Source organism: Streptomyces telluris (assembly GCF_024519335.1).
GTDB lineage: Bacteria > Actinomycetota > Actinomycetes > Streptomycetales > Streptomycetaceae > Streptomyces > Streptomyces telluris.
In genome coordinates this window covers 1-56,174 of the sequence record NZ_JANIID010000016.1, presented here as the reverse complement: position 1 = coordinate 56,174, position 56,174 = coordinate 1, and the positions used below count along the sequence as shown (strand labels likewise).

Genomic DNA, 56,174 nt, shown 5'->3' with positions numbered 1-56,174 from the left:
GCGGCAGGAGCGTCTCCTCCTCGTGGTCGAGGTGCGCCGTCAGCTCCGCCGACATCCGCTCCAGCTCCGTGCGGAACCGCTCGGGGTCGGCGCCGGCGACGTCGGCCAGGAGGGCGCTCAGCTCCTCCTGGATGCGGGCGACCGTGCGGTGCTCGGCGCGCAGCCGGGCGAAGGCGTCCGCGAGATGGGGATGGTGGGCCTCCATGGCCGGGAACATGTGCCGGTCCTCGCTGACGTGGTGGAACTCCAGCGACTGGCAGAACGCCAGGCAGTGCTGGCGGATCTGCAGCCCGAGGCCCGGCGCGGGCGGCTCGCCCGGCCCCTGGTGCGCCGCCAGCGCGGCGAAGTGGGCGTCGGTCTCCTCGCGCACGTGCCGCAGCTGCGCGCGGAGCCAGACGTGCACTTCCAGGAGCTTGTCGGCGAGGGTCCTCACCGGGGCGGGGGCGTCCGCCCCGGCGTCGGCCGCGGCACGCTCCAGGACCACGACCGGCAGGACGCGGGTGGTCTTCTTCTGGTACGCGTCGTATCCGGGCTCGGCGTTCACCACGTGCGCGAACAGCCGGTCGCGGCGCTCCCCTTCGGCGGGCACCGCGACCGCCTCGTACTGCTCGGTGCCGATCTCCACCCGGACCACGGGGTGGGCCAGGAGGTTGTGGTACCAGTCCGGGTGGCGGGGCGCGCCGAGGTTGGACCCGACGACCATGAGCAGGCCGTCGTGGCGCACGTAGCCGAGCGGCGTGGTGCGCTCCACGCCGGACCGCGCACCGGTCGTGGTCAGCAACAGCAGGTCGCCGCCCTCGAAGGGGCCGCCGACCTTTCCGCCGTTGGCCCGGAACTCGTCGATGACGGACTGGTTGAAAGAAAACGCGCTGGACATGCGAGTGGGCTCTCCGAAAAGACATGCAGGACCGGCCGCGCGATCGGCGCGGGGGTGCCTGAAGGACGGGAATCCGCAGGAGGCGGAGGGAAGCGGAAGAAAAAGGGGCGCACGGAGCGCCGCGGCGCGCGAACGGGCGCGCCTGCGTCAGGCTCAGCCTGCGAAGCGTGAGGACATGGGAAGACCCCTGTACTACGGGTGGTCGCCCGGCTGCCGGCCGGCCCACATCTCTTTGGCCGGCGCCACGCGCCACGCGCCCATTAGACCGAGCGAGCCCGGCCCGCGTCAACGTCGAAGATCACCGGCTGGGCGGACCGCCCCGACGATGGCCGGATTCCTCCGTACGCGCGACCGGCCCCCCTCCTACGATGCAGGCGACCGGTGGGGCCGGGCCCCACGGGAGGGAGCCCAGGATGCGCACGATGATCAGACGCTTCGCCGCGGTCACCGTGGCCGCCGCGGCGGCGACCGTGATGGCCGCCGGCACGGCCGGCGCCGACGGCACCGGGACGACCGAGAACTACAACTGCCCGCGCGGGTACGCCTGCATCTACCCCGAGAACCAGTCGCCGCCCGTCAGCCCGTCGCACAAGTACCAGAGGTACGGGGCGCACAACCTCGTCAACCAGTACGGGATGCACGCCGTCATCAACAACCAGTACGGCGGCATGGGCGCGACCGTGCGCCTGTGCACCGGCTACGGCGGCACCGGCGACTGCAGCATCGTCATCACCCCGCAGGTGGGCATCTACGTGAATCTCACGCCCATCAACTCGATTGTCCTCGACCGTCCTTGACGGCCGCCGCCGCCCTGCGCGCCGCCACCAGCACCGGATCCCACACCGGCGAGAACGGCGGGGCGTAGCCCAGGTCCAAGGACGTCATCTGATCCACCGTCATGCGGGCCGTGAGGGCCACCGCCGCGACGTCCACCCTCTTGGCCGCGCCCTCGCGGCCCACGATCTGCACGCCCAGCAGCCGCCCCGTGCCGTGTTCGGCGAGCATCTTGACCGTCATGGGGCGGGCGCCGGGGTAGTAGCCGGCGCGGCTCGTCGACTCGACCGTGGCGGTCACGTAGCGCAGGCCCTCCGCCCGCGCCTGGGCCTCCAGCAGGCCGGTCCGGGCGATCTCCAGGTCGCACACCTTGCTGACGGCCGTGCCGACCACGCCGGGGAACGTCGCGTAGCCGCCGCCCACGTTGGTGCCGATGACCTGCCCGTGCTTGTTGGCGTGCGTGCCGAGGGCGATGTGGCGGGTGCGGCCGGAGACGAGGTCCAGGACCTCCACGCAGTCGCCGCCCGCCCAGACGTTCTCGTGGCCGCGCACCCGCATGGCCAGGTCGGTGAGCAGCCCGCCCGACGTGCCCAGCGGCAGGCCCGCTTCCCGGGCCAGCGTGGTCTCCGGGCGTACCCCGAGGCCGAGGACGACCACGTCGGCGGGGAACTCGCCGGCGTCGGTGGCGACCGCCCGGGCCGAGCCGTCCGGGCCCGTCCGTACGGCGGTGACCTCGGTGTCCGTCACCACCTCGATGCCCATGGCGGTCATGGCGTCGCGCACGAGCTCGCCCATGTCCGGGTCGAGGGTGGCCATCGGCTGGGAGGAGCGCTCGACGACGGTCACCGCGTAGCCCCGCAGGACGAGCGCCTCCGCCATCTCCACGCCGATGTACCCGGCGCCCACCACGACGGCCCGGCGGCCGGCCTCGCCGCCGTCGAGGGCCGCGACGAGCGCCCGGCCGTCGTCCAGGGTCTGCACCCCGTGCACGCCCGGCGCGTCGATGCCCTCCAGGGGCGGGCGCACCGGGCGGGCGCCGGTGGCGAGGACGAGGTGGTCGAAGCCGTGCCAGCGCTCCTCGCCCGACTCCAGGTCACGGGCGAGGACGCGCTGTTTCTCCAGATCGAGCCCGGTCACCTCGGTGCGCATCCGGACGTCGATGCCGCGCTCGCGGTGCTCCTGCGGCGTGCGGGCGATCAGCGCGTCCGGGCCGTCGACGACGCCGCCGGCCCAGTACGGGATGCCGCACGCGGAGTACGACGTGAACCGGCCGCGCTCGAACGCGGTGATCTCCAGCTCGCCGGGCCCGCGGCGCCTGCGCGCCCGGGACGCGGCGGACATGCCCGCCGCGTCGCCTCCGACGACCACGAGTCGCTGCACGGCCATGCGCCGCTCCCTTCCGTCTTCGTCCCGGTCTTCAGTCCCCGGTTTTCAGTCCCCGGTTTTCAGCTCCCGGTCTTCAGTCTCAGCCCTGGTTCCGGCCTGAGCCGTTCCCGTACCGGCCCGCCCCGTAGTCCAGGAACACCGTCTCGTCCTCTCCCTGCAGCTTCACGTCGAAGCGGTAGGTGTTCCGCTGCCCGGGCTCCGGGCGCGCCAGCAGCGTCGCCCGCCGTTCCGGCGGCAGCGCGGACAGCAGCGGGTCCCCGGGCGGCTCGGTGACGTACACGCGGGTGAACAGGTGGTGGTCGAGCCCGCGCGCGAGGACGCACAGGGCGAGGTACGGCACGCCGCCCGGCAGCAGGGTGTGCAGCGCGTAGTGCCCGTCGCGGCAGGTGGGGACGCGGGCGAAGCCGGTGAACGCCCTGCCGTCGCGGCGCAGGCTGCCCGGCGCCCCGGCGAGCGAGCCGTCCGGGGCCGCCTGCCAGAACTCCAGCAGGGCGTCGGGCACGGGCGTGCCCTCGCCGTCGTAGACGTGGCCGTGGAGGGTCACGGCCCCCGGGTGCCCCGGGGGCGCGAGGTCGCCGCCGCCGGGGAAGGGCAGCGCGGTGCCGTAGTAGGGGCCGACGGTCTGGGAGGGCGTCGGGGGCAGCATCAGCGGCCCTCCTCGGCCCAGGTGGCGGACGGGCCGTCCAGGACGATGTCCCAGCGGTAGCCGAGCGACCGGCCGGGCTCGCCCGCCGCCGGGTCGAAGGCGCAGACCAGCCGGGACCGCGCGGCCGCGTCCCTGACGCCGCACCGGATGATGTCGGCCGGCAGGAGCGGGTCGCCGGGGAAGTACATCTGGGTCACCAGGCGCTGGGTGAAGGCCGTGCCGAAGAGGGAGAAGTGCAGGTGTGCGGCGCGCCAGTGGTCCTGCGGGCCGCCCAGCGGATAGGCGCCGGGCCGGACGGTGACGAAGCGGTAGCGGCCGTCGTCGTCGGTGAGGCAGCGGCCCGCGCCGGTGAAGTTGGGGTCGAGCGGGGCGGGGTGGCGGTCGAGCGGGTGGGCGTAGCGGCCGGCGGCGTTGGCCTGCCACACCTCCACGAGCTGGCCGCGCACCGGCCGCCCGCGGCGGTCCGTGACCCGCCCGCCGACGGTGATGCGCTCGCCGATCGGCTCGCCGCGGTGCTGCCGGGTGAGGTCGTGGTCGAGGGGGCCGACGTCGGCCGCTCCGAAGACCGGGCCGGTCAGCTCGACGGTGTCCGGCGGGGGCGGCAGCGGCACGGGCACGCGGACGGCCGGCCTGAGGGGCGCGCGGAGGGCGGCGGCGCGCGCGGCGGGGGAGAGGGCGTCGTCGGGGTCCGTACGGCGTATCCGTTCCTGTGCGGGTTCAGAGAGGGCCATGGGACGGATCTACCCCGTGCCGCCCGCGGTGATCCCGGACGGGCCGCCGCCGGGTCAGATCAGCGGGGCGCCCGCATAGTTCTCGGCCAGTTCCGCGGCGGCCGCCGTGGGTCCGGTGAGCCGGCGCAGCCGGGTGAGCTGCATGGCGCGGTCGTAGGCGTCGGCGCCCGGCGGGGTGTGCAGCAGGGTCGTCATCTCGTGCGAGAAGGCCTGGGCCTGCCACACCCGGCGCAGACAGTTGTCCGAATACCGGTCGATGAGGGAGGTCGAGCCGCTGCGGTGCCAGTGGGTGAACGCCCGGGCCATCGTGACGACGTCCCCGAAGGCCAGGTTGAGGCCCTTGGCGGCGCTCGGCGGCACGATGTGCGCCGCGTCCCCGGCGAGCAGCAGCCGCCCGTGGCGCATGGGCTCGATGACCTGGCTGCGCAGGCCGCTCACGGACTTGGTGAGGACGGGGCCGCGCTGCAGCCGCCAGCCGCCCGCGGCCAGCCGGACGTCGAGCTCGTCCCAGATCCGGTCGTCCGGCCAGTCGCCCGGCGAGGTGCCGTTGGGCACCTGGATGTAGAGGCGGGAGAGGGCGGGAGTGCGCATGCTGTGCAGCGCGAAGCCCCGCTCGTGGCCGGCGAGCAGCAGCTCGTCGCTGGAGGGCGCGACGTCCGCGAGGATGCCGAGCCAGGAGTACGGGTACGTGCGCGCGTGCATCCGGACCGCGCCCGGGGGCAGGGCGCGGCGGGAGGCGCCGTACGAGCCGTCGCAGCCCGCCACGTACTCGCATTCCAGCGTCCGCTCCGGGCCGGCCGGGCCGGCCGGGCCGCTCGGGCCTTCTGCCCCGTCCGTCCCGTCAGTCCCGTCCGTTCTGTCAGTCCCGTCCGGCTCCTCCGTGACGAAGCGGATCAGCGGCTGCTCCCCGTCGGTCTTCTCCACGGCCACCACCCGCGCGCCGAACAGCAGCGGCGGGCCGTCCGCCAGCTGAAGGGCGATCAGGTCCTTGACCACCTCGGTCTGCGGGTAGAGCGTCACGGTCCGGCCGCCGGTCAGGGAGGGCAGGTCCACCCGGTGCGCCTCGCCTTCGAAGCGCAGCTCGAAGCCGCGGTGCACCAGGCCCTCGCGGTCCAGCCGGTCGCCCGCGCCGCACTCCCGCAGGACGTCCGCCGCGCCCTGCTCCAGCATCCCGGCGCGCTGGCGCCGCTCCACGTACGCCCGGTCGCGGGCCTCCAGGACGACGCAGTCCACTCCGGCCCGGTGCAGCAGCCGGGCGAGCAGCAGGCCGGCGGGACCGGCTCCGATGATGGCGACGGTGGTACGCATGGGCGGGCAACCTCCCCGGAGAGCGAGCGCCGTACGGACCCCGGCGTGCGCGCTCCTCCGGGCCGGCGGCCTCAGCGTTCGAGGACCAGCGCCTGCCCCTGCCCGACGCCGATGCACAGCGCGGCCAGCCCCGTGCCCGAGCCCGCCGCGGCGAGCTGATGGGCCACGGCCCCCGCGAGGCGCGCGCCGGAGCATCCGAGCGGGTGGCCGATGGCGATCGCGCCGCCGCGGGGGTTGACGATCCCGGGGTCGAGGTCCGGCCACTCCGCGAAGCATCCCAGGACCTGGGCCGCGTAGGCCTCGTTGAGCTCGAAATGTGTCACGTCCGCCAGCGAGCGCCCGGCCTTGGCGAGGGCCCGCCGCACGGCCTCCACCGGCCCGAGCCCGTAGAGGTCCGGCTCCAGCGCGGTGACGGCCGAGGCCCGTACGCGCGCGAGCGGCTCGCGGCCCGTGCGCCGCAGCCCCTCCTCGTCGCACAGCAGCACCGCCGCCGCGCCGTCGTTGAGCGGCGAGGCGTTGCCCGCCGTGACCGTGCCGCCGTCCTTGCGGAAGGCCGGCTTCAGGCGGGCGAGGGCCTCCAGGGAGGTGTTGTCGCGGATGGTCTCGTCGCGGGGGAGCTCCACGCCCGGCACCGGGACGGCCTCGGCGGCGTACGCGCCCTCGGCCCACGCCCGCGCGGCCTTGCGGTGGCTGGCGAGCGCGTACGCGTCCTGCTGCTCGCGGGTGATGCCGTACTTGTCGGCGATCAGCTCGGCGCCCTCGCCCAGCGACGTCGTCCACCGCTCGGGCATGGCCGGGTTGGTCATCCGCCAGCCCAGCGTGGTCGAGTACAGCTGCTGGTGGGCCGCGGGGAAGGCCCGCTCGGGCTTCGGCATGACGTAGGGCGCGCGGGTCATGGACTCCACGCCGCCCGCCACCACGACCGAGGCGTCGCCGAGCGCGATGGCGCGGTAGGCGTGGACGACGGCCTCCAGGCCCGAGGCGCACAGCCGGTTGACCGTCAGGCCCGGCACCGTCACCGGCAGGCCGGACAGCAGGACGGCCATCCGGGCCACGTTGCGGTTCTCCTCGCCGGCGCCGTTGGCGTTGCCGAAGACGACGTCGTCGATCAGGGCGGGGTCGAGGCCGGGGCTGCGGCCGACGACGGAGCGCACCACGTGCGCCGCGAGGTCGTCGGGCCGGACGGAGGCGAGGGCGCCGCCGTACTTGCCGACCGGGGTGCGCACGGCGTCGACGACGTACACGTCCCGGATGCGGTCGTTCATGGCTGCTCCTCCCGCGGCGCCCCACCACCGGGGTCCGCCCTGTGAACTGGTGTTCATGGTCGGCCGCAACCGAGTCTTCGGGCTGCGGCCGTGCGCTGTCAATGGGTAACCGCCCGACCGTTCGGACGGGAGCCTCTTGCGTGGCCCGGCCACCGGTCCGCGCAGGGGCGTTTGAGAGAGTGGTGCCATGAGCGCAGCGGACATTTCGGCGGACATTTCGGCGGGCGTTTCGGCGGACCGTTCACGGCGGCACGCGGCCGTCATCGGCGGGGGGATCTCGGGGCTCGCGGCGGCCCTGCGGCTGGCACGGGCGGGCGTCCGCGTCACGCTGCTGGAGAGCGAGGGCCGCGTCGGCGGCAAGCTGCACGCGGGAGAGATCGCGGGCATGCCCGTGGACCTCGGCGCCGAATCGGTGCTGGCCCGCCGCCCCGAAGCCGTGGAGCTCGCCCGCGCCGCCGGCCTGGGCGACCGGCTGCAGCCGCCCGCCGCCACCGCGATGCTGTGGACCCGCGGCGAGCTGCGCCCCCTGCCCACCGGGCACACCATGGGCGTCCCCGGCGACCTGGCCCCGCTGGCCGCCGCAGGCATCCTCTCCGCCGACGGGCTCGCCCGCGTCGCCCGCGACGCCGAGCTGCCGCACACCGACCCCGGCGAGGACGTCGCCATCGGCGCCTACATCGCCGAACGCATGGGCCGCGAGGTCGTCGACCGGCTCGTCGAGCCGCTCCTCGGCGGCGTCTACGCGGGCGACGCCTACCGCATCTCGATGCGGGCGGCCGTACCGCCGCTCTTCGAGGCCGCCCGCACCCACCGCTCGCTCGGCGAGGGCGTGCGGGAGCTGCAGGAGCGCGCCGCCGCCCGGCAGCAGACCGGACCGGTCTTCATGGGCATCGAGGGCGGCATCGGCAGGCTGCCGCTCGCCGTCGCGGACGCGGTGCGCGCCGCAGGCGGCGAGATCCGCACCCACGCGCCGGTGACCGAAGTCGCGCGCACCGCCGACGGCGGCTGGCTGGTCGAGCTGGCGGACGAGACGCTGGCGGTGGACGCCGTCGTCGTCGCCACGCCCGCGCACGACGCGGCACGCATCATCGCCCGCGCCTGCCGCGCCGCCGGGGCCGGAGCCGCCGTCGACGCCCTCGCCGGCGTCGAGTACGCCTCCATGGCGCTGGTCACCATGGCCTTCCGCCGCTCCGACGTCGAGGGGCTGCTGAACGGCAGCGGCTTCCTCGTCCCGCCCGTCGACGGGCGGAAGATCAAGGCGTCCACGTTCTCCAGCAACAAGTGGCGCTGGAACGCCGAAGCCGACCCCGGCCTGTTCGTCCTGCGCACCTCGATCGGGCGGTACGGCGACGAGGGCGACCTGACCCGCCCGGACGGCGAGCTGGTGGACCTGTCGCTCAAGGACCTCGGCGCCGCCGTGGGCCTCGCGGCCGCCCCGGTCGCGAGCCGGGTCACCCGCTGGGACGGCGGCCTGCCGCAGTACCCGGTCGGCCACCTCGCGCGCGTGGCGCGCATCCGCAAGCACGTCGCCCGCCTGCCCGGCCTGGAGGTCTGCGGCGCCGTCTACGACGGCGTGGGCATCCCGGCCTGCATCGCGAGCGCCCACCGCGCGGCCGACGGGCTCATCGCGACCCTGGCCGAGGGCGCGGGGGACGACAGGGGAGAATAGGGACCATGACTGACGCGCAGAAGATCCCGAACGCCGGTAAGAAGGCCAAGGACCTCAACGAGGTCATCCGCTACACCCTCTGGTCGGTGTTCAAGCTCCGCGACGTCCTGCCGCAGGACCGCGCCGGCTGGGCCGACGAGGTGGAGGAGCTGTTCGCCCAGCTCGCCGAGAAGGACGTCACCGTGCGCGGCACGTACGACCTCTCGGGCCTGCGCGCCGACGCCGACGTCATGATCTGGTGGCACTCCGAGACCTCGGACGCCCTCCAGGACGCCTACAACCTCTTCCGCCGCACCCGCCTCGGCCGTGCGCTGGAGCCGGTGTGGTCGAACATGGCGCTGCACCGCCCCGCCGAGTTCAACAAGTCGCACATCCCGGCGTTCCTCGCCGACGAGACGCCGCGCGACTACGTCAGCGTCTACCCCTTCGTGCGCTCGTACGACTGGTACCTGCTGCCCGACGAGGACCGCCGCCGCATGCTCGCCGACCACGGCAAGATGGCCCGCGGCTACCCGGACGTGCGCGCCAACACGGTCGCGTCCTTCTCGCTCGGCGACTACGAGTGGATCCTCGCCTTCGAGGCGAACGACCTCTACCGCATCGTCGACCTGATGCGGCACCTCCGCGCGTCCGAGGCACGGATGCACGTGCGCGAGGAGGTGCCGTTCTACACGGGTCGCCGGAAGGCGGTCGCCGAGCTGGTGGCCGGCCTGGCCTGACGGCTCTCTCTTATGCCGGCTTGAGGCCCTTGCCCGTCGTGGCCGCGGGTTCCCGGCGCGGAGCGCACTCCGCGCCCCGCGCCGGGACCGCACCCGTCAGCAGGTACGTGTCCAGGTGGCCGTTGACGCAGCGGTTGGGGCCGCCCCCGATGCCGTGCGTGCCCGCGTCCCGCTCGGTCACCAGCGCCGAGCCCGGCAGCCTGCGGCGCAGCTCCAGCGCGCCCGTGTACGGGGTGGCCGCGTCCCGCTCCGACGCCAGCAGCAGCGTCGGCGGCAGGGCGCCGCGTGCCGCGCGGACGTCGAGCGGCCGCTGCTGGTGCGTCTTCCAGAACGCGCACGGCAGGTTCATCCAGGCGTTCTGCCAGGTCTCGAACGGGGCCCGCTCCGCCAGCCGCGTGTTGTCGCGGTCCCACACCCGCCAGGAGCGCGGCCAGCGCGCGTCGTTGCACTCGACGGCGGTGTAGACGGCGTTGGCGTTCTCGGCGGCGACGGCGCCCGAGGCGTCCGGCTCCGCGAGGACGCGCAGCGGCTTGGCGTCCCCGCGCAGGTACGCCGCGAGGGCGTTCGCGGCGCGCGCCCAGTAGGTGTCGGTGTAGCCGACCTGGAGGAGCGCGGCCTGCAGCTCCCCGGGGCCGACCTTGCCGGCGGGGCGGTTCCCGAGCCGCTTGCTCGCGCGGTCGTAGGACGCCAGCACCTGCCCCGCGGTGCGCCCGAGGTGGTAGACCTTGTCGTGCCGGGCCACCCAGCGCCGCCAGTCGCCCCAGCGCTTCTCGAAGGCCGCGGACTGGTCCAGGTTGCTGCCGTACCAGATCTTCCGGGGACTGGGGTCGACCACGCTGTCGAAGACCATGCGGCGCACGTGCCCGGGGAAGAGCGTGGCGTAGAGCGCGCCGAAGTAGGTGCCGTAGGAGGCGCCCATGTACGTCAGCCGCCGTTCGCCGAGCGCGGCGCGGAGCACGTCCAGGTCGCGGGCGTTGTTGAGGCTGGTGTAGTACGGCAGGTCCGCGCCGGCCTTGCGGGCGCAGCCCCGGGCGTAGGCCTTGGCCTCGGCGATCTTCTTGCGCTTGTAGGCGGCCGTGGGGTGCTGCGGGGCGTCGGTGGGGGCCTTGGTGAAGCTCGCGGGGTTCACGCACGACAGCGGGGCGGAGCGGCCGACGCCGCGGGGCGCGTAGCCGACGAAGTCGTAGGCCTTCGCCAGCTTCTTCCACTGCGGGACGGCGGCGAGCAGCGGGAAGAACATGCCGGAGCCACCCGGGCCGCCGGGGTTGTAGACGAGCGAGCCCTGCCGTTCGTGCGCCGGGCCGGTGGCGCGGCCGCGGCTGACGGTGAGGTTGATGCGCTTGCCGTGGGGGTGGGCGTAGTCCAGCGGTACGGACACGGTTCCGCACTCGAAGGGGGCGGGCAGGCCCTCGGCCGCGGGGCACGCCCCGAAGCGGATGCCGGCCGCGGCGGCCTGCTGGGCGGCCTTCTCGGCGCCGAGGGCTTCGGCGTAGCCGCCCGGCGTGTGGCCCGGGGCGAGGGCATCGGCCGGGGCGCTGACGAGTGTGGTGAGGACCAGGGATCCGAGGGCTCCGTACAACGCGACTGCTCTCACTGACCATCCCTTCCCGGCTTTAATGTGACAAAAGGGATATTTGGTCCGTGGTTCGGCGAAGTAAAGCACCGGCGGCCGGTGTCGCCGGAATGCGGCCGAAGGGGGAGGGGCGGGGCGTGGACGAGGCCCCGCGATCGGGGGGATGTCGCGGGGCCTCTGTCCGATTCAACGGCCGGACGGCCGGGTTGGTTCCCCCGCTTCTGCGGCAGTATGAGCGGTGGGGGTGGTGTGCGTGCGGGAGCGGCCGGACGGCAAGAGGAGTGCGAACGGGAAGACTTACGATCCCGAGCGGCTGTTCCTGCCGCCCGACGACGACCTCGCCCCCAACCGCCCCGGCGAGACGCTCCGCGCCCGGCTCGACGGCTCCGCGGCGGCCGGAGCCTCCGGGCGGGCCCGCCTCCTGATCGCCCGCCTGCTCGGCCGGCGGCCCGTGGAGGACGTTTGGCGCCGGGCGCTGGCCGCCGAGCAGTGCGTCGGCGCGGCGCTCGAAGGGATCGCCGGAAGCGGCTGGGACGTGGTGCACTCCATCGTCCTGCCGGGGGACGCGATCATCTCGCACCTGCTGATCGGCCCCGGCGGGGTCTTCGGCATCTCCACCAGGCCCGGGCGGCGGGCACGCGTCCGCGCCGGCGAGTCGCAGGTGCGCACGGACCGGGAGCGGCGGCCCTGCCCGTACGTCCGCGAGACGCGGCACGACGCCGCGCGCGCCTCCCTCGTCCTCTCCCGCGGCTGCGGCTTCCTCGTGCAGGTGCAGCCGGTGCTGGTGTTCGCCGGGGCGCGGAGCGTGGAGACGGCGCCGGAGCTCGACGACGTCCGGGTGATGGGGGAGGGGGAGGTGCCGGGGCTCGGCGCGCTGGGCGGGGTGCTGCACCCGGACCGGGCGCGGCGCATCCACACGGTGGCGCGCAACCGGCGGGTGTGGCTGTGGGCGTGACGGGTCGTCGGATCCGGGGCGCGGGAGCGTGTGACGTACCGTCAGACGGGTGAAGCGCGGGCGTATTTCCCGACCGGGCGGCCGGTCGCTGCGTAGCCTTGATCGTGCGGTCGAGGACCACGGGAAGGCTGCGGTGCGGTGCGCCGCGCCCGGCGGACGCTCGGGGATGCAGGGTTTCCCTCAGGGACCCCTGTGCCGGACGCCGGCACGCACCGCCGCCGCCCTGTAACTCGACCGCGTTCGTCTTCGCCGCGGACCGGCGCTTCCGCGCCGCCCGGGCGACCGGGCCCCGCCGCGACGGTGGCGGTTCCCGGCGACGCCGGGCCGGCCCGGTGGCCGGGGGCCGGTCCGGCACCGTCGGGCCGGTCGTGGTGGGTTGCGCGCCGCTGCGGCGGTGGGAAGGAGGCGGGCCTTGCCCCCGGTGGCTCGGCAGGCTTCGGCCACTGCGGTGGCCGCCCTCGTGGTGGCCGGCGGGACCGTGCTCGTCCTCGCCGGGTGCGCGGCGCCCCCTCGTGCTCCCGGCGGCGGCGACCGCGTCGACGCGAACCCCGGGCGCTGCGGGGACGGCTGGCGGCATCCACGGCCCGGCACGCAGACCTTCGCGCTGCACAACACCTCCGGCACCGTCACCGAGGTCCAGCTCACCGACTCCCGTACCGGTGCCGTCCTCGGTGAGGCCGAGGGGCTGGCGCCCGGGGCGGCGCGCGGGCTGCCGGTGCGGCTCGGGGCCGGTACGTACGCCTTCGTGTGCCTGGGGGACGACGCCGACCCCGTCACCGGCCCGGCCGTCCGCGTCCCCGGCGACCCGCGCCGCGCCCGCGGCGGCCCCGCCGCCGTCCCGGTGTCCGTGCACGACCTCATCCCGCCCGCTCTGGACTACCAGCGGTGGGTGGGCCGCGCCATGAACCGCCTCGTGGCCGCCACCGACGCCCTGCGCACGGCCGTCCGCACCGGCGACCGCGCCGCCGCCCGCTCCCGCTGGCTCACCGCCCACCTGGCCTACGCGCGCCTGGGCGCCGCCTACGGGGCCTTCGGCGACGTGGGCGACGCCCTCGACCGCACCACCGCGGGCCTGCCCCGCGGCGTGCGCGACCCCGGCTTCACGGGCTTCCACCGCGTCGAGCACGGCCTGTGGCACCGCGAGCGCGGCCCGGGGCTGCGCCGCGCCGCCGACCGGCTCGCCCGCGACGTCCGTGCCCTGCGCGCCGGCTGGGCGCACGCCCGGATGGACCCCGCCGACCTCGGCCGGCGCGCGCACGAGATCCTCGAGGACACCCTGCGGGCCGAGCTGACCGGCCGCACCGACCACGGCAGCGGGAGCGGCCTCGCCACCGCCCGCGCGCACCTCGACGCCACCCGTGCCGTCCTCGCCCCCCTCCGCCCCCTCCTGCGCACCCGCTACCCGGGCCTGCCTGCCCTCGACCGCCGCCTGGACCGCACGGCCCGGATCCTCGACTCCCACGCTCGCCCCCACGGGAAGTGGACGCCGCCCGGCCGCCTGGACCGCGCGCAGCGGGCGCGCGTCCACGCCGCCGTCGGCGACCTCACGGAGCGCCTCGCGTCCGTGGCCGCGCTCTGCGACGTACGGAGGACGCCATGAGGCGCGTCCCCTGGCACGTCCCCCGGCGCGGCCTCCTGCGCGGCGCACTGGCGGCGGGCGCCGCGGCCACGCTCACCGCCCCCGCCCCTCCGCCCGCACCCGTCACCGCCTCCGCCTCCGGCCCCCGCTTCCACGGCCCCCACCAGGCCGCGATCCTCACCCCGCCCGCCCGCGCCACGGCCTTCACCTCCTTCGACGTCACCGCCGCCGACCGCCGCGAGCTGGCCGACCTCCTGCGCACCCTCACCGACCGCGCCCGCTTCCTGACCACCGGCGGCACCCCCGCCCCCACCGGCATCACCGCGCCGCCCCCCGACTCCGGCATCCTCGGCCCGTACGTCCCGGCCGACGGCGGACTCGGCGTCACCCTCTCGGCGGGCGCCTCGCTCTTCGACGGCCGCTACGGCCTCGCCGACCGCGCCCCGCGCCTGCTGCGCACCATGCCCGTCTTCCCCGACGACGACCTCGACCCCGCCTGGTGCCACGGCGACCTCGGCCTCCAGCTGTGCGCCGACAGCCCCGACACCGTCCTGCACGCCCTGCGCGACCTCACCCGCCACACCCGCGGCGGCCTGCAGATCCGCTGGCGGCTCGACGGCCACACGGCCCCGCCCCGCCCCTCCGGCACGCCCCGCAACCTCTTCGGCTTCAAGGACGGCACCTCCGGCCCCGACCCCCGCGACGCGCGCCTGATGGACCGACTGGTGTGGACGACCGCGGACTCCGGCGAACCGCCCTGGGCCGCGGGCGGCAGCTACCAGGTCGTCCGGCTGATCCGCATGCTCACCGAGTTCTGGGACCGCATCCCGCTCTCCGAGCAGGAGCGCGTCATCGGCCGCAACCGCGACACCGGCGCGCCCCTGGACGGCGCCCGCGAGAGCGACCCGCCGCGCTACGCCCACGACCCCCAGGGCGAGGCGACCCCCCTGGACAGCCACATCCGCCTGGCCCACCCGCGCACCCCCGGCAGCGAGGCGCACCGGCTGCTGCGCCGCTCGTACAACTACGACCGCGGCGTCGCCGGCAACGGCACCCTCGACCAGGGCCTGCTCTTCTGCTGCTACCAGCGCGACCCGGTGCGCCAGTTCACGACCGTGCAGAAACGACTCGCCGGAGAGCCGCTGACCGACTACGTCACCCCCTTCGGCGGCGGCTGGTTCTTCGCCTTCCCCGGAGTGCGGGACCGCGCGGACTGGTACGGCCGCGCGCTGCTGGCCGGCGGGACGGGCCGAACGGGAGGAAGCGCATGACCTGTACCCGGATCCGCTTCGGCACGCGTACGCGCGCCCGCGCGCGCAGCCGTCCGAGGAGGGGCGCCCGCCTCGGCGCCGCCTTCGCCGTCCTCGCCACGGCCACTGCCGCGGCCGCCTCCCCGCCCGCGGCCGCGGTGACCTTCCCCGGCGACTGGACCGAGACAGAGTCGCCGATCGAGCACCTCGTCGTCGTCTTCGACGAGAACGTCTCCTTCGACCACTACTTCGCCACCTACCCGCGGGCCGCCAACACCGACGGCACCCGCTTCGAGGCCTCCCGCGCGACGCCCGCCCGGATCGACAACCTGCGCACGGCCGGGCTGCTGCAGCGCAACCCCAACCAGTACCCGCCCCGCCGCCTGTCCTCCCGGCAGGCCCTGACCTGCGACCAGAACCACTCCTACGGACCCGAGCAGTACGCGGCCAACGGCGGCAAGGCCGACAAGTTCGTCCAGAACACCGACTCCGGGAAGTGCTCCGGCCGGCTGTTCGGCGAGCCCGGGCTCGTCATGGACTACTACGACGGGAACACCGTCACCGCCCTGTGGAACTACGCCCAGCACTACGCCCTGAACGACCGCTCCTTCAGCACCACCTACGGGCCGTCCACCCCCGGCGCGATCAACCTCGTCTCCGGCCAGACCCACGGCGTCGTCTCCACCGACCCCGCCTCCGGCACGGAGCGGCCGCGGCGCACCGCGAAGCCGGACCCGCGCGTCGTGGCCGCGCCGGACGCCGACGGCACCGGCACGATCCTCAACGACCCCGACCCGGCGTACGACGACTGCTCCAACCGGGACCGCACCGGGCGTGGCGCCCTCGCCGCCATGACCGGCCGGAACATCGGGGACGTGCTCGGCAAGGAGGACGTCACGTGGGGCTGGTTCCAGGGCGGGTTCCGCCCGAGCACCCCCTGGGACGGGGAGCCCGGGCACCACGCGCGCTGCTCCGGGCGCACGCACGCCAACGCCGGGGGCACGCGGGTGATCGACTACAGCCCGCACCACGAGCCGTTCCAGTACTACCGGTCGACCGCCAACCCCCACCACCTCCCGCCGCGGTCCGTCGCCGAGATCGGCCACGACGGGCAGGCGAACCACCAGTACGACCTCACCGACTTCGACGCGGCGCTGCGCGCCGGTCGGCTGCCCGCCGTGAGTTTCCTCAAGGCCCCCGCCGCGCGGGACGGGCACGCGGGCTACTCCGGGCCCGTCGACGAGCAGCGCTTCCTCGTCGAGTGGATCAACAGGATCCAGAGCGCGCCGCAGTGGGGGAGCACGGCGGTCGTCATCGCCTACGACGACTCCGACGGCTGGTACGACCACGCCTACGCCGCACCGCGCAACGGCTCCCGCCTCGGGGGCACGGGGCCGCACGGCAAGCCGCTGGACAGTCCCGCCTGCCGGGCCGGGCCCGCCGCGGCCGGGGGGCACGCGGGGCGGTGCGGGCCGGGGCCGCGGCAGCCGCTGCTGGTGATCTCGCCGTACAGCAAGGTCAACGCGGTCGACCACACGCCGACCGAGCAGACGTCGATCCTGCGGTTCATCGAGTGGAACTGGGACACCGGCCCGATCGGCGGCTCGTCCTTCGACGCCCGCGCCGGATCGCTGCTGAACATGTTCGACTTCGCGCGCCCGAACGGGAAGCGGGTGCTGCTGAACGCGGACGGCTCCGTGCGCTCGGTGGGGCGCATCAGTGCCGTGGCCCCCGTGCGCACGAAGATCACCGACGGCGCGTCCCCGGGACCGCCCGCGACGGCCCTCCGGACCCGGGTCGCCCTGGCGGCGGGCGGCACGGCGATGTGCGGGGGCGTGGCGGCCCTGCTGTGGCGCCGCCGCACCCGCCGCCGGGGCTGACGCCCGGGCCCCCGGTTCGGGGCTCGCCGGACACAACCTTCCGCCGCGACGGCGAGCCACCACCGGGGTGGTGTCCGTCGGTGCCGGACGAGCCTTCAGCCGGGTTCGGCACCGCCGGGATGCAGCGTCGTTGTTTCTCGCCGTTGCGGCGGGATCTTCTTGCCTGCGGCAAGGGGGGGGCAGGCAGTGCCGGGCGATGCCTGGTCGGCGCGAGGGGGTTCGGCGCCGGGGGACGCGCCCTCGCGGGGATCGCCTTGCCGCAGGCAAGAAGGCCCCTGGCCGCAGGCCTACCTCGGGGCCGGGAGGGTGCCGTCCGTCAGGAGGGCCCGCAGGAGGAGGGCGTCCGGCAGGGGGAGTTCCGCCACGAAGCGGGCCAGGACCACCTCGCGGTCCGGGAGGGCGTCGAGGATGCGGCACATGCGCCGGGCCGCGAGGCCCGCCTCGTCCGTGACGGGGGCGTACGCGTAGGCGCGCCCGCGCGGGGTCCGGGTGAGGACCTCCTTGCCGTGGAGCCGCGACAGGATCGTCACCACCGTGCTGTAGGTGAGCTCACCGGACAGCTGGGCCTGCACCTCGCGCGGCGTCAGCGGCCCCTCCGCCCGCTGCAGGGCGGCGAGCACCTCGCCCTCCAGCGCCCCGTTCGCCCGGCGTCGGGGGTGGCGCACCGCGACGGTGGGTGTAGCTGTTTCCATGGCGTTGCGGCGTTCCTTCTGCTTCTTTCAAGGGGTATGACCCGAGATCTTGTGCTTTTACATTGAAGTAAAACATTACGCTATGGGAGCGGACATCATATGGTCGAGCGGTGTTCGAACGACGAAAAGGGACGCATGCCGCGCATGCCCGGAAACCCTCCGCTCCGGTCGGCCGTTCCTCCGGCCGGGCCGGCCGTCCTTCCGGCTCCTCCGGCCCGGGTCGCCGCAGACGCGCGGCTCCGCCGAAGCGCGGCCTGCGCGGGCTGCGCTGGCCGCGCAAGCTGCGCCCCGTCTACCCGCGCCCGGGCCGGCAGGGCTTCCGGCGCTGGATCCCGTCGTGGCGCCAGGTCCTCGGACTCTTCTCGACCGTCGTGGGCACCGTCGCCGCTCTCGTGGCGATCATGTACGTGCGCACGGACATACCCGCCGACCTGAACGCCTTCGCCACGCAGCAGGACAACGTCTACTACTGGGCCGACGGCTCCGAGATGGCCCGCACCGGCGAGATCAACCGCCAGGACACCGACCTGGACAAGGTCCCGGAGCAGGTGCGCTGGGCCGTGCTAGCGGCCGAGAACCAGACCTTCTACTCCGACAGCGGCATCTCGCCGAGCGGCATGGTCCGCGCCGTCACCCGGATGGTGACCGGCGGCAGCACCCAGGGCGGCTCGACGATCACCCAGCAGTACGTGAAGAACGCCTACCTCAACCAGGAGCAGACCTTCACGCGCAAGCTCACCGAGATGTTCATCGCGATCAAGCTCGACAACCGGATGAGCAAGGACGACATCCTGGAGGGCTACCTCAACACGAGCTGGTTCGGCCGCGGCACCTACGGCATCCAGCGCGCCTCCCACGCCTACTACGGCAAGGACGTCTCCCAGCTCAACGTGAGCGAGGGCGCCTTCCTGGCCTCGCTGCTCAAGGGCGCGGGCCTCTACGACCCGGCGCTCGGCAGGAAGAACCACGAGCGGGCGGTGGAGCGCTGGGGCTGGATCCTGGACCGGATGGTCGACGGCGGCAAGCTCTCCAAGGAGGAGCGGGCCCGCTACACGTCCTTCCCCGAGCCGAAGGCCCCGCCCAAGCCGGCCGGCCTGACCGGGCAGACCGGCTACCTCGTGGAGACGGCGCGGGCCTACGTGAGCGCCCACACCCCCGTCACCGAGAAGGACTTCGACCTCGGCGGCTACCAGATCCGCACGACCTTCCAGAAGAACGCCATGGCGTCCCTGACGAAGGCCGCGGAGGACGTGAAGGGCGGCCTCGACCCCGACAAGCGCGCCTCCGACAAGGACGTGCGCATCGGGGCCGCGTCGGTCACCACCGACGGCCGCATCGTCGCCCTCTACGGCGGCCCCGGCTACCTCCAGCAGGGCTTCAACGACGCGAACTCCTCCGTCGTCCCGGCGGGCACGGCCTTCGCCCCGTTCGTCTACGCCGCGGCCCTGCGCGACGGCGTCCAGCTGGAGCGCGGCAAGCCCCGTACCCCGGTCTCCCCGGCCACGGTCTACAACGGCGACAACAAGGTGAGCCTGCGCACCCCCGAGGGCCCGTACTGGGACCGCTCCGGAAAGATCGTCAAGGCGGTCAACGACGGCGGGAAGTCCTGGGGGAAGGTGACGCTGAAGGAGGCGGTGGCGCAGTCCGTGAACACCCCGGTGATGCAGCTCGGCATGGACGTGGGCCTGGACCGGGTGGGCAAGGCGGCCGTCGACGCGGGCCTGCTGGAGAGCAGCCTCGGCACGAAGCTGCCGGCCTTCTCCCTGGGCACCGCGACCCCCAGCGCCATCCGCATGGCCGGCGCGTACGGCACCTTCGCGGCCAGGGGGCTGCACAGCGAGCCGTTCTCCGTCGACCGGCTGAGCCGCAACGGCAACGAGGTGCCCGTCGAGAAGCCCAAGGCCGAGCGCGTCCTGCCGCAGTCGGTCGCCGTCGCCGTGGACGACGCCCTGCGCGAGGCGGTCCGGCGCGGCAGCGCGGCGACGGCCAGGGCGGCCGGCGCCGACGCGGCCGGCAAGCCCGGCACCGGACAGGGCAACAAGTCCGCGTGGTTCGCCGGCTACCGCGGCAAGGTGTCGACCGCCGTGTCGCTCTCGCGCATCGACCCCAAGACGCAGGAGCTGCTGCCGCTGGACGGTCTCGGCGGTGCCCCGAAGGACGCCACCGGCAGCACCTACCCCCTGGACATCTGGACGAAGTACATGGCGAAGGCGCAGGCGCAGCACTGACGCGGCGGGGGCGCCGGGCTCCTGCCCGGCGCCCCCGCGCCCCGCTCCACCGGCCTGCCGGTGGAGCGCCGTCCTACTTGACCAGCGTGGACCAGTCCGGCGACTGCGCCGGGTCCAGGCCGCGGAACTTCGCCAGCACCTTGGGGTCCTGGACGTCCAGCCAGTCGGCGAGCTGCTTGAAGGACACGCAGCGCACCCCCTCGCGCTTGCAGACCGACTTCACGACGTCCTCGACGGCCTTCATGTAGATGCCGCCGTTCCAGTCCTCGAAGTGGTTGCCGACGAACATCGGCGCCCGGCTCCCGTTGTAGACGCGTTCGAAGCCGTTGAGGTAGCCGTCGCGGGTGAGCTTGCGCCACTCCGCGTACTTGGCCGGGTCGCCCTTGGTGTTGTCGCCGGACTGGTTGTAGAGGAAGTTGAAGTCCATCGACAGGACCTGCTTCTCGCTCTTGGGGTACGGCATCAGCTGCAGCGGGAAGTTCCAGATGTCGTTGATCTTGGACGGCCAGATCTGGAAGTCGCCCGGCGAGCTCGCGTCGTAGCGCCAGCCGAACTGCTGCGCCGCGGCCAGCATGTTCTTCTGCCCCTCCAGGCACGGGGCGCGGCCGCCGACCAGCTCCTTCTTGAAGTCGAAGGGCAGCGGCGGCATGCTCTTCAGGCCCGTGTTCGTCTTCCACTTCTCGACGAACGCGTACGACTGCTCGATCTCGCTCTTCCACTCGGCGACGCTCCAGTCGCCGCCGCCCTTGCCGCCGCAGAAGTGGCCGTTGAAGTGCGTGCCGATCTCGTTGCCGTCCAGCCACGCGCCGCGCAGCTGGACCAGGGTGTCCTTGATGTGCGGGTCGGTCGCGAAGGATATCGCCGCGTCGCCCGGCTTGTGCTGCGGCGGCTTGTACAGGGACGCCTTCGACTTCGGCAGCAGGTACATGCTGGTGAGGAAGAACGTCATCTTGGCGTTGTTCTCTTTGGCCACCTGGCGGAAGTGCGAGAAGAGGTGGTCGTCGCCCTCCAGCGCGCCGTCCCAGGAGAACACCACGAACTGCGGCGGCTTCTCGCCCGGCTTGAGCTTCTGCGGCTTGGGCTGCTCCGGCTGCGGGCCGGTGTAGGACATCGACCCGTCCCCGAGCACCCGGACCTTGCCGTCCCACTTCTCCTCGGGCTTCTTGTCCTCCTCCGCCTCGCCGCCGGCCGGGCCGCTCTCGCCGGAGCCCCGGGACGAGGCCGGGGCCGAGCTCTTGCCGCCGTCCTTCTTCTCGTCGGAGTCGCAGGCGGTCAGGCCCATCGCGAGCGCGGCGACGGCGCCCGCGGTGACGAGAGCCGTCGCGCCGCGCGCGGTCCTCTTCGACAACTTCTTACCCCCTGCACCAAAACAGATGTTCTGACCGTCAGTATCACAGGTCTCCCTGTGAGCCCCGTCAGCCCCTCTGGACACTCCCGTAGCGCAGCGCGGGGTGCTCCGCGACCACCGTGCACGAGCCCGGCGCGATCTCCGTGAAGCCCGCGTCCCGCACCACCGGCAACCCGCTCGCCGCCAGCTCCGCCCAGCGGGCCGGATCCGCCGTGCGCACCGACAGCGCGAACCCGCTCTCGCGCCAGGCCGCGCGGGCCGCGTCGTCCAGCCCCCACCACGCCAGCTGGGCGCCGTGGCCCGCCTGCGCCATCGCCTTGCCCGCCGACATCTCCAGCTCCGGGCTCATCCACAGCACCGGCCGCGCCGGGTCCGCGGCCGCCGGCGGCTCCGGGTCGTCCAGGTCCGTGCCCGAAACCTGGAGCTTCACCAGCTCCTTGGGCCAGCCGTCGAGGGGCACCGGCGGGAAGACCCGCACCTCCGCCCGCTCACCGGTCACCGTGATGCCCGGCAGCGCCGACGCCTTGCGCCACTCCGCGCCGCGCGCCCTGCGCACCACCTTGCGGATCCGGGAGTCCTGCCAGTCCCGTACCGCCGCTGCCCACTCGCCCTCCTCGCCGTCGGCCCCGGTGCCGGACCGCTCGTCCGCCAGGAGCGTCAGCACGGCGCGCGCCGCGGTCTCCAGGGCGTCGGTCCGGGCGGGCGGGGCGTCCTTCTCGATCCGTACGACGAGGGGCAGGACGAACTGGGGTGCGTCAGGGCTGGTCACGGCCCCCAGTCTGCCAGCCGCCCGGCAGCGCCCCTTAATGTGAGCGGATGAGACTCACGGGGGTGGGCCGCCGCTACGGACTGGGCGGGCCCTGGATACTGCGCGACGTCGATCTCTCCCTTCCCGAGGGCAGCCTGCTGCGGGTCGAAGGCGCCAACGGCAGCGGTAAGTCCACGCTGCTGCGCCTGCTCGCGGGCATCGACGCCCCCAGCACCGGCCGGATCACCGGGCGCCCCCGCACCGCCTACGTCCCCGAACGCTTCCCCGCCGCGCTGCCGATGACCGCGGGCGCCTACCTCACGCGGCTGGGCCGCATCCACGGCCTCGGCCGCGCGGCCGCCTCGCGCGCCGCGCTGGAGTGGCTGGAGCGGTTCGGCGCCGGTGCGTACGCCGGTACGCCGCTGGCGGAGCTGTCCAAGGGCACCAGCCAGAAGGTCGCCGTCGCCCAGGGCCTCATGGGCACGCCCGGCCTGCTCGTCCTGGACGAGGCGTGGACCGGGCTGGACCGGGCGTCGCGGGGCCTCCTGGACGAGGAGGTACGCAAGCGGGTCGCGGGCGGAGCGCGGGTGGTCTTCGTCGACCACGATCCGGGGCGGCTGGCGGGGGCGGCGGACGCGGTGCTGAGGGTGGAGGGGGGAGCGGTCCTCCCTCACCGGGGCTCCGCCCCGGACCCCGGTCCTCACACGCCGGTCGGGCCGAGTGGCTGCCGCATCGTCGCCGAGGCCCCGCCCGGAGCCGTCCTCCCCCCGGGCCTCCCCGGCACCCCCACGGTGGAGCCCGCCCGCGGCGACGGCGCCGTCACGCTCACCGTCGCCGCCCCGCACTCCGACGCCCTGCTCCGCGCGCTTCTCACCGCCCGCCCGCCGTGGCACATCCGCTCCGTGACGGAGGTTCCGCACCCGTGATCGCTCTGCTCGGCTACCAGGCCGCCCTCCTCCTGCGCTCCCACCGCTGGCTGCCGCCGCTGCTCCTGTATGGCGCCTCCATGGGGGTGGGGGTGCAGGGCGGGCAGCCGGTCCTCGACTGCGCCGGGTGGGCGGCGGCCACGCTGCTGCCCGTCACCGCGTGGCTGGTCCGGGTGTGCGTGACCAACGAGCCGGCCGCCGCCAGGGACTGCAGCGCCGCCGCGGCCGGGCCCGGGCGGGTGCACCTCGCCGCGATCGGCGTCGCCCTGGGCGCGGCACTGCTGCTGGCCGCCGCCGGAAGCGCCGTCGTCGCGGCGGTCGGCGACCCGCACACCGCGGGCCGGCGGGCGGCCGTCGCCCTGGGGCCGGCCACCGCCGCCGGGCTGGCGGCCGCGGTGGTCTGCGCGCTGCTGGGGACGGCGGTCGGGGCGCTGTGCAACCGCCCGCTGCTGCGCAGCACCGCGTGGGCGGTGCCGTCCACGGTGCTCGCCGCGTTCCTGGTGCTGTTCGCCGGGGCGTCGCCCGCGCGGGCCGTCGTGACCGGCCTGGTCACCGGTTCCCGTACGGGGGTCGTGAGCGTCCCGTGGCCGTCGCTCGCCGCGGCGGGCGCCCTGGCGGCCGGAGCGGTGTCGGTGGCCTGCGCGTTCGCCTCCCGGCGCACGTGAGCTCCCGGCGCACGCCGTGCTCCGGCCGGCGGTCGGCCCCGGCGGTTCAGCCCCCGGCGATGAGGTCCGAGACCCGGACGAGCTCGTAGCCGCGGGCCCGCAGCTCCGGCACGATGCGCCGGATCGCCTCCTCGGTGGCGGGCGCCGCGCTGCGCGTGCAGTGCATCACCACGACGGAGCCGGGCTTCACCTGCGCCAGCACCTGGTCCGCGACGGGGCCGGCCTTCTTGGCGAAGGCGTCCCCGCTGACCACGTCCCACTGCACGGCGGTCACCTTCGCCGGCGCGATCTCGCGCAGGACCGCCTCGTCGTAACAGCCCCCGGGGAAGCGGAAGTACGGCACGATGCGCTCCACTCCGGCCTTCCGGAAGGCGGCGAAGGCGCGCTCCACGTCCTGGCGGGCGGTGCCGCGCGCGACGGTGGGCAGGCCGTAGCAGGGGGTGGAGAAGGCGTGGTGGCTGTAGGAGTGGTCGGCCACCTCGAAGAGCGGGTCGCTGCCGATGGACCTGGCCTGGTCGGGGTACTGCTCGGCCCACTTGCCGGTCATGAAGACGGTGGCGGGGGCCTTCAGCCGCCGCAGCGTGGTGATCAGCTGCGGGTTGTCGAACGGCTCCCCGCGCGCGGCGCGCTTGTCCTGATCGGCCGTCATGTCGGCGTCGAAGGTGAGCGCGACGCGCTTGGCGCCGTCGCGCCTGCCGTGGGAGAAGACGGGGGTGGTGCCGCCGGGGCCCGGAGGGAGCGTGGGTGCGGCCGACGGCCGTGCGGAGGGCGACTCCGCGGAGGGCGACTGCGGAGCCGGGGCCGAAGTCCGCGGGGACTGCGGGTTCTTGGTGCGCTCGGCCGCGCCGGAGCTGCCGCCGCCGCACGCGGCGAGGGGCAGGCAGAGCAGTGCGGCGAGTGCGGGCGCGAAGGCGTGACGGGCCGGCCGGCGACGGGGGATGGGGATCACACCGGCACTGTATGCCGCACCGCAAGCCGGGTGCGCGGGGCCCTCGCGCCCGCCGTCCTTCAGGCGATGACGACGTTGTGCGCCGGGGTGATGGAGGGCTGCAGGTCGGCGTGGCCGAGGTCGGCGAGGACGGGGCCGAGGGTCTTGGCCCAGGCCTCCAGGGCCTCGGTGGACTCCCAGACGTCGGTCACCCGCCAGCCTCCGCCCTCCAGGGGGCCGGCGAGGTGGGCGATGAGCCCGGCGGCGGGGATGTCGGCGAGGCGGGTGAAGCCCTGCCCGTTGGTGACGCGGCCGATGACGGCTTCGTAGAGGTCCTGTCCCCCGTCGGGGACGTCGAAGGTGACGATGACGGCCATGGGTGCTCCTGGCGGTGGCGGTGGCGGAGGGCCCGGTGCCGGGCCCGCACACACCCTCCCCCGCCGGGCCGCCGCACGGCAGCCCCGCCGCGGCGGCTCGCGGGCGCATCGGGCGGGGGGCCGTAGGCGCTGGCGCGAGGGCGCGCGAGGGGCGGGCTCACCGCTTGTGGAGCGTGCCGGGCGGGCGCCGTCTCCGCTTCCGGGCCGCCCGCACCGCCGCGGCCGCGGTTACGGCTGCCGCGGCTCGACGAGCTGCTTCGCGTCGCGGGCGAGCGCGGTGAGACGCGATATCGCCCGGAAGTACTTCTTGCGGTAGCCGCCGTTCAGCATCTCCTCGCTGAACAGCTCGTCGAACGGCCGCCCGGAGGCGAGGACCGGTATCTCGCGGTCGTAGAGCCGGTCGGCCAGGACGACCAGGCGCAGGGCCGTGGACTGGTCCGGCACCGGCTCGACGCCGGTCAGGCACACGGCCCGCAGGGAGTCGCACATCGCGCCGTAGCGGCTGGGGTGGACCTTGGAGAGGTGGTCCAGCAGGGCGGGGAAGGCGTCGAGCGACGCGCCCTCGGTCGTTTCAGCCGTACGGGTGACGGCGTCGTCGTCGTAGGGCGCCGGGGCCTGCGGAAGGCCGCGGTGGCGGTAGTCCTCGCCGTCGATGCGCAGGGGGCGGAAGTGGGCCGACAGCCCCTGTATCTCGCGCAGGAAGTCGGCGGCGGCGAAGCGGCCCTCGCCGAGCTTGCCCGGCAGCGTGTTGGAGGTCGCGGCGAGCGCGACGCCCGCCTCCACCAGCTTGCCCAGCAGGGTGGAGACGAGGACGGTGTCACCGGGGTCGTCGAGCTCGAACTCGTCGATGCACAGGAGGCGGTGGTCGCTCAGGGTGCGGACGGTCTGCTGGAAGCCCAGGGCGCCGACGAGGTTGGTCAGCTCCACGAAGGTGCCGAAGGCCTTCTGCTCCGGGGCCGCCGGGGTGGCGTGCCACAGGGAGGCCAGCAGGTGGGTCTTGCCGACGCCGTACCCGCCGTCGAGGTAGACGCCGCGGGGGCCGGACGGGGCGGCCGGCTTCGCCTCGCGGCGGAACCAGCGCTTGCGGCCGCCGCCGGGGGCGGCGCCGAGGCCGGCCGCGAAGCCGCCGAGGACCTGGACGGCCTCGGCCTGGCTGGGCTGGTCGGGCGCCGGTATGTAGTTGTCGAAGCGCACCGTGCCGAAGCGCGGGGGCGGCACCATCTCGGCGACCAGGCGGTCGGCCGGCACGTGCGGGGCGCGCGAGGTGAGCGCGACGGGGGAGCCGGTACCGGCGCCGGATATCGGGCCCGGTGCGTCGGACGGGACCGACGGGGCCGGCGAGGCGGCCGCGCCGGAAGCGGAGGCGGTGGTGGCTGACACAGCTCTCCAGCCTAGCCGCTGTCCGGCGGCTGCCGGCCGCCGGAAGAGCGAGGCATGTCACACTGCGGCCTATGCGACGCCTGTTCCCGCTCGAATCCCCCGCCTCCTCCGCCGCCCCCGGCTCAACCGCCTCTCCGTCCCCTGCGGCCCCGGCCCGTCCCTCCGCGCAGGAGGACCGCACCTGGGAGCTGGACGAGCTGGCCGAGGTCTACGCCTACCCGGAGGAGCCGGGGCCGGCCCGCCACGCCTGGCTGCGCGCGAACATGGTCTCCTCGCTGGACGGCGCGGCCCACCACGACGGGCGCTCGCAGCCGCTGTCCTCCGACGCCGACATGCGCATCTTCGGGACGCTGCGCGGGCTCGCCGACGCCGTCGTCGTGGGCGCGGAGACCGTACGGCAGGAGGGCTACCGGCCCGCGCGGGCCCGGGAGGCCTTCGCGGCGCGCCGGGCGGCGCTCGGCCAGGGGCCCGCGCCGGCGATCGCGATCGTGAGTGCGGGGCTCGACCTGGACTTCTCCCTTCCGCTCTTCACCGAGCCCCTGGTGCCCACCCTCGTCCTGACGGGCGAGGACGCGCCCGCGGACCGGGTCGCCGCGGCGCGCGAGGCCGGGGCCGAGGTGCTCGCGGCGGGCGAGGGGCGCCGGGTGGACCCCGCGCGGGTGCCGCAGGTGCTGGCGGAGCGCGGGCTGACCAGGCTGCTCACCGAGGGCGGCCCGCGGCTGCTGGGGCAGTTCGCGGCGGCCGGGGTGCTGGACGAGCTGTGCCTGACGCTCGCCCCGATGCTCGCCGGGGGCACCGCGGCCCGGATCGTGAACGGCCCCGACATGCCCCTGCCGGAACGATTCGTCCTCGCTTCGCTCCTCGAAGAGGCAGGATTTCTCTTCAGCAGGTACCACAGGATCTGACAATCGGCGGAATATCCCGTTCCGGTTAGCCGTCGGTGGGCAGAATTGAATCGGACGCTCCCCAGGGGGCACATGATCGGAACAGGCGGGCCCAGGGGGCACGCAGGATGGTTTCTTTTGGCCGTTGGGCCGGTGGCCCACGAAGGAGAAGGGCTTCCACCGTGTTCACGAGCGTATTGATGATCGAGCAGCCGCTGTCCGCCACCGACGTCGACTTCGTCACCACCCTCCACGACGACGACATGTCCTTCGTGGTCCTCATGCAGCCCAGAGGCGCCGAGGACCGGCTGCTCCGGGCCATCGACGACGTCGCGCTCGGCGAGCTGGAGCGGGCCGTGCACGAGGCCGACGAGCCCGAGGGCGAGCAGGCCGTCCGCCCGGCCGCCCTCGCCCTGGAGCACTCGCTCCGCAGCCTCCGGGACGCGGGCTGCGAGGCCGTCGGACAGCTCATCGAGGGCCACCCGCTGGACCTCCTGCGGTCCGTGGTCGAGCAGACCCACGCCGACGAGGTGATCGTGCTGACCGCGCCGCACCTGGTGGAGGAGTTCTTCCACCGCGACTGGGCCTCCCGGGCCCGGCACAAGGTCGGCGTCCCCGTGCTCAAGCTCTACGCGCACAACGACGAAGAGGACTACGCCCTGGGCGACGTGCAGGAGCAGTGACCCGGGGGCCGGGTCCCGGATCAGCGGACCGGGCCGAGCGGGCCCCGGGCCGGTGGGTCCCGGGCCGGTGGGTCCCGGGCCGTGGGGTCAGCACAGCCGCCCGTCGGCCATGGTGAGCACCCGGTCCGCCCGGCCGAGCAGCTCCCGGTCGTGCGTGACCAGCACCGTCGCCGTCCGGTGCGTCCGCGTCACCTCGGCGAGCAGCTCCACGACCTGCTCGCCGCGCTCCCGGTCCAGCGCCGACGTCGGCTCGTCCACCAGCAGGACGGACGGGCTCCCGGACAGCGCCCGGGCGATGTTCACCCGCTGGCGCTCGCCGCCCGACAGCTGGTGCGGGCGGCGGCGCCGCTTCGCCGCGTCCAGGCTCACCGACTCCAGCAGCCGCCCCACGCGCGCCCGGGCGGCCCGCACGCTCCCGCCCCGCACGTGCTCCACGGCCAGCAGCTGCTCCTCGGCGGTCAGCGACGGCAGCAGGTTCGCCTGCTGGAAGACGATGCCGATGTGCTCCCGGCGCAGCGCCGTACGGGCCCGGGCGCTCATCCGTGCGGTGTCCTGCCCCGCCACGGTCACCCGGCCCGCGTCCGGGCGCAGGAGCGTCGCCGCCACCGCGAGCAGGCTCGACTTCCCGGAGCCCGAGGGCCCCGCGACGGCCACGAGCTCCCCGGGCGCCACCTCCAGGGACACCGCGTCGAGGGCGGTCAGCCTGCGGTCGCCGTCCGGATAGGTGAGGCCGACGGCCTCCAGCGACAGGACGGGTGCCGCAACGGGCGACGGAACGGGGGACGGAACGGGCGCGGTGCTCAACGGGAGGCTCCCAGGGCGGTCAGCGGATCGACGGACGTGATGCGGCGCACGGCGAGCGCGGAGCCGGCCAGCCCCAGCAGCACCATCGCCGCCACCGGCACGGCGACGGTCGCCGCACCCAGCTCGAACGGCACCGAGGACGACGCCAGCGCTCCGCCGGCCGCGCCCGCCGCGGCGCCGAGCGCGGCCCCGGCGGCCAGCACGACCGCCGCCTGCCCGAGGGCGTCCCGCACCAGGTAGGCGCTGCTCGCGCCCACGGCCTTGAGCACCGCGACGTCGGGCCTGCGCTGCACCGTCCACACCGTGAAGAAGGCGCCCACGACCAGGGCGCTCACCACGAACAGGAACCCCTGGATCATCCGCAGGGTGCCGTGCTCGGCCGCGTACCCGTCGATGCCGTCCAGCGCCGCGCCGACGCCGACCGCCGTCGTGGTCCGCGCGGCGGGCCCCTCCGGCCGCCCGCCGCCGTCCACGGCCAGCGCGGTCGGCTGCGCCTGGTGGCTCACGCGGTGCCAGGCGGGCAGTGTGGTCCACACGCTCGGGGCGTGGCCGTGGCTGCGGTCGGCGGTGATGCCCGAGACGGTCAGCTCCTCGGTGCCGAGGGTGACGCGGTCGCCCGTGCGCACCCCCGTCTCGCGCGCCAGCCGCTCGCTCACCGCCACGCCGCGGCCGTCCGGGGCGGAGCCGGAGACGAGCGGCGGCCGCAGCCGGTCCGGCGTGCCGAACACGCTCACCGACGACGCATTGCCGCCCGCCGTCAGCCGGGTCATCGCCACGCCGAACGGTTCGGCGGAGGTGACGCCCGGCGCCTCCCGCCAGGCCCGCAGCTGCCCGGCGTCCACCGAGCTGTTCGAGAACGAGACCTCCGGCGCGGCCCCGGCGGGCGCGGCGAAGACGATCCGGCCGGCGGGCAGCCCTGCCACGGCGGACGACGCCTCCCGCGCCAGGCCGTCGGTCAGGCCGTAGAGGAAGACCACGAGCGTGGTGATGAGGGTGACGACCGCACCCATCAGGGCGAACCGCCCCCGGGCGAAACGGATGTCACGGAGCGCGACGAACAAGGACCCCTCCCGGGCTCTGTCAGGACCCCTCCACACTCCCGCGCGGACGTCCCGCCGCCATCAGGGCAAGGACGGGTCCGCACCCCGTACGTCCGGTGCACCCGGAAATCAATCGAACGGTTGAGGGCCGCGGGGCCGGGTGCCCCGGGCGCGGGCCCGTACGCTCGATCGGGTGAGTCGAACGAGCCTCCCCGCCCCCGAGACCGCGCCCGGGCACGCGCGCGTGCCCGGCCGACCCTCCCTCGTCGCCGGAGCCGGTGCGGAGATGCCCTCCCTGCGGCTGGTCCGGCTCGCGGTGCACGGGGCGTTCTACGTGCTGCTCGCCATCGCCGCCGGGCCCGCCCTGGCCGGGACGGCCCCCGTGGCCGTGCTGCCGCCCGCCGCCGTCCTCGCCGCCGTCTACGGGCTCGGCATCGTCCGCAGCGCCCGGCGCCCCGGCCCCTGGCTCGCCGCCGTCACCGCGCTGTGGCTGCTCCTCCTGGCCATGGACCACGGCTTCAGCTACGTCGCCTTCCCGCTCTTCTTCCTCTTCCTGCACGCCATGCCGGTCCGCTGGGCGCACCCCGCCGTCGCCGCGGCCACCGCCGCCGTCGTGGCCGCCCAGGCCGGCGCCCCCGGCGGGCTGACCGCCGCCAAGGTCATCGGCCCCGTCGCCGGCGCCGTCGTCGCCATCCTGACCGGCTACGGCTACGCCGCGCTCTACCGGGAGAGCCGCAGGCGCCAGCAGCTCATCGACGACCTCCTGCACACCCGCGACGAGCTCGCCGCCGCCCAGCGCGAGGCCGGGCGGCTCGCCGAGCGCCAGCGCCTCGCCCGCGAGATCCACGACACGCTCGCCCAGGGCCTGTCCAGCATCGTCCTCCTCGCCCGCGCCGCGGAGACCGCGAGCCCGGAGGCGGCCCGCGCCCGGATGCGGGAGGCCGGGCGGACCGCGGCCGACAACCTCGCCGAGGCCCGCCGCTTCGTCCAGGCCCTCACCCCGCCCGCCCTGGAGGAGGCGCCGCTGCCCGAGGCGCTGCGCCGCGTGACCGAGCGGACGGTCCCCGGCGCCGTCTTCCGCCTCGACGGCGACCCCTGCGCCCTCCCCATGGAGACCGAGGTCGCCCTGCTGCGCCTCACCCAGGAGGCGCTCGCCAACGTCGCCCGCCACGCTCGCGCCGACCACACCGCCGTCACCATCGCCTTCCTCGACGGCCAGGTCACCCTCGACGTCTACGACGACGGCATCGGCTTCACCCCCGGGGACGGCCCCGCCGACGGTCGCCGGACCTTCGGCCTGCACGGCATGCGCGAACGCATCGCCGCCCTCGGCGGCACCCTCACCGTCGAGTCCGCCCCCGGCGAGGGAACGGCGATCGCCGCGGCGGTGCCGGTGGGGTCCGGGGCCCGGCCCCGGGAGGCGGCCGGGGAAGCGGCGCCGGCGGGCCCGGCGGCCCGCCCCCGGCACACGGGAGCCGCGGCATGAACGGGCCGGCACACCCCGAAGGCGCCGTCCGCGAGGCCGTCCGCGTCCTGATCGTCGACGACCACCCCGTCGTCCGGCGCGGGCTGCGCGCCATGGTCGACGAGCTCCCCGACGTGGAGGCCGTCGGCGAGGCCGGCGACGGCGCCGAGGCCCTGCGGCTGCTCGACGCCGGCCCCCGCCCCGACGTCGTCCTCATGGACCTCCAGATGGGCGCCGGCATGCACGGCGTCGAGGCCACCCGCCGCATCACCGCCCTGCCGGACCCGCCCGCCGTGCTGATCCTCACCACGTACAGCACCGACGCCGACATCCTGGCCGCCGTCGAGGCGGGGGCGACCGGCTACCTCCTCAAGGACGCCCCGCCCGAGGACGTCGCCGCGGCCGTCCAGGCCTCCGCCCGCGGCGAGACGGTCCTCGCCCCGCCCGTCGCCGCGCGCCTGCTCGGCCGCGTGCGGTCGGGCCGCCCGACGCTGTCGCCGCGCGAGACCGAAATCCTCGGCCTGCTCGCCGAGGGCCTGGCCAACAAGCAGATCTCGCGCCGCCTGTTCATCAGCGAGGCCACGGTCAAGACCCACCTCGTGCACATCTACGGCAAGCTCGGCGTGGACAGCCGCACGGCCGCCATCGCGGCGGGGCTGGCGGGAGGGCTCATCCGGTCCGTGTGACGGGGGCGGACGGGGTTGTCACCGCAAGGTGCAAGAATCGGGCCCGCAGCCTTGTCAATCGATACCCCAGGGAGCACCGCACATGGCACCGGCCGTCCCCACGACGATGGACCGACCGCACTTCATCGGCATCGGCGGCGCCGGCATGTCGGGCATCGCGAAGATCCTCGCGCAGCGCGGCGCGGCCGTCGCCGGCAGCGACGCCAAGGACTCCGCGACCGCCGAGGCCCTGCGCGCCCTGGGTGCCACGGTGCACATCGGGCACGCCGCCGGGCACCTGGCCGACGACGCCTCCTGCGTCGTCGTCTCCAGCGCCATCCGCGCCGACAACCCCGAGCTGGCCGCCGCCGCCGAGCGCGGCATCCCCGTCGTGCACCGCTCGGACGCCCTCGCGCGCCTGATGGACGGCCTGCGCCCGATCGCGGTCGCCGGCACCCACGGCAAGACGACCACGACGTCGATGCTCGCCGTCTCCCTCGACGCCCTGGGCCTCGACCCGTCGTACGCCATCGGCGGCGACCTGGACGCCCCCGGCTCCAACGCGCGCCACGGCGCCGGCGAGATCTTCGTGGCGGAGGCGGACGAGAGCGACCGCAGCTTCCACAAGTACGCGCCCGAGGTCGCGATCATCCTCAACGTGGAGCTGGACCACCACGCGAACTACGCGTCGATGGACGAGATCTACGAGTCGTTCGAGACCTTCGTCGGCCGGATCCGCCCGGGCGGCACGCTCGTGGTCGCCGCCGACCAGGCGGGCGCGCGCGAGCTCACCGAGCGGATCGCCGAAAACGCAGCCCGCCACGGCATCGAGGTCGTCACCTACGGCGAGGCCGAGGACGCCGACGTGCGCGTCCTGAAGATCACCCCGCGCGGCCTGACCAGCGAGGTCACCGTCCTGCTCAACGGCAAGATGCTGACCTTCACGGTCTCCGTCCCCGGCCGTCACTACGCCCTCAACGCCGTCGCCGCCCTCGCGGCGGGCATCGCGCTCGGCATCCCCGCGCACAACCTGGCCTCGGCGCTCGGCAAGTACACCGGCGTCAAGCGCCGCCTGCAGCTCAAGGGCGAGGCCCGCGGCGTGCAGGTCATCGACTCCTACGCGCACCACCCGACCGAGATGAGCGCCGACCTGGAGGCCATCCGCGGCGCCGCCGCCGACGCCCGCCTCCTGGTCGTCTTCCAGCCGCACCTGTTCTCCCGCACCCAGGAGCTCGGCACGGAGATGGGCCAGGCCCTCGCCCTCGCCGACGCCTCGGTCGTCCTGGACATCTACCCGGCCCGCGAGGACCCGGTCCCGGGCGTCACCAGCGCCCTGATCATCGACGCCGCGGCGGCCGCAGGCGCCGACGTGCGCGCCGAGCACGACATGGCGGCGATCCCGGACGTGGTCGCGGGAATGGCCCGCCCCGGAGACCTCGTTCTGACCATGGGTGCCGGTGACGTGACGGACCTCGGTCCGCGCATCCTGGCCCGCCTGGAGAGCTGACCGCACCGGCGGACAGCCGCGACCCCCCGGAAGGCGTGCGAGATGGCGTACGAGGTCGAGAAGACGGACGAGCAGTGGCGGGCGGAGCTCTCCCCCGCGGAGTACCAGGTGCTCCGCAGGGCCGGCACCGAGCCCGCCTTCCGGGGCGAGTACACCGACACCAGGACGGCCGGTGTCTACTCCTGCCGCGCCTGCGGCGCGGAGCTGTTCCGCTCCACCGAGAAGTTCGAGAGCCACTGCGGCTGGCCCAGCTTCTACGACCCGAAGGACTCGTCCGCGGTCGAGCTGATCGACGACCGCTCGCACGGCATGGTGCGCACCGAGGTCCGCTGCGCCCGCTGCGGCTCCCACCTCGGCCACGTCTTCGAGGGCGAGGGCTACGCCACCCCCACCGACCAGCGCTACTGCATCAACTCCATCGCCCTGCGGCTGGAGCCCGCGGGGGACTGACCCGGGGAGGACCTGGACCCGGGGGAGGGCCGGTGACCGGGAGAAGGGTGAGCCCGGCTCACTTGCGGGCGGCGAGGCCCTTCTTCAGGTCGTCGTAGTTCATGACCGGGACCAGCTCGACGTCGGCTTCCATTTCGACCAGGAGCGTCTCCAGCGTGGCGGGTATCTGCGACGAGTCCTCCAGGTCGAAGACGAGCGTGCAGGTGCGGCCGCCGTCCATGGGGCCGAAGTAGGCCGCTTCGGGCTTGGTGCGGTCCATCAGGTCCTGTACGAACTTCCCGAGATGGCCGCTCTTGTAGGCCTCGTTCGACGTGTGGGTGTCCAGCCGGGCCCTGAGCATCATGCGCATGGCTCATCGTCCCCTCGGGGCGACCCACCGCACCCGGCGCTCCGGCTCCGCGCTCACTGAGGCGCGGATGCGCCCACCCTCAGGGTCTCTCCGGCCCCGCCCCGCCGCAACGCAGGCGCGGCGGGGTCAGCCGCACCGCAGCACGGCGGCCGAGGCGGGCGGCAGGTGCAGCAGGCCGTCGGGGCCGGGCAGGTCGACCGGCCGCCAGGCGGCCAGGACCTCGCGCACGGGGGCGTCGCCCAGGGGCAGCGCGGCGGGTCCGTCCGTCGGGTTCACTGCGGTGCACAGGCCGCCGCGGCGCAGGACGGCCGTGCCGCCGGGGCCCACGGTGACCGCCGTGGCGGAGAGCGGGCCGGAGCCGGGTGCGGCGCGGCGCAGGGCGATCAGGCGGCGGTGCCACTCCAGCAGAGCGCGGTGCGGCTCGTGCTGCGGTTCGTCCCAGTCCAGGCAGGAGCGGGCGCGGGTGGCCGGGTCCTGCGGGTCGGGGATCTCCTGCGCGGCCCAGCCGTGCGCGGCGAACTCGCGCCGGCGGCCGGTGCGGACCGCCTCGGCCAGCTGCGGGTCGGTGTGGTCGGTGAAGAACTGCCAGGGGGTGCGCGCCCCCCACTCCTCGCCCATGAACAGCATCGGGGTGAACGGCCCGCCGAGGACGAGCGCGGCGGCGCAGGCCAGCAGCCCGGGGGAGAGGCGGGCGGAGAGCCGGTCGCCCAGGGCGCGGTTGCCGATCTGGTCGTGGTTCTGGGCGTAGCCCAGGAGACGGCCGGCCGGGGTGCCAGGGTCGAGGGGCCGGCCGTGCGGGCGCCCGCGGAAGGTGGAGTGCGTGCCGTCGTGGAAGAAGCCGCCCTGCAGTGTCTTGCCGAGCGCCGCGGCCGGGTCGGCGGCGAAGTCGGCGTAGTAGCCCTGGGACTCGCCGGTCAGGACGGTGTGCAGGGCGTGGTGGAAGTCGTCGTTCCACTGGGCGTGCAGGCCCAGGCCGCCCGCTTCGCGCGGCGTGGTGGTGGCCGGGTCGTTCAGGTCGGACTCGGCGATGAGGAACAGCGGCCGGCCCAGCCGGGCGGCCAGGGCGTCCACGGCGCCGGAGAGTTCGGCGAGGAAGTGCTTGGGCCGGGTGTCCGCCAGGGCGTGCACGGCGTCCAGCCGCAGCCCGTCCAGCCGGTAGTCGCGCAGCCAGGCCAGCGCACTGCCCGTCAGGTACGCGCGCACCTCGTCGGAACCGGGGGCGTCGAGGTTGACGGCGGCGCCCCAGGGGGTGTGGTGGGTGTCGGTGAAGTAGGGCCCGAAGGCGGGCAGGTGGTTGCCGGAGGGGCCCAGGTGGTTGTGCACCACGTCCAGGACGACGCCGAGGCCCAGCGCGTGCGCCGCGTCCACGAACCGGCACAGCCCCGCGGGCCCTCCGTAGGGCTCGTGGACGGCCCACAGCGACACGCCCTCGTACCCCCAGCCGTGCGTGCCGGGGAAGGGGCAGACGGGCATCAGCTCCACGTGGGTGACGCCCAGTGCGGCGAGGTGCGGCAGGCGCGCGGCCGCGGCGTCGAAGGTGCCCTCGCGGGTGAACGTGCCCACGTGCAGCTCGTAGAGGACGGCGCCGGGCAGCGGGCGGCCCGCCCACTCCTGCCGCCAGGGGAAGCGCCCGGGGTCGGCGACGGCGCTCGGCCCGTCGGGCCCGTCGGGCTGCCGGCGCGAGCGCGGGTCGGGCCGCACGGGGCCGCCGTCCAGGGCGAATCCGTAGCGGGTGCCCTCCTCGCCGGGGGCCTCGCGGCGCCACCACCCGTCCCGGGCCGGGTCCCGCTCCATCGCGTGCGCCCGGCCGCCGGCGTGCAGCTGCACCCGGCCGGCCCGCGGCGCCCACACCTCGAACAGCACGGGCGGCTCCTTCCCGACGGCAGTGCTGTCCATGGTGCCCCGTGGTCAGGCCTCGCGGGCCGGAAGCAGGTCGATCCGCTCCTGCGAGACGGGGTAGCCCGCCTTCGCGAAGCCCGCGGCCATGGGCAGGTTGCCCTGGTCGGTGGCGGCCGCGATGCGCGTCGCGCCCCGGGACACCAGGTCGTGCGTGCACTCCACGAGCAGGTCGTAGCCGTAGCCGCGGCCGCGCTGCCCGGCGACGACGCCGAGATAGCCCACGCACGGCCCGGCGGGGTTGTGCGCGGGGATGTGCAGGCCGACCAGCTCGCCGCTGGGAGTGAAGGCGAGCCGCCACCAGTCGCGGGGCGAGGGCAGCCAGGTGAGGAAGGCCATGGCGTCGTCCACGGCGGCTTCGAGGCCGAGTTCGGCGACGTTCTTGCTGTCGTGCGCGTCGAGCGTGCCCTCCATGGTGCGGCCCAGCACGTCGCGTATGACGGCGTCGTCGGGCTCGGGCCGGAAGACCAGCCGGCCGGGGCGCTCGGGCAGCGGGCAGCCGGTCGTCCACTCGTAGCGGAAGCGCTCGACCAGTACCTGCATCCCGGCGGCCTCGGCCACCGCGACGCGCGCTTCCACGGCGGCCCGCACCTCGGGCATCTCCCGCCAGCCGGGCGGGGCCATCAGGGCGTACTCGCAGCGCAGGGGCGAGGTGCGCAGCAGGCGGGCGGCCGCCTCCTCCTCGCCCTCGGCGAAGTCGAACCAGTCCAGGGCCTTGGGGGTCTCGTCGCCGGGCCCGCCCCACCAGGCGGCGCGGGCGACGACCTCGCCGTCGCGCAGCGCGACCCAGGTCCAGTCGGGGCGGTACTCCCCGCCCCGGTGCACGGGCACGTAGGTGTGGCCGAAGGCGCCCTTGCCGACGAGGGCGGGCACGTCGAGGGCCGAGAACAGGCCGGTGTCGCGCTCGGTGAGCGCACGGATGACCAGCTGGGTCATGGGGTCCTTCCGGAGAGGCCGTTGCGCTGGATGCGCACCGCCTAGGAAGGCCCATGCGACCCCCGTCCGTCCACCGATTTCTCCCGGACACCGTTGTCGCCCGGACACCGTTTTCTCTCAGACCTGGTGCAGCCCGCGCCCGGCCAGCGACAGCATCACCTCGCCCACCGCCTCCGACAGCGTCGGATGCGGGTGGACGTGCTGGGCGACGTCGGCCGTGTCCGCGTCCCAGCCGACGACCAGCTGGCTCTCCGCGATCATCTCCGAGACGTGCGGGCCCACCAGGTGGACGCCGAGCACCCGGCCGCCGCCCTTCTCGGCGACGACCTTCACCAGGCCGCCCTGCCCGTGGACCATGCCCTTGGCCACGGCCGTCAGCGGCATCGAGTTGACCTCGGCGTCGTGCCCGCGCTCGCGCGCCTCGGCTTCCGTCAGGCCGACCGAGGCCGTCTGCGGAGCGGAGTACGTGACGCGCGGCACGGCGGCGTAGTCGACGGGCCGCGGCGCACGCCCGGCGAGGGTCTCGGCGACCAGCAGCCCCTCCGCGAAGGAGGCGTGGGCGAGGCCGGGGGAGGGCGGCGGCAGCAGGTCGCCGACGACGTGGACGCCCGGCACGGCCGTCTCCAGGCGCGACCAGTCGGCCGGCGGGACGAAGCCGCGGGCGTCGGTGGCGAGCCCGGCCGCCGCCAGGCCGAGGCCGTCGGTGACCGGAACCCGGCCCACGGCCACCAGCAGGCGCTCCGCCTCCAGCGTGCGCACCTCTCCCCGGGCGGTGCGGAGCGTGGCCCGCACCCCGCCCTCGTGGACGACGGCGTCCTCCAGGCGCGCGCCCGCCCGGACGTCGATGCCCCGCTTCTTCAGACCCCGCGTCAGGTACCGGCTCACGTCGGCGTCCTCCAGCGGCAGCAGCCGCTCCGCCGCCTCCACGAGCGTGACCTCCGCGCCCATGGAGCGGTGCAGGGAGGCGTACTCGACGCCGATGGCGCCCCCGCCCAGCACCAGCACCGAGCCGGGCAGCCCCGGCGCGAACAGGGCGTCGTCGCTGGTGACCACGCGCGCCCCGTCGGGCTCCAGGCCCGGCAGGGTGCGCGGCCGGGAGCCGGTGGCCAGCACGACGCCCCGGCGGGCCGTCCAGACGGAACCGGCCTCGGCGCCCGAGCCGATCCGCACCGTCCGAGGGCCCGTCAGCGTCGCGGTCCCCCGCACCACGCGCACCCCGGCGTGCGCCAGATGACCCTCCACGCCCCGGTGGTTGCGGCCGACGATGTCGTCGCGGGTCGCGGTGAGCGCGGCCCAGTCGACCGACTCCAGGGTCGCCTTCACCCCCCACCGCTCGCGCGCCTCCGCGATGCCGTCCACCAGCTCCGCCGCGTGCAGCATGGCCTTGCTGGGTATGCAGCCGCGGTGCAGACAGGTGCCGCCCACCAGGTCGCGTTCCGCGAGGACGACGCCGAGGCCCAGCGCTGCGGCCCGCAGGGCGGTGCTGTAGCCGCCGGTGCCGCCGCCGATCACGATCACATCTGTTTCGCGCATGTCTTCACCCTGCGCCGTCAGGAATTATGAGTCCAACGCAATGTTTCGATCGATCCCATGAACAGAGGTCATGGGGCCATGGGAGGGCCGGGCATGAGCCTGCGGCAGATGGAGTACCTCGTCGCGGTGGTCGAGGAGGAGTCGTTCACCCGGGCGGCCGACCTGCTCAACGTGACCCAGTCCGCCCTCTCCCACCAGATCAAGGCCCTGGAACGGGACGTCGGCGGCCCGCTGCTGGAGCGCCGCCCTCGCGGCATCGGCCTGACCCCGATGGGCCGCGCCTTCCTGCCCCACGCCGAACTCGCCGTCCGCAGCGCCGAACAGGCCCGCCGGGCGGCGAAGGCCGCCGCCGGAGCGGCCGGCGGCGAGCTGCACATCGCCTCCCTGCACGCCCTCGCGGTCGGGGTGCTGCCGCCCGTCTTCGCGCGCTGGCGCCGCGCCTTCCCCGCCGTCCGCCTCCACCTGCACGAGTACGCGACCACGGAGGAGCTGCGCGACCACATGGAGCGCGGCGTCGCCGACATCGCCGTCGGCCCCCGCCCCGAGGCCTGGCACGGCCCCGTCGTCCCCCTCGGCGACGAGGAGATCATGGTGATCACCTCGGCGGGCGACCCGCTCGCGGCCCGTACGGAACCCCTCACGCTGCCCGAACTGGCCGGGCGCGACTGGGTGCGCTGCGCCCTCGAACCGGTCGTGCAGGGCAAACCCTGGCTCGACTGGCTCTGCGAGCAGGGCGGCTTCGTCCCCCGTACGGCCGTCTGGACGGAACACTCCTCGACCGCCGTACGGATGGCGGTCTCCGGACTCGGCCTGGTCGCCGCCCCCGTGCACATGGCGCGCGACGTGCCGGGCGCGGTGACCGTCCCCGTCGACCCGCCCTGGCGCCGCGAGCAGACCGCCTTCGCGCGCGTGGAGCTCACCGGCACCACCGCCGCCTTCGTCGAGCTCTGCCGCGAACTGGCGTTCCCGGGCACCGGCTGAAGCCCGCCGCGGGCCGCGCCCCGCAAAGGGCCGAGGGGCGCGGCCCGGCGCTCAGTCCCGTACGAGCAGCGCCACCGGGCCGTGCTCCAGGAGCTCCGCAAGGGCCACGGGCGTCTCGTACGAGGCGCCGGTCAGCAGCTCGCGCCACCGGCCGCCGCCCGGCAGCGGCAGGACCGTCCCCCGCATCCCCCCGTCCTGCACCAGCCGCCCGTGCAGCCGCGAGACGACGGTGACCGCGGCGCCGGAGCGCGCGAAGGCCACGCAGTGCCCGGCGGCCGGGCCGTCGGCGGCCAGCCGCTCGTACGAGGCGCCGGGGCCGAACCACTCGGGGCGCGAGCGGCGCAGCCCCAGCACGGTGCGCGTCAGATGCAGCTTCTCGGCGGACAGGTCCCCGGCTCCGGCGGGCGGGCCGCCGGCGAGGGCCGCCGGGAAGGCGGGCGGGCGCCGGTTGTCGGGGTCGACCAGGGCGGCGTAGGCGCGCTCCGTGCCCATGTAGAGGTCGGGCACGCCCGGCATGGTCAGGTGCAGCAGGGCCGCGCCGAGCGTGTTGGCCCGTACGGACGGGCGCAGCGCCTCCTCCAGGGGCGCGAGGGCGGTGCGGGCCGGGCCGCAGGGGTGCGCCGCCACGAAGGCCTCCACGGCCGCCTCGTAGGCCGCGTCCGGCTCGGTCCAGGTCGTGCGCAGCCCTGCCTCGCGCACGCTCTTCAGCACGGCGGGCACGAGCCGGCCGGCGTCCGCGGGGTCCGCCGTGCCGAGCCCGAAGGCGCTCTGCCAGGCCAGCCACGCCACGTGCGGGTCGGGCGCGCCGGGCTCGGCGGCCTCGGCCGCCAGCCGGTCCATCAGGTCCGCCCACCGGCCGGGGCACTCGCTCAGCGCCGCGATCCGGGCCCGTACGTCGGCGCTGCGCTTGGTGTCGTGCGTGGACAGCACCGTCCCGGTCGCGGGCCAGTCGTGCTGCAGGCGGGCGCAGTAGGCGTGGAAGTCCTCCGGGGAGACGGCGGGCCGGCCCGGGTCGCCGCCGACCTCCGCGGCCGAGAGCAGGGGCGCGTGCCGGTAGAAGGCGGTGTCCTCGACGGACTTGGCGCGCAGCGCGGAGGCGGTCTGTGCGAACCGCGCGCAGAAGTCCCGCTGGTCCGGCCCCTGCCCCAGGCGGCCGAGCGCCGCGTCCCGGACGACCTCGGCCGCGCGGGCCTCCTCGGGCACGGCGAAGGCGCCGCGCGCGTCCTGGGCGGCCTGGTCGAGCAGGGCGGCGTCGATCGGGGCCGGGGGCCGCCCGGGCACCGCGTAGGGCCGGTAGACGGGCAGCCGGACGAGGATCTCGCGCAGGGCGGTGCGCAGGGCCCAGGGCGCGGTGTCGCGCAACTGGTGCGCGCCCTCGCAGATCCGGCCGGCGGTGCGCACCAGCCGCTCGGTCTCCGCGGCCAGCTCGTGGGTGATCACCTTGTACGCGGCGCGGCGCACCGTGGCGGGCCAGTCGCCGCCGCGGTCGGGCGGCAGGCCGGTGAAGGCGCGGTAGCGGGCTCCCAGTTCGGCGGCGCCCGCGGGGTCGACGAAGAGGCCGTCGAGGTGGCGCAGGGCGTCGTAGCCGGTGGTCCCGGCGACGGGCCAGTCGCCGGGCAGGCGCTCGTCGCGGCTGAGGATCTTCTCGACGACCGTCCACCGGCCGTCCGTGGCCTCGGCGAGGCGGTGGAGGTAGCCGGCGGGGTCGGCGAGCCCGTCCGGGTGGTCGACGCGCAGCCCGTCGGCGACCCCCTCCCGCAGCAGCTGCACCACCTTGCCGTGGGTGGCGGCGAAGACCTCCGGGTCCTCCACGCGGACCGCGATCAGCTCGGAGACGGTGAAGAAGCGCCGGTAGTTCAGCTCCGTGCGGGCCAGCCGCCACCAGGCGGGCCGGTACCACTGGGCGTCCAGCAGGTCGGGCAGCGGCAGCCGCTCCGTGCCGGGCCGCAGCGGGAAGGCGTGGTCGTGGTAGCGCAGCACCCGCTCGGGGCGGCCCGCGACGCTGAAGTGGCGCAGCTCCCCGCCGAGCGGGCCGGCCAGCACGGGCAGCAGCACCTTGCCGCCGTGCTCGGCCCAGTCGATGTCGAACCAGCGCGCGTAGCGCGAGGCCGGGCCGTCCCGCAGGACCTCCCAGAGCGGGCCGTTGAGCGTCGCGGGCGCGGGCAGGGCCATGTGGTTGGGGACGATGTCGAGGATCAGGCCCATCCCGTGCTCCCGGGCGGTGCGGGCCAGGGACCGCAGGCCCTCCTCGCCGCCGAGCTCGGCCCGCACGGCCGAGTGGTCGACGACGTCGTAGCCGTGCGTGGAGCCGGGGACGGCCTCCAGGACGGGCGACAGGTGCAGGTGGGACACCCCGAGGGAGGCCAGGTACGGCACGGCCTCCTCGGCCGCCCGGAAGGGGAAGGCCGGCTGGAGCTGGAGCCGGTAGGTCGCGGTCGGCACAGCGCTGTGGAGCCTCATGGGAACGTACGTACCCACTTGCGGCGGCCTTGCCGCAGGGGACTACGCCGGGCGCTGCAACACCGCGAGGCTGCGGTCGGCCAGCGTCAGGCGGTCCCCGGCCCGGATCTTCGGCCCGTCGGTGGCCACGCCCTCGGGCCCGGCGGTGTCGACCACGACCTGCCACAGCCTGCCGTGGTCGGCGGGCACGACGAAGTCGAGCGGCTTGTCGTGCGCGTTGAACATCAGCAGGAAGGAGTCGTCGACGACCGGCTCGCCGCGCGGCCCGGGCTCGGAGATCGCCCCGCCGTTGAGGAAGACCGTCAGCGACTTGGCCTGGGCGGCCTGCCAGTCGCTGTCCCGCATCTCTTCACCCTCGTGGGTGAACCACGCGATGTCGGACAGCTCGTCGTGGGTGCCCTGCACCGGGCGGCCGTGGAAGAAGCGGCGGCGCCGGAAGACGGGGTGGTCGCGGCGCAGCCACACCATCGCCCGGGTGAAGGCGAGCATCCGCCGGGCGCGCGCGGAGGACTCGTCCCCGGGGTGCGGCCAGTGCACCCAGGAGACGTCGTTGTCCTGGCAGTAGGCGTTGTTGTTGCCCCGCTGGGTGCGCGCGAACTCGTCGCCGTGGCTGAGCATGGGCACGCCCTGCGACACCATCAGGGTGGCGATGAAGTTGCGCATCTGGCGCTCGCGCAGCGCGAGCACCTGCGGGTCGTCGCTCTCGCCCTCGGCCCCGCAGTTCCAGGACCGGTTGTGGTTCTCGCCGTCGCGGTTGTCCTCGCCGTTGTCCTCGTTGTGCTTGCCGTTGTACGCGACGAGGTCGTGCAGGGTGAAGCCGTCGTGGCAGGTGACGAAGTTGACGGAGGCCAGGGGGCGCCTGCCGTCGCCCTGGTAGAGGTCGGAGGAGCCCGTCAGCCGGGAGCCGAACTCCGCCAGGGTGGCCGGCTCGCCGCGCCACAGGTCCCGGGCGGTGTCCCTGAACTTTCCGTTCCACTCGGCCCACAGCGGGGGGAAGTTCCCGACCTGGTAGCCGCCCTCGCCGACGTCCCACGGCTCCGCGATCAGCTTCACCCGGCTGACCACCGGATCCTGCTGCACCAGGTCGAAGAAGGACGAGAGCCGGTCCACCTCGTGGAACTGGCGCGCGAGCGTCGCCGCCAGATCGAAGCGGAATCCGTCCACCCGCATCTCGGTCACCCAGTACCGCAGCGAGTCCATGATGAGCTGCAGGACGTGCGGGCTGCGCATCAGCAGGGAATTGCCGGTGCCGGTGGTGTCCATGTAGTACTGCGGGTCGTCCGCGAGCCGGTAGTACGAGGCGTTGTCCAGGCCCCGGAAGGAGAGCGTGGGCCCCAGGTGGCTGCCCTCGGCCGTGTGGTTGTAGACCACATCGAGGATGACCTCGATGCCCGCCGCATGCAGCGCCCGCACCGCCGACTTGAACTCCAGCACCTGCTGACCCCGGTCGCCCCAGGAGGCGTAGGCGTTGTGCGGGGCGAAGAAACCGATGGTGTTGTAGCCCCAGTAGTTGGCCAGGCCCGCGTCCACCAGCCGGTGGTCGTTGACGAACTGATGGACCGGCATCAGTTCGATCGCCGTGACCCCCAGCTCCGTCAGGTGCTCGATCACCGCGGGGTGGGCCAGCGCCGCGTACGTGCCGCGGATCTCCTCCGGCAGCGCCGGATGGCGCATCGTCAGGCCCTTGACGTGGGCCTCGTAGATGACCGTGCGGTGGTAGTCGGTGCGCGGCGGGCGGTCGTCCCCCCAGTCGAAGTACGGATTGACGACGACCGACGTCATCATGTGCGGCGCCGAGTCCATGTCGTTGCGCTTCTCCGGCCGGCCGAAGTGGTAGCCGTAGACGGCCTCGCCCCAGCCGACGGCCCCGCTCACGGCCCGGGCGTAGGGGTCCAGCAGCAGCTTGGCGGAGTTGCAGCGGTGCCCGTGCTCCGGCTCGTACGGCCCGTGCACGCGGAAGCCGTAGCGCTGACCCGGCATCACCCCCGGGAGGTAGGCGTGCCGTACGAAGGCGTCGCTCTCGCGCAGCTCCACCGCCGTCTCCGAGCCGTCGTCGTGCAGGAGGCACAGCTCGATCCGCTCGGCGACCTCCGAGAAGACCGCGAAGTTGGTGCCGGCGCCGTCGTACGTCGCGCCGAGGGGGTACGCCTGTCCCGGCCAGACCTGCATCGACTCTTCCGTTCTTCCGTTGTCCCAGGCTGTCCTCGGGGGCCGTCCTCGCCGCCGCACGCGCCGGGCCTCCTGTTCGAGACGCGCGTACGGGCCGAAGCGGCATCCTCGCCCAATCGGACCGGACGGGGCGCCCTTTCGCCAGATCTTCCCCAAAAGGAGCGCAACCACAGCCCCCTTCGGCTCGTCCGACCGGGTGACCCGGCGGGGGCGCGCCCCCGCTCCACCCCCTCCTCCCGGGCCCCGGAAACCGGCGGCCCGGCGCGCCCGGACGGGCGCTCGCACGGCTCTCACCGCGCGTTTTGCGCCCCCGCCGCTATGAAACGGCTCACTCCCCGCGCCGGGCGGCCGGACAACAGGTTTCCGGAACGGGAGAGTTGGCGGAGGACCGGACCCGTCCGGGTGCAGGGCCCGCCGCCCGCACAGTAGTCTGCCTTGATCGTTGGACGGGGGCGGAAGGGCGGTGCACTGTGAGCTCGGGCGGGCTGGAGCTGCCCCCTGGAGACGGAAGTCCCGGGGGTGACGGCTCGGCCGACACACCTCCCGGCGCCGTGTCCGTGGCACGCCCCGTGGAGATCGGCGCCGCACTGGACTGGGACGCCGAGGCGTGGGGCGAGGTGCGCACCCGCGCCCGGCGCGCCGGCCGGGCGTACATCTGGCTCAACCTGGTGGAGCAGCGGCTGCGCGCCGTCGTCGCCGCCGTCCTGCGGCCCGTCTACGAGCCCGTGCACGGCGAGGACGAGTGGGTCGTCGCCGCGGCCGGCCCGGCCGGGCAGGAGTGGGTGCAGCGGGCCGTGGCGGTGCGCGAGGTCAGCCGCCGCAAGGGCTACCTGCTGGACCCGGCCGACGACAACGTCCTCAGCTTCCTCACCCTGCCCCAGCTGCGGGAGCTCCTCGTCCAGCACTGGCCCTGCTTCGAGCCGTACCTCGACGACCGGCGCGAGCTGGAACTGGCACTGGACGAGCTGGAGGTGACGCGCAACGTCGTCTCCCGCAACCGCGCCCTGTCCGAGACCGTCCTCGCCCAGGCCGAGCGGGCCGCCGGCCGCCTGCTGACGATCCTCGGCGGCGGCGCCGGCACGGGCGCCCGCTCCGCCGACCGGCTGCCCGTCGACGCCGTCGAGGACATCGTGGGCGACCGCTACGCCGACGTCGTGGGCGTCCACCCCGACCGGGTCCGGCTGCAGCGGCAGCTGCCCGTGGAGGACCTCTTCGGCAGCGCCCGCCGGCTCGACGCCGTCGGCATAGGCCTGAACCTGCTCGTCCAGAACTACTCGGGGCGCCGGCTGGTCCGGCTCGCCGAGGCCGGCTGCCGGGCCCGCCTGCTCTTCCTCAACCCCGCCAGCAGCGCCGTGCGGCGCCGGGAGCGGGAGCTGGGCATCAAGAAGGGCGAGATGAGCCGGTCCGTCGAGATGAACATCATGCACATGCGCCGCGTGCGCGACCGGCTCCGCGACACCGCCGCCTTCGAGATCCGCGTCTTCGACGAGACGCCGCGCTTCACCGCCTACCTCGTCAACGGCGACGGCCCGGACGGGCTGGCCGTCGTCCAGTCCTACCTGCGCAAGGCCCGCGGCATGGAGGCCCCCGTGCTGGTGCTGCGCGGCGGCGGCACCGTCGTCCGCGACGGGCGCGAGCCCGAGCACGGGCTCTTCGAGACCTACCGCGAGGAGTTCGAGAGCGTGTGGGCGGACTCGCGCCCGGTCTCGTGACGGCCGCCCGCGACGGCGTTCCCGCAGGCCGGGACGGGGCGCTGTCAGTGGGGCGTGCGACGCTGGGGACCAGTCGGGGGAAGCACCACGAAGGGGGACCGCGATGGGGTGGCATCAGGAGCTGCTGATCGGCTTCGACCTGGAGACCACGGGCACGGATCCGGCCGAGGCGAGGATCGTCACGGCGGCCGTCGTCGAGACCAAGGCCGGGGAGCCCGTCGGCCGCCGGGAGTGGCTGGCCGATCCCGGCGTCCCCATCCCGGACGAGGCCGCGGCCATCCACGGCATCACCAGCGAGCGCGCCGCCCTCGGCAGGCCCGCCCGCGAGGTGGCCGACGAGATAGCGGACATCCTGGTCGCCCACTGGTCGGCGGGCGCGGCCGTCGTCGCCTACAACGCCGCCTTCGACCTCACCATCCTCGCGGCGGAGCTCAGGCGGCACGGGCTGCCCTCCCTCGCGGAGCGGCTCTCGGCCGCGGGCACCGCGGATCCCGGCGGGCAGGGCACGGGCCCGGTCGTCGACCCGCTCACCATGGACCGCGCCCTCGACCGCTACCGCAAGGGCAAGCGGAACCTGGAGACGGTCTGCCGGGTCTACGGCGTGACCCTGGAGGACGCCCACGAGGCCGGCGCCGACGCCCTCGCGGCCGTCCGGGTGGCCTGCGCCCTCGCCGAGCACTATCCGGAGGTGGCCGGGGCCGCCCCCTGGGACCTCCACCGGGACCAGAAACGCTGGTACGCGGACTGGGCGAGGGGCTACGAGACCTGGCTGCGCCGCAAGGGCGACACGGCGGCGACGGTGGACACCCGCTGGCCGGTGCGCTGACCGCTCCGCGGGGGAGGCGATGCCCGTACGGGCTCCGGTCGCCTGCGCGCAGACCGCTGCGGGAGCGCCCCTATAAGGGGCGCGGGGAACTGCGCGACCGGCCACGCACGGCCCGCAGCCGACCGACCGGGCCCGGCAGGAGCCCTGAGGGCAGGAGCCCTGAGGGCAGGAGCCCTGAGGGCAGGAGCCCTCAGAAGGGATACCACCGCACCGCGGCGTCACCCTCCCGCAGCGACGCCACCCGGCGAGAGAACTCCGCGCGAGCCGCACCGTTGCCCGGCGCGTGCTGCGCCACCCACGCGCAGCTCGCCGTCTCGCGCGCACCGCGCAGGACCGCGCAGCCCTCCCACTCCCGCACGTCCCAGCCGTACGCCTGCACGAAGGCGTCGTAGGCGTCGGACGGCAGGCCGTAGCGGTCCTTGCTCAGCGCGAGGACGACGAGGTCGTGCTCGCGCAGGTCGCCCGAGAAGGTCTCCAGGTCCACCAGGACCGGCCCGTCCGGGCCGATGTGCACGTTGCGGGGGAGGGCGTCCCCGTGGATCGGGCCCGGCGGCAGGTGCGGGGTCAGGGCCGCGGCCTGCGCCGCGAAGCCGTCCCGCCGCTCGCGCAGGTAGGCCGCGTCCGCCGGGTCGATCGCGTCCCCGGCCAGCCGCAGCCACCGCTCGACGCCGCCGAGCAGTTCGCGCCGGGGCAGGGCGAAGTCCGGGGCGGGCAGGGCGTGCAGGACGCGCAGCAGCCCGGCGAGGTCGGCGGCGCCGGCCGGGCGCACGGCCTCGGGCAGCCGGTGCCAGAGCGTCACGGGGTGCCCGGCGGCCGTCCGCGGGGCGGGCTCGGCGGCCCGCACGGCCGGGACGCCCCGCTCCGCCAGCCAGGCGGCGACCCGCAGCTCGTGGCGCGCCCGCTCCAGCAGGGACGCGTCGCGGCCCACCTTGACGACGAGCCCGCCGACGGCGAAGACCGCGTTCTCGCCGAGCGCGAGCAGGGACGCGTCGGCCACCGGAGCCTCCGGCACCGCCGCCGCGAGGAGCTCGCGCGCCCGCGGCTCCGTGAATGCCGTGCTCTCCACCGCGTCCGTCACTGCGCCCGTACCTCCCGTACCCGCGGCGATCGCCGCACGTCTGCTCATCCGACCCCGTCACGCTACCCGGCCGGGCCGGACATGGCCGGAAAGAGATCATCGGGCGAGACGTTTCGTCTTGTCGCCCGCCGGGCCGGATGTTCGTCCGCCGTTCTCATCAGGGCCCGCCCTGTGCTCACTTGATGCTCCGTCAGTGCCCAAATTGCCTTCCTTCAAAGGGGTTTGGCATTACGCAACGACGTTGCCTATGTCACAAAAACTCGTGGGGGTTGAACTGCCCGCGTCAAATCCGACAGGGTTTCGAAGCACCCCGGAGCGGCCCCTTCCGTCACTCCGGGCGTGTAGTGACACATGCTCAATTCCCCCCACAACAACCGCACGAGGAGGAAACCTCGTCATGGCAGCACACAAGCGCACCGGCCGGCGACGGACCGTCCTGGCGATATCCGCCGCAGCCGCCGTCACCGCCGGAGCCACGCTCATGGCTCTGCCGGCCGGCGCCGCCCCCGCCCCCGAAGGAACCGTCTACGGTGCCGGCGCCAAGGGCGCGATCGAGGGCAGCTACATCGTCATGCTGAAGGACGGCAAGGGCGCCGTGAGCGCGAAGTCCGTCTCCGCTCAGGGCGGCGACCTCGCCGAGCGCTACGGCGGCAAGCTGAACCGCACCTACGACTCGGCGATCCACGGCTTCTCCGCCAGCGGTCTCGACGAGACGGAGGCCAAGCGCCTCGCGGCCGACCCCGCGGTCGAGAAGGTCGTCCAGAACCACCGCTTCACCGCCAGCGCCACCCAGGAGGCCCCACCCTCCTGGGGCCTGGACCGCATCGACCAGACCGAGACCAAGGGCGACGGCAAGTACGCCTACCCCGACGGCGCCGGCGAGGGCGTCACCGCGTACGTCATCGACACCGGTGTCCACATCAGCCACAAGGACTTCGGGGGCCGCGCCTCCTTCGGCTTCAACGCCGTCGACAAGAGCGACAAGGCCGAGGACGACAACGGCCACGGCACCCACGTGGCGGGCACCATCGCCGGCACGGCGCACGGCGTCGCCAAGAAGGCCAAGATCGTGGCCGTCAAGGTCCTGGACGGCCAGGGCTCCGGCTCCACCGAGCAGGTCGTCGCCGGCATCGACTGGGTCACCAAGAACCACAAGGGCCCCTCGGTCGCCAACATGAGCCTCGGCGGCGGCGCGGACGAGGCGCTCGACGCGGCCGTGCAGAAGGCGATCGCCTCCGGCGTCACCTTCGCCATCGCGGCGGGCAACGAGTCCTCCGACGCGGGCAACAACTCCCCGGCCCGGGTGAAGGAGGCCATCACGGTCGCCTCCACCACGAAGGACGACCAGCAGTCGGACTTCTCCAACTTCGGCAGCGTGGTCGACCTCTACGCCCCCGGCTCGGACATCACCTCCGCCTGGAACGACAGCGACTCCGGCACCAAGACCATCTCCGGCACGTCGATGGCCACCCCGCACGTGGCGGGTGCCGCCGCCGTCTACCTCGGCGCCCACAAGGACGCCACCCCGGAGCAGGTCGCGGGCGCGCTCGTCAAGGGTGCGACCCCCGACAAGGTCTCCAACCCGAGCGCGGGCACGCCCAACAAGCTGCTGAAGGTCACCGAGTAGCAGCTCCAGCCCATCGGCCGGCCGCCGCTCCCCACCCCCACGGGGAGCGGCGGCCGTGGTCGTTCCCGGACGCCCGGCGGAATCTCCTGGAGAACTCGCCGGAGAGGTGCCCTGGTTAAGCTCCCGTCATCACACGAGCCTCAATCACCCCATGAGCCTCAAGAAGACAGGAGTCCCGCGTGACGGCAGCGATCCTCGGATTCACCCTCTTCTCCCTCCTGGTGGCCATGGCGCCGGGCCCGGACACCCTCCTGGTCCTGCGCAACTGCCTGCGCGGCGGCCGCCGCACGGGCAGCGCCACCGCCCTCGGCGCGGCCGTGGGCTCGCTCGCCTGGGGCGTGGCCGCGGCGTTCGGCCTCGCGGCGGCGCTGCAGCGATGGGACGCGGCCTTCACCGTCGTCCGGCTCGCGGGCGCCGCGTACCTCGTGTTCCTCGGCGCCCAGGCCCTGTGGGCCCACCGCCCGCGCCGCGGAGGGGACTCCGCGGCGCCCGGCGTCACCGGCGGGTCCGGGGCCGCGGCGCTGCAGGAGCAGGTCTCCGCAGCCCCCGCACCGCGCGCGGGCGAGGCGTTCCGCCAGGGGCTGCTGAGCTGCGTGCTCAACCCCAAGGTCGGTGTCTTCTTCGTGGCCGTCGTCCCCCAGTTCCTGCCCGAAGGCGGCTCGCCGTTCGGGGTGACCCTGCTCTTCGGCGTGATCGACGCGGTCGTGGCCGCGGCGTGGATGCTCCTCGTCGCGGTCTGCGCCGCCCGCATGATCACCTGGCTGCGCCGCCCCCGGGTCAGCCGCAACCTCGAACGCGCCACGGGCGGCGTCCTGGTGGCCTTGGGCATCGGCACGGCGGCAGAGGCCGCCTGAGGACCCGTCGGAGGCGGCACCCGGGGCCGGGCGTCAGGGGCGGAAGTCGGCGGCGTGGTCCTCCGCCCACGTGGCGAACGTACGCGCCGGCCGGCCCGTCAGCTCCTCCACGCCTCCCGCGAGCGGGCCCGGCCTGCCGTCGGACGACTTCCAGAAGGCGAGCAGCGCGTCGGCGAAGTGCCCGGGCAGGTAGGGGCCCGCGGCCTCCTTCCAGGCCTCGGGAGAGACGGTGTTGACGGTCACGGGCACGCCCGTGACGCGCGAGATCTGCTCGGCCTGGTCGAGGAACGACAAGGCCTCCGGGCCGCTCAGGGTGTACGCGCGTCCCTGGTGCGCGGGGTCGGTGAGGACCGTGAACGCCGCCTCCGCCAGGTCCTGTTCGTGGATGGGGTCGGTGTACGCGCCGGGGTAGGGCAGGTCCACCGTGCCGGTTTCCTTGATGGAGCGGGACCAGCCCAGCGCGTTGGTGGCGAAGACGCCCGGCCGCAGGAACGTCGCGGTGACCGGCCCCGCGGCCAGGGCCTGTTCGGCCTCCCGGTGCGGGCGGGCGACGGGGTGCGTGGCGGCGTCGGGGTAGTGCACGGAGCTCGACGACAGCAGCACGATGTGCCGGACGCCGGCGTCCGCGGCCGCCCGGGCGAAGGCGGCGGTGTGCGCGGCCTCCGCGTACAGGAACACGGACGTGACGCCGTCGAGCGCCGCGGGGAAGGTCTCCGGCTCGTCCAGGACGAGGCGTATCGAGGGGACACCGTCCGGCAGCGCGAGATCGCCGGGGGCGCGGGAGGCGGCCAGGACGGCGTGGTCCCGGGCGTGCAGGAGGTCGATGAGTGCGCGGCCGACGCGGCCGCGGCTGCCGGTGACGAGGGTGGTCATGTCCTCGGGTGCCCTTCTGGGAAGCGCAGGCGGTGCGGGGAACGCACGGCCTGCGGGGAAGACGTAAGGTGCCCGCGAGACGCACAGTGCGTCGCGCGATCATTGTGACGCGCGACGGCTCGTGGAGCGCCGCGCCGGCCCCCTCAGGCCGAACGCCTGCGCGCGGCCGGCCGGGCCGGGGAGAGCGCGGCCCCCGCCGCCGCTTCCTCGTAGCGCCGCACCACCAGCGCCACCACCTCCGGCGCCGCCCCCAGCACGTCCGCCAGGACGTCCGCGCCGCCCTCCGCCGCTCCCCGCGCGATGCGGTCCGGCAGCCGGCCGGGTGCGAGGACGTACGGGGCGACCGCCACCCGGCGGGCCCCCTCGGCGCGCAGGGCCCGCACGGCGTCCGCCACGTGCGGCGGGGAGGCGGAGGCGAACGCGGGCCGCACGGCGCACCAACCGGTACGCCGCCACTCCCGCGCGATGTCTGCGATCACCGCGTTCGCCTCCGGGTCGGAGGAGCCCGCCGAGGCCAGGACGACCCCGGTCGGGCGCCGGTCGCCGAGCGGCAGACCGGCTTGCCGCAGCCGCCGCTCCAGGGCGGCCGTCAGCAGGGGAGCGGGCCCCAGCACCTGAGCCCGCGTCACCCTCAGGCCCGGCAGCCCCGCCGTCGCCGCCCGCAGCACGGCCGGGATGTCGGCCTTGGCGTGGAAGGCGCGCGTCAGCAGCAGGGGCACGGCGACGACGTCGCGCACCCCCTCCGCCGCCAGCCGCTCCAGCACCCGCGGCACGCTCGGCACGCAGAAGTCGAGGAAGCCGACCTCGACCCGGAGCCCGGGCCGTGCCGCGGCCACCCGCGCGCGCAGCTCCAGCACGGTGGCCGCGTGGCGCGGGTCGCGGCTGCCGTGGGCGACGAGGAGCAGGGGCGCAGAGGTCATCGGCTCGCCGCGGCCAGTCCGCGCGTCCGCAGCACCCGGCGCTCCAGGGGGCTGAAGACGGCCAGGTCGATGGCGATGCCGACGAAGAGGATGAGGAGGATGCCGAGGAGCACCCCCGGCATGTCGGAGTCGGTGCGCGCGTTCTCCAGGTACTGGCCGAGCCCCAGGCCGAGGTCGGGGGAGGAGGCGATGAGCTCGGCGGCCATCAGGGACCGCCAGGAGAACGCCCAGCCCTGCTTGAGCCCCGCGATGTAGCCGGGGAGCGCGGCGGGCAGCAGGACGTGCCGGGCGCCGCGCAGCCCCGTGGCGCCCATGGTGCGGCCGGCCCGCAGGTACAGCGGCGGCACGTGGTCGATGCCGGAGACCAGGCCGTTGGCGATGGAGGGCACCGCGCCCAGCAGGATCACCGCGTACATCGCCGCGTCGGTGATGCCCAGCCAGATCACCGCCGCGGGCACCCAGGCGACCGACGGCAGCGACTGCAGCCCGGACAGGACGGGGCCGAGCGCGGCCCGGACGAACTTCACGCGCGCGACGAGCAGGCCGAGCGGCGTGCCGAGGGCGAGCGCCGCGGCGAAGCCCAGCAGGCCGCGCGAGACGGACGTCCAGACGATGTCCAGGAGGGTGCCGCGCAGCCACAGGACCTCCAGGCTGTGCCACACCGCGGACGGGTCGGGCAGCTTGTAGTCGTCGGTGACCTCCGCGACGACCAGCAGCTTCCAGACCGCGAGGACCAGGACGACGGCCGTCAGGGGCGGCAGCACCTTGTGGAGCAGCACCTGGGCGAAGGGGGCGCGCCGGACCTCCACCGCGTCCAGGGCGTCGAGGCCGGCCTCCAGGCCGGCGAGGTCGTGCGGGCTCGCGGAGGCGCTCCGGGCGCCCGTCTCAGTGCCGGCCATGGCGGCGGATCTCCCCACGCAGTTCTTCGGTGATCTCGACGGACAGGTCCGCCACCGCCGCGTCCTCGATGCGGCGGGGCTGGGGTATGTCCACGGCCCACTGCCGGGCCACCCGTCCCGGCCGCGAGGACAGCAGCACGACGCGCTCCGCGAGCCGCACCGCCTCGCGGACGTTGTGGGTGACGAACAGCACCGACAGCGACGCCTCGGACCAGATGCGGGTCAGCTCGTGGTGCAGGACGTCCCGGGTGATGGCGTCCAGCGCCGCGAACGGCTCGTCCATCAGCAGGACCTGGCTGTCCTGCGCCAGGGCGCGGGCGAGGGCGACGCGCTGCCGCATGCCGCCGGACAGCTCGTGCACCCGCTTGCCGTACGCGCCGGAGAGCCGTACGAGCTCCAGGAGCCGCTCCGCCTCCGGCCGCCGCTCCGCGCGCGGCACCCCGCGCAGCCGCAGCGCCAGCTCGATGTTGCGGCCCGCGGTGAGCCAGGGGAACAGCGCGTGCTCCTGGAACATCAGCGCCGGGCGGCCGCCGGGCACGTCGATGGTGCCGGCGGTCGGCCGGTCCAGGCCCGCCACCAGGTTCAGCAGCGTGGACTTGCCGCAGCCCGAGGCCCCCAGGAGGCACACGAACTCGCCGGGGCGCACCTCCAGGGAGATGTCGTCCAGCACGGGCTGGGCCGCGCCGGGCCGGCCGAAGGACTTGTGGACGTGCTCGATCCTGACCGCCGCGGACTCGCGGTCCGCGATCTCGGCCGGGCCGGCCTTGTCGGTCGTCAGTGCCGGGGCCATCCGGTCACCTCCTGGGGATGGGGCGGGGCGGGTTACGACGGGCGGGCGGCTACTGCTTGCCGAGCTTCGCGGCGGTCACCGCGGGCCTGCCCTCGGCCTTGAGAACCTTGTTGAGCACGGTCAGGTCGTAGATTCCCGAAAGGTCGGGCTTCTCCAGCAGCCCGGCCTTGACGGCGTGATCGGCCTCCGCCTCCAGCGACGCGGCCAGCGGGTCGTCGAGGACCTCGATGGACTTCCAGGCCGGGTCGATGATCGCGGCCGGCAGCTCCTTGCCGGAGAGCTTCTTCAGCGCCGCGTTCGCCGAGCCCTTGGCCTTCTCCGGGTTCGCCTTGATCCAGGCGTTGGTCCGCACCGAGCCGCGCAGCACGGCCTCGACCACGTCGGGGTGCGCGTCCAGGAACCTCTGCGACACGATCACATTGGTGATGACGAACTTCCCGTCCGGCCACAGCTCCGACTCGTCCAGGAGCACCTTGCCGCCGTCGGAGACCAGCTTCGATGCGGTCGGCTCGGGCACCCACGCGCCGTCCACCGAACCGGACTTGAAGGCGTCGGGCGTCACCTTGTTGTCCGTGCGGACGACCGAGACGTCGCCCTTGCCGCTCTGCGGGTCGACCTTCCAGCCCTTCTCCGCGACCCAGTTGAGGAACGCCACGTCCTGGGTGTTGCCCTTCTGCGGAGTGGCGATCCGCTTGCCCTTGACGTCGTCCAGGGACGAGATCTTCTTCGGGTCGACGACCAGCTTCACGCCGCCCGACGCCGAGCCCGAGACGATGCGCAGGCTCTTGCCCTTGGACTTCACGTAGCCGTTGATCGCGGGCGACGGGCCGATCCAGCCGATGTCGATCGAGCCCGCGTTGAGCGCCTCGATCTCGGACGGGCCCGCGTTGAACGTGGTCGAGCGGAGCTTCGTGCCGCCCAGCTCCTTCTGGAGCAGCCCCTCCTGCTCGCCGACGAGCGGCGTGGCGTGGGTGATGTTGGGGAAGTAGCCGATCCGGACGGTGTCCGCCGACAGCTTCTTCCCCTCGGCGTTCTTCCCCTCGGCGGAGCCGGACCCGGCGGCGGCCGAGTCCTTCTCCGATCCGTAGCCGCAGGCGCCGAGGGCGCCGATCAGCAGGGGCAGGGCGACGGCGGCGAGTGCGCGGCGGCGGGCGGAGCGAGCGGCGGCGGGCACGAGGGGTCCTCTCGACGGGCCGGGGTACGGCTAGGGGACGCCCGGCGCTTCAGTGGGGCGTAAGGGGAATGACGGGTAGGGGAAGGGGCGGGGTGCTGACGCCGTCGGTACGGGCGTCAGCACGCACATCGGCCGATGCCGCCCGCCGAGCCGTGCGCGATCGCTGCCGTCATCTCAGAAGTCCCATCCCTCGTCGTCGGCCTGGTTTCCGGGGCCCGCGGCGAACGCCTCGCCCGCCATGCCGGCGGTCAGCGTCGTGCCGTCGCCCGGGTCGATGAGGAGGAAGGAGCCGGTGTGACGGGAGCGGGCGTAGGGGTCGAGGGCGAGCGGCTCGGCGGTGCGCAGCGTGACGCGCCCGATGTCGTTGGCCTCCAGGCGGCCCGGCGCGGGGTGCTGGGAGAGGTCGTCGAGGGTGAGGCGGGAGGGGATGTCCTTGACGATGGCGCGGACGGTGCGGGTGGTGTGCTTGAGCAGGACGCGGGCGCCGGGGAGCAGCGGCTGGTCGGCCAGGTGGCAGACGGTGGCCTCGACGTCCCGGGTGACCTGCGGCGCGCCGGCGGTGGGGGCGATGAGGTCGCCGCGGGAGACGTCGAGGTCGTCGGCGAGGCGCACGGTCACCGACTGCGGCGCCCAGGCCACGTCCACGCTCTGGCCGAGCGCGTCGATGGCGGCGATCGTGCTCGTGCGCCCCGACGGCAGGACGGTGACGGGCTCGCCGACGCGCAGCACCCCGGAGGCGATCCGCCCCGCGTAGCCGCGGTAGTCGGGGTGCTCGGCCGTCTGCGGCCTGATCGTGTACTGGACGGGGAAGCGCGCGGGGTCGGCGGTGGGGTCGGTGACGACGGGCACCGTCTCCAGGTACTCCAGGACGGTGGGGCCGCCGTACCAGTCCATGTGCGCGGAGGGCGCCACCACGTTGTCCCCGGCGAGCGCGGAGACGGGGATGGCCGTGATCTCGGGGACGCCCAGCCCGCTCGCGTAGGCAGTGAACTCCTCGGCGATGGCGGCGAAGACGGGCTCCGCGTAGCCGGCGAGGTCCATCTTGTTGACGGCGAGGACGACGTGCGGGACGCGCAGGAGCGCCGCGACAGCGGCGTGGCGGCGGGTCTGCTCGACGACGCCGTTGCGGGCGTCGACGAGGACGACGGCGGCCTGGGCGGTGGACGCGCCGGTGACCATGTTGCGCGTGTACTGCACGTGGCCGGGGGTGTCGGCGAGGATGAAGCGCCGCCGGGGCGTGGCGAAATAGCGGTAGGCGACGTCGATGGTGATGCCCTGCTCACGCTCGGCGCGCAGGCCGTCCGTCAGCAGCGCCAGGTCCGGGGCGCCGGCGCCCCGGCTGCGGGAGGCGTGCTCGACGGCCTCCAGCTGGTCGGCCAGGACGGACTTGGAGTCGTGCAGGAGGCGGCCGACCAGCGTCGACTTGCCGTCGTCGACGGATCCGGCGGTGGCGAAGCGCAGCAGCGAGGTCGCGGCCGTGGTTGTGTCGGTCACAGTGCTCATGGCTAGAAGTACCCCTCGCGTTTGCGGTCCTCCATGGCGGCTTCGGAGAGTCTGTCGTCGGCTCTGGTGGCGCCGCGTTCGGTGAGGCGGGAGGCGGTGATCTCGGTGATGACCTCCTCGATGGTGGCCGCGTGGGAGTCGACGGCGCCGGTGCAGGACATGTCGCCGACGGTGCGGTAGCGCACGGTGCGC

49 protein-coding genes and 1 pseudogene (1 of these 50 running past the window's edge) are annotated in these 56,174 nt (G+C 74.7%); 21 read left to right on the top strand and 29 right to left on the bottom strand.

Annotation, left to right across the window (positions count from 1 at the left end; genetic code table 11):
- Positions 1-877, bottom strand: partial view of a nitroreductase/quinone reductase family protein gene (locus NQU55_RS18585; protein ID WP_168093418.1) — the 5' portion only. Its footprint begins 35 nt before the window's first position; 877 of the gene's 912 nt are visible here — the first part of the coding sequence; its start codon is at positions 875-877; its stop codon lies off the left edge, out of view.
- A gap of 413 nt (positions 878-1,290) precedes the next feature.
- Here NQU55_RS18585 and NQU55_RS18580 point away from each other — a divergent pair, with 413 nt between their 5' ends.
- On the top strand, positions 1,291-1,674 hold the full coding sequence (locus NQU55_RS18580) for a hypothetical protein (protein WP_168093419.1): 384 nt from the start codon (positions 1,291-1,293) through the stop codon (positions 1,672-1,674).
- Here NQU55_RS18580 and NQU55_RS18575 read toward each other — a convergent pair.
- The 5 genes from NQU55_RS18575 to NQU55_RS18555 all read right to left on the bottom strand — a co-directional run bounded on the left by NQU55_RS18575 (position 1,646) and on the right by NQU55_RS18555 (position 6,987).
- Positions 1,646-3,037, bottom strand: coding sequence for an FAD-dependent oxidoreductase (locus NQU55_RS18575; RefSeq protein WP_168093420.1), 1,392 nt, complete (start codon positions 3,035-3,037; stop codon positions 1,646-1,648). The genes NQU55_RS18580 and NQU55_RS18575 overlap by 29 nt on opposite strands.
- Before the next feature lie 79 nt (positions 3,038-3,116).
- Entirely contained in the window at positions 3,117-3,683 is a 567-nt protein-coding gene (pcaG, locus tag NQU55_RS18570) for a protocatechuate 3,4-dioxygenase subunit alpha (protein ID WP_168093421.1), read from the bottom strand.
- Positions 3,683-4,414 carry a protocatechuate 3,4-dioxygenase subunit beta gene (pcaH, locus tag NQU55_RS18565; protein ID WP_168093422.1) on the bottom strand — a complete coding sequence of 244 codons (732 nt, stop codon included), beginning with the start codon at positions 4,412-4,414 and terminating at the stop codon, positions 3,683-3,685. Before pcaH ends, pcaG begins: the two co-directional genes overlap by 1 nt.
- Positions 4,415-4,468: 54 nt before the next feature.
- On the bottom strand, positions 4,469-5,722 hold the full coding sequence (locus NQU55_RS18560; RefSeq protein ID WP_168093423.1) for a 4-hydroxybenzoate 3-monooxygenase: 1,254 nt from the start codon (positions 5,720-5,722) through the stop codon (positions 4,469-4,471).
- A 71-nt stretch (positions 5,723-5,793) separates the two neighbouring features.
- Positions 5,794-6,987: a thiolase family protein gene (locus NQU55_RS18555; protein ID WP_168093424.1), complete on the bottom strand. Its 1,194-nt coding sequence runs from the start codon at positions 6,985-6,987 to the stop codon at positions 5,794-5,796.
- 187 nt (positions 6,988-7,174) lie between these two features.
- On the opposite strand from NQU55_RS18555, the gene hemG reads away from it, so the two are divergent.
- Positions 7,175-8,656: a protoporphyrinogen oxidase gene (gene hemG, locus NQU55_RS18550; protein ID WP_168096068.1), complete on the top strand. Its 1,482-nt coding sequence runs from the start codon at positions 7,175-7,177 to the stop codon at positions 8,654-8,656.
- 5 nt (positions 8,657-8,661) lie between these two features.
- On the top strand, positions 8,662-9,375 hold the full coding sequence (hemQ, locus tag NQU55_RS18545; RefSeq protein WP_058042342.1) for a hydrogen peroxide-dependent heme synthase: 714 nt from the start codon (positions 8,662-8,664) through the stop codon (positions 9,373-9,375).
- A gap of 10 nt (positions 9,376-9,385) precedes the next feature.
- On the opposite strand, the gene NQU55_RS18540 is transcribed toward hemQ, so the two are convergent.
- Positions 9,386-10,969 carry an alpha/beta hydrolase gene (locus NQU55_RS18540; protein ID WP_168096069.1) on the bottom strand — a complete coding sequence of 528 codons (1,584 nt, stop codon included), beginning with the start codon at positions 10,967-10,969 and terminating at the stop codon, positions 9,386-9,388.
- Between the two features lie 232 nt (positions 10,970-11,201).
- Here NQU55_RS18540 and NQU55_RS18535 point away from each other — a divergent pair, with 232 nt between their 5' ends.
- The 4 genes from NQU55_RS18535 (at position 11,202) to NQU55_RS18520 (ending at position 16,612) form a co-directional block, all read left to right on the top strand.
- Entirely contained in the window at positions 11,202-11,903 is a 702-nt protein-coding gene (locus NQU55_RS18535; protein ID WP_256790859.1) for a nuclease-related domain-containing protein, read from the top strand.
- Positions 11,904-12,324: 421 nt separating this feature from the next.
- Positions 12,325-13,503: an EfeM/EfeO family lipoprotein gene (locus NQU55_RS18530; RefSeq protein ID WP_308402251.1), complete on the top strand. Its 1,179-nt coding sequence runs from the start codon at positions 12,325-12,327 to the stop codon at positions 13,501-13,503.
- A complete protein-coding gene (gene efeB, locus NQU55_RS18525) occupies positions 13,500-14,753 on the top strand; it encodes an iron uptake transporter deferrochelatase/peroxidase subunit (RefSeq protein WP_168093536.1) in 1,254 nt (417 codons plus the stop codon). Before NQU55_RS18530 ends, efeB begins: the two co-directional genes overlap by 4 nt.
- Entirely contained in the window at positions 14,750-16,612 is a 1,863-nt protein-coding gene (locus NQU55_RS18520; protein WP_168093535.1) for a phospholipase C, read from the top strand. The genes efeB and NQU55_RS18520 overlap by 4 nt, the downstream gene beginning before the upstream one ends.
- A 287-nt stretch (positions 16,613-16,899) precedes the next feature.
- Here NQU55_RS18520 and NQU55_RS18515 read toward each other — a convergent pair whose 3' ends face one another.
- Entirely contained in the window at positions 16,900-17,304 is a 405-nt protein-coding gene (locus NQU55_RS18515; protein ID WP_168093534.1) for a BlaI/MecI/CopY family transcriptional regulator, read from the bottom strand.
- A 110-nt stretch (positions 17,305-17,414) separates the two neighbouring features.
- On the opposite strand from NQU55_RS18515, the gene NQU55_RS18510 reads away from it, so the two are divergent.
- Positions 17,415-19,532 (top strand): transglycosylase domain-containing protein, encoded by a 2,118-nt coding sequence (locus NQU55_RS18510; RefSeq protein WP_256790857.1) that lies wholly within the window; start codon positions 17,415-17,417, stop codon positions 19,530-19,532.
- A 73-nt stretch (positions 19,533-19,605) separates the two neighbouring features.
- Here the strand turns inward: NQU55_RS18510 and NQU55_RS18505 are convergent, their stop codons facing one another.
- Together NQU55_RS18505 and NQU55_RS18500 are read right to left on the bottom strand one after the other, a co-directional pair.
- Entirely contained in the window at positions 19,606-20,814 is a 1,209-nt protein-coding gene (locus NQU55_RS18505) for a polysaccharide deacetylase family protein (RefSeq protein WP_168093541.1), read from the bottom strand.
- A gap of 133 nt (positions 20,815-20,947) precedes the next feature.
- The gene (locus NQU55_RS18500) at positions 20,948-21,649 is read right to left on the bottom strand and encodes a peptidyl-tRNA hydrolase (RefSeq protein WP_256790856.1); all 702 of its coding nucleotides are present in this window, start codon (positions 21,647-21,649) and stop codon (positions 20,948-20,950) included.
- 47 nt (positions 21,650-21,696) lie between these two features.
- On the opposite strand from NQU55_RS18500, the gene NQU55_RS18495 reads away from it, so the two are divergent.
- A complete protein-coding gene (locus NQU55_RS18495; RefSeq protein WP_206329456.1) occupies positions 21,697-22,554 on the top strand; it encodes an ATP-binding cassette domain-containing protein in 858 nt (285 codons plus the stop codon).
- Positions 22,551-23,219 (top strand): ABC transporter, encoded by a 669-nt coding sequence (locus NQU55_RS18490; RefSeq protein WP_168093533.1) that lies wholly within the window; start codon positions 22,551-22,553, stop codon positions 23,217-23,219. The genes NQU55_RS18495 and NQU55_RS18490 overlap by 4 nt, the downstream gene beginning before the upstream one ends.
- Before the next feature lie 46 nt (positions 23,220-23,265).
- Here the strand turns inward: NQU55_RS18490 and NQU55_RS18485 are convergent, their stop codons facing one another.
- From NQU55_RS18485 to zapE, 3 genes are all read right to left on the bottom strand, one after another.
- Positions 23,266-24,168 (bottom strand): polysaccharide deacetylase family protein, encoded by a 903-nt coding sequence (locus tag NQU55_RS18485; RefSeq protein ID WP_256790855.1) that lies wholly within the window; start codon positions 24,166-24,168, stop codon positions 23,266-23,268.
- 59 nt (positions 24,169-24,227) lie between these two features.
- Positions 24,228-24,524, bottom strand: a complete 297-nt coding sequence (locus NQU55_RS18480) for an antibiotic biosynthesis monooxygenase family protein (protein ID WP_168093532.1) — start codon at positions 24,522-24,524, stop codon at positions 24,228-24,230.
- A gap of 228 nt (positions 24,525-24,752) precedes the next feature.
- Positions 24,753-25,826 (bottom strand): cell division protein ZapE, encoded by a 1,074-nt coding sequence (gene zapE / locus NQU55_RS18475; protein WP_256790880.1) that lies wholly within the window; start codon positions 25,824-25,826, stop codon positions 24,753-24,755.
- A gap of 149 nt (positions 25,827-25,975) precedes the next feature.
- Between zapE and NQU55_RS18470 the strand changes: the two genes are divergently transcribed.
- The gene (locus NQU55_RS18470; protein ID WP_256790854.1) at positions 25,976-26,809 is read left to right on the top strand and encodes a pyrimidine reductase family protein; all 834 of its coding nucleotides are present in this window, start codon (positions 25,976-25,978) and stop codon (positions 26,807-26,809) included.
- Positions 26,810-26,970: 161 nt separating this feature from the next.
- Positions 26,971-27,471 (top strand): indole-3-glycerol phosphate synthase, encoded by a 501-nt coding sequence (locus NQU55_RS18465; protein WP_168096716.1) that lies wholly within the window; start codon positions 26,971-26,973, stop codon positions 27,469-27,471.
- Between the two features lie 87 nt (positions 27,472-27,558).
- Here NQU55_RS18465 and NQU55_RS18460 read toward each other — a convergent pair whose 3' ends face one another.
- On the bottom strand, positions 27,559-28,275 hold the full coding sequence (locus tag NQU55_RS18460; protein WP_372504739.1) for an ABC transporter ATP-binding protein: 717 nt from the start codon (positions 28,273-28,275) through the stop codon (positions 27,559-27,561).
- Entirely contained in the window at positions 28,272-29,336 is a 1,065-nt protein-coding gene (locus tag NQU55_RS18455) for an FtsX-like permease family protein (protein ID WP_168096717.1), read from the bottom strand. The genes NQU55_RS18460 and NQU55_RS18455 overlap by 4 nt, the downstream gene beginning before the upstream one ends.
- A gap of 265 nt (positions 29,337-29,601) precedes the next feature.
- Here NQU55_RS18455 and NQU55_RS18450 point away from each other — a divergent pair, with 265 nt between their 5' ends.
- From NQU55_RS18450 to msrB, 4 genes are all read left to right on the top strand, one after another.
- Positions 29,602-30,801 carry a sensor histidine kinase gene (locus NQU55_RS18450; protein WP_256790879.1) on the top strand — a complete coding sequence of 400 codons (1,200 nt, stop codon included), beginning with the start codon at positions 29,602-29,604 and terminating at the stop codon, positions 30,799-30,801.
- Positions 30,798-31,466 carry a response regulator gene (locus NQU55_RS18445; protein ID WP_168096917.1) on the top strand — a complete coding sequence of 223 codons (669 nt, stop codon included), beginning with the start codon at positions 30,798-30,800 and terminating at the stop codon, positions 31,464-31,466. The genes NQU55_RS18450 and NQU55_RS18445 overlap by 4 nt, the downstream gene beginning before the upstream one ends.
- Positions 31,467-31,548: 82 nt before the next feature.
- Complete coding sequence (gene murC / locus NQU55_RS18440) at positions 31,549-32,952, top strand: UDP-N-acetylmuramate--L-alanine ligase (protein WP_256790853.1); 1,404 nt, start codon at positions 31,549-31,551, stop codon at positions 32,950-32,952.
- A 42-nt stretch (positions 32,953-32,994) separates the two neighbouring features.
- The gene (gene msrB / locus NQU55_RS18435) at positions 32,995-33,402 is read left to right on the top strand and encodes a peptide-methionine (R)-S-oxide reductase MsrB (RefSeq protein ID WP_168096924.1); all 408 of its coding nucleotides are present in this window, start codon (positions 32,995-32,997) and stop codon (positions 33,400-33,402) included.
- Positions 33,403-33,460: 58 nt separating this feature from the next.
- On the opposite strand, the gene NQU55_RS18430 is transcribed toward msrB, so the two are convergent.
- From NQU55_RS18430 to lpdA, 4 genes are all read right to left on the bottom strand, one after another.
- Positions 33,461-33,751: a hypothetical protein gene (locus NQU55_RS18430; RefSeq protein ID WP_168096923.1), complete on the bottom strand. Its 291-nt coding sequence runs from the start codon at positions 33,749-33,751 to the stop codon at positions 33,461-33,463.
- A gap of 126 nt (positions 33,752-33,877) precedes the next feature.
- Positions 33,878-35,614, bottom strand: a complete 1,737-nt coding sequence (treZ, locus tag NQU55_RS18425) for a malto-oligosyltrehalose trehalohydrolase (RefSeq protein ID WP_256790878.1) — start codon at positions 35,612-35,614, stop codon at positions 33,878-33,880.
- 45 nt (positions 35,615-35,659) lie between these two features.
- Positions 35,660-36,583, bottom strand: coding sequence for a GNAT family protein (locus tag NQU55_RS18420; protein WP_168096904.1), 924 nt, complete (start codon positions 36,581-36,583; stop codon positions 35,660-35,662).
- 117 nt (positions 36,584-36,700) lie between these two features.
- On the bottom strand, positions 36,701-38,116 hold the full coding sequence (gene lpdA / locus NQU55_RS18415; protein WP_256790852.1) for a dihydrolipoyl dehydrogenase: 1,416 nt from the start codon (positions 38,114-38,116) through the stop codon (positions 36,701-36,703).
- Between the two features lie 93 nt (positions 38,117-38,209).
- Here lpdA and NQU55_RS18410 point away from each other — a divergent pair, with 93 nt between their 5' ends.
- Positions 38,210-39,097: a LysR family transcriptional regulator gene (locus NQU55_RS18410; protein ID WP_168095927.1), complete on the top strand. Its 888-nt coding sequence runs from the start codon at positions 38,210-38,212 to the stop codon at positions 39,095-39,097.
- A 51-nt stretch (positions 39,098-39,148) separates the two neighbouring features.
- Here the strand turns inward: NQU55_RS18410 and treY are convergent, their stop codons facing one another.
- A complete protein-coding gene (treY, locus tag NQU55_RS18405; RefSeq protein ID WP_168095925.1) occupies positions 39,149-41,557 on the bottom strand; it encodes a malto-oligosyltrehalose synthase in 2,409 nt (802 codons plus the stop codon).
- Positions 41,558-41,599: 42 nt separating this feature from the next.
- On the bottom strand, positions 41,600-43,726 hold the full coding sequence (gene glgX, locus NQU55_RS18400) for a glycogen debranching protein GlgX (protein WP_256790851.1): 2,127 nt from the start codon (positions 43,724-43,726) through the stop codon (positions 41,600-41,602).
- Between the two features lie 470 nt (positions 43,727-44,196).
- Here glgX and NQU55_RS18395 point away from each other — a divergent pair, with 470 nt between their 5' ends.
- Both NQU55_RS18395 and NQU55_RS18390 read left to right on the top strand, forming a co-directional pair.
- Positions 44,197-45,438, top strand: a complete 1,242-nt coding sequence (locus tag NQU55_RS18395) for a DUF5919 domain-containing protein (RefSeq protein ID WP_168093696.1) — start codon at positions 44,197-44,199, stop codon at positions 45,436-45,438.
- Between the two features lie 103 nt (positions 45,439-45,541).
- Complete coding sequence (locus tag NQU55_RS18390) at positions 45,542-46,264, top strand: 3'-5' exonuclease (protein WP_168093697.1); 723 nt, start codon at positions 45,542-45,544, stop codon at positions 46,262-46,264.
- A 190-nt stretch (positions 46,265-46,454) separates the two neighbouring features.
- On the opposite strand, the gene NQU55_RS18385 is transcribed toward NQU55_RS18390, so the two are convergent.
- Positions 46,455-47,390, bottom strand: coding sequence for a phosphotransferase enzyme family protein (locus NQU55_RS18385; RefSeq protein WP_168093698.1), 936 nt, complete (start codon positions 47,388-47,390; stop codon positions 46,455-46,457).
- A gap of 349 nt (positions 47,391-47,739) precedes the next feature.
- Between NQU55_RS18385 and NQU55_RS18380 the strand changes: the two genes are divergently transcribed.
- Both NQU55_RS18380 and NQU55_RS18375 read left to right on the top strand, forming a co-directional pair.
- On the top strand, positions 47,740-48,969 hold the full coding sequence (locus tag NQU55_RS18380) for a S8 family peptidase (protein WP_168093699.1): 1,230 nt from the start codon (positions 47,740-47,742) through the stop codon (positions 48,967-48,969).
- A gap of 179 nt (positions 48,970-49,148) precedes the next feature.
- A complete protein-coding gene (locus NQU55_RS18375; protein WP_168093700.1) occupies positions 49,149-49,823 on the top strand; it encodes a LysE family translocator in 675 nt (224 codons plus the stop codon).
- Positions 49,824-49,856: 33 nt separating this feature from the next.
- On the opposite strand, the gene NQU55_RS18370 is transcribed toward NQU55_RS18375, so the two are convergent.
- From NQU55_RS18370 to NQU55_RS18340, 7 genes and pseudogenes are all read right to left on the bottom strand, one after another.
- Entirely contained in the window at positions 49,857-50,696 is an 840-nt protein-coding gene (locus NQU55_RS18370) for an NAD(P)H-binding protein (protein ID WP_168093701.1), read from the bottom strand.
- A gap of 143 nt (positions 50,697-50,839) precedes the next feature.
- A complete protein-coding gene (locus tag NQU55_RS18365) occupies positions 50,840-51,616 on the bottom strand; it encodes a sirohydrochlorin chelatase (protein WP_168093702.1) in 777 nt (258 codons plus the stop codon).
- Positions 51,613-52,515 (bottom strand): ABC transporter permease, encoded by a 903-nt coding sequence (locus tag NQU55_RS18360; protein ID WP_168093703.1) that lies wholly within the window; start codon positions 52,513-52,515, stop codon positions 51,613-51,615. The genes NQU55_RS18365 and NQU55_RS18360 overlap by 4 nt, the downstream gene beginning before the upstream one ends.
- Positions 52,502-53,305: an ABC transporter ATP-binding protein gene (locus tag NQU55_RS18355; protein ID WP_168093704.1), complete on the bottom strand. Its 804-nt coding sequence runs from the start codon at positions 53,303-53,305 to the stop codon at positions 52,502-52,504. The genes NQU55_RS18360 and NQU55_RS18355 overlap by 14 nt, the downstream gene beginning before the upstream one ends.
- A 49-nt stretch (positions 53,306-53,354) precedes the next feature.
- Positions 53,355-54,479 (bottom strand): aliphatic sulfonate ABC transporter substrate-binding protein, encoded by a 1,125-nt coding sequence (locus NQU55_RS18350; RefSeq protein ID WP_168093705.1) that lies wholly within the window; start codon positions 54,477-54,479, stop codon positions 53,355-53,357.
- 174 nt (positions 54,480-54,653) lie between these two features.
- The gene (locus NQU55_RS18345; RefSeq protein WP_168093706.1) at positions 54,654-55,982 is read right to left on the bottom strand and encodes a sulfate adenylyltransferase subunit 1; all 1,329 of its coding nucleotides are present in this window, start codon (positions 55,980-55,982) and stop codon (positions 54,654-54,656) included.
- Between the two features lie 2 nt (positions 55,983-55,984).
- Positions 55,985-56,174 (bottom strand): annotated as a pseudogene (locus tag NQU55_RS18340) (sulfate adenylyltransferase subunit CysD); the annotation flags it as partial.

Excerpts from the sequence above, each read along its gene's own strand:
- NQU55_RS18420 (WP_168096904.1), bottom strand. The coding sequence starts at position 36,583 with ATGACCCAGCTGGTCATCCGTGCGCTCACCGAGCGCGACACCGGCCTG.
- murC (WP_256790853.1), top strand. The coding sequence starts at position 31,549 with ATGGCACCGGCCGTCCCCACGACGATGGACCGACCGCACTTCATCGGC.
- NQU55_RS18345 (WP_168093706.1), bottom strand. The coding sequence starts at position 55,982 with ATGAGCACTGTGACCGACACAACCACGGCCGCGACCTCGCTGCTGCGC.
- NQU55_RS18580 (WP_168093419.1), top strand. The coding sequence starts at position 1,291 with ATGCGCACGATGATCAGACGCTTCGCCGCGGTCACCGTGGCCGCCGCG.
- msrB (WP_168096924.1), top strand. The coding sequence starts at position 32,995 with ATGGCGTACGAGGTCGAGAAGACGGACGAGCAGTGGCGGGCGGAGCTC.
- treY (WP_168095925.1), bottom strand. The coding sequence starts at position 41,557 with ATGAGGCTCCACAGCGCTGTGCCGACCGCGACCTACCGGCTCCAGCTC.
- glgX (WP_256790851.1), bottom strand. The coding sequence starts at position 43,726 with ATGCAGGTCTGGCCGGGACAGGCGTACCCCCTCGGCGCGACGTACGAC.
- NQU55_RS18380 (WP_168093699.1), top strand. The coding sequence starts at position 47,740 with ATGGCAGCACACAAGCGCACCGGCCGGCGACGGACCGTCCTGGCGATA.
- NQU55_RS18360 (WP_168093703.1), bottom strand. The coding sequence starts at position 52,515 with ATGGCCGGCACTGAGACGGGCGCCCGGAGCGCCTCCGCGAGCCCGCAC.
- NQU55_RS18560 (WP_168093423.1), bottom strand. The coding sequence starts at position 5,722 with ATGCGTACCACCGTCGCCATCATCGGAGCCGGTCCCGCCGGCCTGCTG.
- NQU55_RS18515 (WP_168093534.1), bottom strand. The coding sequence starts at position 17,304 with ATGGAAACAGCTACACCCACCGTCGCGGTGCGCCACCCCCGACGCCGG.
- pcaG (WP_168093421.1), bottom strand. The coding sequence starts at position 3,683 with ATGCTGCCCCCGACGCCCTCCCAGACCGTCGGCCCCTACTACGGCACC.
- NQU55_RS18505 (WP_168093541.1), bottom strand. The coding sequence starts at position 20,814 with ATGGGCCTGACCGCCTGCGACTCCGACGAGAAGAAGGACGGCGGCAAG.
- NQU55_RS18520 (WP_168093535.1), top strand. The coding sequence starts at position 14,750 with ATGACCTGTACCCGGATCCGCTTCGGCACGCGTACGCGCGCCCGCGCG.
- hemQ (WP_058042342.1), top strand. The coding sequence starts at position 8,662 with ATGACTGACGCGCAGAAGATCCCGAACGCCGGTAAGAAGGCCAAGGAC.
- NQU55_RS18450 (WP_256790879.1), top strand. The coding sequence starts at position 29,602 with ATGCCCTCCCTGCGGCTGGTCCGGCTCGCGGTGCACGGGGCGTTCTAC.
- efeB (WP_168093536.1), top strand. The coding sequence starts at position 13,500 with ATGAGGCGCGTCCCCTGGCACGTCCCCCGGCGCGGCCTCCTGCGCGGC.
- NQU55_RS18355 (WP_168093704.1), bottom strand. The coding sequence starts at position 53,305 with ATGGCCCCGGCACTGACGACCGACAAGGCCGGCCCGGCCGAGATCGCG.
- NQU55_RS18495 (WP_206329456.1), top strand. The coding sequence starts at position 21,697 with ATGAGACTCACGGGGGTGGGCCGCCGCTACGGACTGGGCGGGCCCTGG.
- NQU55_RS18445 (WP_168096917.1), top strand. The coding sequence starts at position 30,798 with ATGAACGGGCCGGCACACCCCGAAGGCGCCGTCCGCGAGGCCGTCCGC.
- NQU55_RS18575 (WP_168093420.1), bottom strand. The coding sequence starts at position 3,037 with ATGGCCGTGCAGCGACTCGTGGTCGTCGGAGGCGACGCGGCGGGCATG.
- hemG (WP_168096068.1), top strand. The coding sequence starts at position 7,175 with ATGAGCGCAGCGGACATTTCGGCGGACATTTCGGCGGGCGTTTCGGCG.
- NQU55_RS18480 (WP_168093532.1), bottom strand. The coding sequence starts at position 24,524 with ATGGCCGTCATCGTCACCTTCGACGTCCCCGACGGGGGACAGGACCTC.
- lpdA (WP_256790852.1), bottom strand. The coding sequence starts at position 38,116 with ATGCGCGAAACAGATGTGATCGTGATCGGCGGCGGCACCGGCGGCTAC.
- NQU55_RS18430 (WP_168096923.1), bottom strand. The coding sequence starts at position 33,751 with ATGCGCATGATGCTCAGGGCCCGGCTGGACACCCACACGTCGAACGAG.
- NQU55_RS18370 (WP_168093701.1), bottom strand. The coding sequence starts at position 50,696 with ATGACCACCCTCGTCACCGGCAGCCGCGGCCGCGTCGGCCGCGCACTC.
- NQU55_RS18385 (WP_168093698.1), bottom strand. The coding sequence starts at position 47,390 with ATGAGCAGACGTGCGGCGATCGCCGCGGGTACGGGAGGTACGGGCGCA.
- NQU55_RS18470 (WP_256790854.1), top strand. The coding sequence starts at position 25,976 with ATGCGACGCCTGTTCCCGCTCGAATCCCCCGCCTCCTCCGCCGCCCCC.
- NQU55_RS18410 (WP_168095927.1), top strand. The coding sequence starts at position 38,210 with ATGAGCCTGCGGCAGATGGAGTACCTCGTCGCGGTGGTCGAGGAGGAG.
- NQU55_RS18390 (WP_168093697.1), top strand. The coding sequence starts at position 45,542 with ATGGGGTGGCATCAGGAGCTGCTGATCGGCTTCGACCTGGAGACCACG.
- pcaH (WP_168093422.1), bottom strand. The coding sequence starts at position 4,414 with ATGGCCCTCTCTGAACCCGCACAGGAACGGATACGCCGTACGGACCCC.
- NQU55_RS18555 (WP_168093424.1), bottom strand. The coding sequence starts at position 6,987 with ATGAACGACCGCATCCGGGACGTGTACGTCGTCGACGCCGTGCGCACC.
- NQU55_RS18365 (WP_168093702.1), bottom strand. The coding sequence starts at position 51,616 with ATGACCTCTGCGCCCCTGCTCCTCGTCGCCCACGGCAGCCGCGACCCG.